The organism is Caballeronia sp. ATUFL_F2_KS9A (assembly GCF_023630765.1).
Taxonomy (GTDB): domain Bacteria; phylum Pseudomonadota; class Gammaproteobacteria; order Burkholderiales; family Burkholderiaceae; genus Caballeronia; species Caballeronia zhejiangensis.
Genome location: NZ_JALQEK010000013.1, coordinates 57,672 through 114,819, shown reverse-complemented (window position 1 = coordinate 114,819; position 57,148 = coordinate 57,672). Strand labels below are relative to the sequence as shown.

The following is a 57,148-nucleotide window of genomic DNA, read 5'->3' as shown; positions in this document are numbered from 1 at the left end:
ATGCAAAAGGACGTATCACAAGCCGTTCAATGGCTGCGCGCCCACGCGCAGCCCGAGGCGCAATTGCACGCCGACACGCGCTCGCTCAAAAGCGGCGACGTGTTTCTAGCCTATGCGGTCGACGGCGCGGACAACCGTCCGTATCTCGACGCCGCGCTCGCCGCAGGCGCGGCTGCGGCGCTCTATCAGCCGGAGAATTTCGCGGGCAAGCCGGACGCGTCGAAGACGCTCGCCGTGAAGGCGCTGAACGAACTCGCGGGCCCGATCGCATCCGCGTGGTACGGCGAGCCGACCGCGTCGATGCTTACCGTCGGCGTGACGGGCACGAACGGCAAGACTTCGTGCAGCCAATGGATCGCGACTGCGCTCTCCGCGCTCGGCCGTCCGTGCGCGATCGTCGGCACGCTCGGCATCGGCATGCCGGGCAAACTGGTGCATAGCGGCTTCACCACGCCCGACGCGCCGCAGCTTCAGCGCAATCTTGCGCAATTGAAAGCTCAGGGCGCGGAAGGCGTCGCGATGGAAGTGTCGTCGCATGCGCTGCATCAGGGGCGCGTGAACGGCGTCGATTTCGATATCGCTATCTTCACGAATCTCACGCAGGATCATCTCGACTACCACGGCACGTTCGAGGCGTACGAAGCGGCAAAGGCGCGTCTTTTCGCGTGGCCGTCGCTGAAGACGGCAATCGTCAATCGCGACGATGCGGCCGGTCAGCGTCTGATCGAATCGCTGCGCGGCAAGGTGCGGACGATTGCCTACGGCGTCGAGATGCCCGCCGATGCCGCGCCGAGCGCCGACGCGTTCCTGCTCGCAACGCAAGTCCGCGCGACTGCGACCGGCACTGCGTTTCATCTGTCGTCGGACTGGGGCGAAGCCGATGTCGAAGTCGGCACGCTCGGCACGTTCAACGTGAGCAATCTGCTTTCCGTGCTCGGCGTGCTGCTCGAAGTGGGCGTGCCGTTCGATGCCGCCATCGCGCGCATCGAAAAGCTCGAATCGGTCAACGGCCGCATGGAGCGTCTCGGCGGACGCATTCAGAGCGACGAGCCGCTCGTCGTGATCGACTACGCGCACACGCCCGACGCGCTCGACAAGACCCTCACCGCGCTGCGCCCGATCGCCGAGGCGCGCGGCGGCGAGCTCGTCTGCATGTTCGGCTGCGGCGGCGACCGCGACGCCACCAAGCGTCCGCTGATGGGCGAAATCGCCGAACGCCTCGCGGATCAGGTCGTCATCACGAGCGACAATCCGCGCAGCGAAGATCCCGTCGCGATCATCGATCAAATCGCCGCCGGCATGAGCGAAGCCGCGAAGGCGCGCCGCGTCGAAGACCGCGCGAGCGCGATTCTGCAAGCAATACGAAGTGCGGCGCGCGAGGACGTCGTCGTGCTCGCCGGAAAAGGGCACGAAGCCACGCAGGAAATCATGGGCAAGAAGCGCGCGTTCTCGGATCAGGATCACGCGCGTCTCGCTCTGGCCGCACGCGCCACACAACAACGCGGAGGCGGCGAATGACGATGTTCACTTTGCGCGAAGCCGCCGCGATGATTCCCGGCGCCGTCCTTAAGGGCGATGCGGGTATCGCCATCGCGCGCGTCGTCACGGACAGCCGCGGCGTGCAGGCCGGCGATCTGTTCGTCGCGGTGAAGGGCGATCGCTTCGATGCGCATGATTTCCTCGATCAGGTGGCGAAGAGCGGCGCGGCTGCTGCGCTCGTGTCACGCGACCCGAGCAACTCCGGTGCCTGGCCACTTCCGGTCATCAAGGTAAAGGACACGCGCGCGGCGCTCGGTGCGTTGGCGCACGGCTGGCGCAAGCGCTTCACGATGCCGCTCGTCGCGGTCACGGGCAGCAACGGCAAGACGACGGTCAAGGAGATGATCGCGTCGATCTTCGCGGCTGCGGTCGGCGAGGAAGCGCGCCTCGCGACGGCGGGCAACTTCAATAACGACATCGGCTTGCCGCTCACGCTGTTTCGTCTGAAGGCGTCGCACAAGCTCGCGGTCGTCGAACTGGGCATGAATCATCCGGGCGAAACCGAAGTGCTCGGCAAGATCGCCGCGCCGGATGTCGCCGTCGTCAACAACGCGCAGCGCGAGCATCAGGAATTCATGGCGACGGTCGAAGCGGTCGCGCTCGAGCACGCATCGGTCATTCATGCGCTAGGCGATACCGGCACGGCCGTGTTTCCCGCCGACGACCAGTACGCCGTCTTCTGGCGCACGGCCGCGACCGGCAACGCGATCATCGATTTCGCGCTGACCGCCGATGCATCGCAGGCCGCCGTCACCGGTACGCTCGAAGGCACGACGGTCCACATGCAAACGCCGCAGGGCGCGGTCGACATCGCGCTGAACGTGCTCGGCGAACACAACGCGCGCAACGCAATGGCGGCGACCGCGGCAGCGCTTGCCGCAGGCGTTTCGCTCGACGTCATCAAGCGCGGTCTCGAAGCGTTCGAGCCGGTTAAAGGCCGCTTGCAGGTGAAGCGCGCGATGCTCGGCGCGCTCGCCGGCGCGACCGTCATCGACGACACGTACAACTCGAATCCCGATTCGATGCGCGCCGCGATCGACGTGCTCGCATCGCAGGCAACGCCCCGCGTGCTCGTGATGGGCGACATGGGCGAAGTCGGCGAGGAAGGTCCGGCGTTTCATCGCGAAGTCGGCGCGTATGCGGCGGAGTGCGGCATCGATGCGCTCTTCGCGCTCGGCGCCGCGAGCGTCGATTCGGTGAACGCATTCAACGCGGCCGCATCGAAGCAAACCGCGCAGCATTTCGCCGATGTCCGCGAACTGCTCACCGCGCTCGAACAGGCAGGCTACGGCAACAAGGCCACGTATCTCGCGAAAGGCTCGCGCTTCATGAAGATGGAGCGCGTGGTGGATGCCTTGACGAGTCCACAACAACCCGCAGCGGGCCATGCGCCCGCTGCACATTGATTCACTGAAGAGAAGGACCAGCATGCTACTCGCACTCGCGCAATGGCTTCAGAATGACGCCAGCTTCATGCGCGTGTTCACCTACATCACGTTCCGCGCGGTGGGCGCCACGGCAACGGCGCTTCTGATCGGTCTCGTCTGCGGCCCGTGGGTCATCCGCAAGCTGACCTTGCTCAAGGTCGGCCAGGCCGTGCGCAAGGACGGCCCGCAGACGCATCTCGTGAAGTCCGGCACGCCGACGATGGGCGGCGTGCTGATCCTCATCGGCATTGCCATTTCCACGTTGCTGTGGGCCGATCTCACGAACCGTTTCGTGTGGATCGTGATGCTCGTCACGTTCGGCTATGGCGTGATCGGCTGGGTGGACGACTATCGGAAGGTCGTGCACAAGGATCCGCGCGGCATGTCGTCGCGCGAGAAGTATTTCTGGCAATCGGTGATCGGCCTGTTCGCGGCGGTGTATCTCGCGTTTTCCGTGTCCGAAGCGAACAACGCGCGCGTGTTCGATCTCTTCATGGCGTGGGTGCGCAGCGGCCTCTCGATGGGCCTGCCCGCGCGCGCCGACCTGATGCTGCCGTTCCTCAAATCGATCACGTATCCGCTCGGCGTGTGGGGCTTCATCGCGATGACCTACTTCGTCATCGTCGGGTCGAGCAACGCCGTGAATCTCACCGACGGCCTCGACGGCCTCGTCATCATGCCGGTCGTGCTGGTCGGCGCGTCGCTCGGCGCGTTCGCGTATGTGATGGGCTCGTCGGTCTATTCGAAGTACCTGCTGTTCCCGCACATTCCCGGAGCGGGCGAGCTTTTGATCTTTTGTTCCGCAATGGGTGGCGCCGGTCTCGCGTTTCTCTGGTACAACACGCACCCCGCGCAGGTCTTCATGGGCGATGTCGGCGCGCTCGCGCTCGGCGGCGCGCTCGGCACGATCGCGGTGATCGTTCGTCAGGAAGTCGTGCTGTTCATCATGGGCGGCGTGTTCGTCGCGGAAACGCTTTCCGTGATGCTGCAGGTCTTCTGGTTCAAGTTCACGAAGCGCCGTTATGGCGAAGGCCGCCGTTTCTTCAAGATGGCGCCGCTGCATCACCATTACGAGCTGTCCGGCTGGACCGAGACGCAAGTCGTGGTGCGCTTCTGGATCATCACGTTGATGTTGTGCCTGTTCGGTCTGTCGACGTTGAAGTTGCGTTGATTCATTCAAGTTTCGGTAAAAGGTAAAGCGATGTTTGGCGAGAAGTTTATCGGTCGGCAAAGTCCGATGGTGCTCGTGCTTGGGCTGGGTGAATCCGGTCTGGCGATGGCGCGCTGGTGCGCCAGGCACGGTTGCCGCCTGCGGATCGCCGACACGCGCGAAGCGCCGCCGAATCTCTCCGAACTCGCGATCCACAAGATCGATGCGGATTTCGTCGGCGGCGCGTTCACGCCCGCGTTGCTCGATGGCGGCATCGAACTCGTCGCGATCAGCCCGGGGCTGTCGCCGCTCGCGGATGACCTCGCGCCGCTGATCGCTGCAGCGAAAGAACGCGGCATTCCCGTCTGGGGCGAACTCGAACTGTTCGCGCAGGCGCTCGCCGGACTCGGCGCGAACGGCTATGCGCCTAAAGTCATCGCGATCACGGGCACGAACGGCAAGACCACCACGACCGCGCTCACCGGCCTCTTGTGCGAGCGCGCGGGCAAGTCGGTCGCGGTCGCGGGCAACATCAGCCCGGCGATGCTCGACAAGCTGACCGAAGCCATCGACCAGACCGCGCTGCCCGATGTCTGGGTGCTCGAACTGTCGAGTTTCCAGCTCGAAACCGCGCATACGTTCGCACCGGATGCCGCCGCGGTGCTGAACATCACGCAGGATCATCTCGACTGGCACGGCGGGCTGGACGCCTACGCCGCCGCGAAAGGGCGCATCTTCGGCCCGGCCACGACGCGCGTGCTGAACCGCGACGACAGCCGCGTCATGAAGCTCGCGGCGAACGTCGCGCAACATCGCGTCGTGACGTTCGGACTGAACGAGCCGCTGAATGTCGGCGACTACGGTTTGCTGCGCGATAACGGCATGCAGTGGCTCGTCGTTGGCATCGATCAGGACGCGTCGGAAGAGACTGCGACTTCGCGTCGCCGCAAGAAGGACGAGGCCGAGCCGAACCTCGTTTCCAAGCGTCTGATGCCCGTCGACGCGCTGCGCATCCGCGGTCTGCACAACGCGGCGAACGCGCTCGCAGCGCTGGCGCTGGCTCGCGCGATCGATCTGCCGCTGGCGGCGCTTTTGCACGGCTTGCGCGAGTATCGCGGCGAGCCGCATCGCGTCGAAGTGATCGCGCAGATCGACGGCGTCGATTATGTCGATGACAGCAAAGGCACGAACGTCGGCGCGACGGTCGCCGCGCTCGACGGCCTCGCGCAACGCGTCGTGCTGATCGCCGGCGGCGACGGCAAGGGCCAGGACTTTTCGCCGCTCGAAGCGCCGGTCGCACGCTGGGCGCGCGCCGTGATGCTGATCGGCCGCGACGCGGCACGCATCCGCGAAACGCTGGCATCGACGAATGTCGAATTGCAGGATCACGCGACGCTCGAGGAAGCGACGAACGCCGCCGCGAGAATCGCGGAAGCCGGCGACGCCGTGCTGCTTTCGCCCGCGTGCGCGAGCCTCGACATGTTCAAGAACTACGCACATCGCGCCGACGTGTTTCGCGGCGCGGTCGAAGATATCGCCGCCGCGCGGGGAGTGATGCTATGAGCTGGTCGGAACGCTTCGGATCGAAACTCACCGGACAGCGCAACGCCATGCCCGGCGACTCGCTCGCGGGCCGCTCGAATTCGGGCACGCGCGGCGGCATTTCGAGCGCGGTCAACGGCGTGCGCCCGGCGCGCTCGCGCATGCTCGACTACGACTATTCGCTCTTGTGGGTGATGATCTCGCTGCTCGGCCTGGGCATCGTGATGGTGTACTCGGCGTCCATCGCGATGCCGGATTCGCCCAAGTACGCGGGCTATCGCGACTATCACTTCCTCGTGCGTCACCTCGTTTCGATCACGACGGCGCTCGTCGGCGCGACCATCGCGTTCAAGATTCCGATCAAGACGTGGGAAAAGTACGCGCCGAAGCTTTTTCTCGTCGCGCTGGCGATGCTCATCATCGTGCTGATTCCGCACGTCGGCAAAGGCGTGAACGGCGCGCGCCGCTGGATTCCGCTCGGCATCACGAACATGCAGCCGTCGGAGATCATGAAGCTCGCGGTGACGATCTACGCCGCGAACTACACCGTGCGCAAGCAGGAATTCATGCACAGCTTCGGCAAGGGCTTTCTGCCGATGGCGGTCGCGGTCGGCGCGGTCGGTGCCCTCTTGCTGCTCGAGCCCGACATGGGCGCGTTCATGGTGATCGCCGCGATCGCGATGGGCGTGCTGTTTCTCGGCGGCGTCAACGGCAAGCTGTTCGGCGGCCTCGTGCTGACGGCGGTGGGCACGTTCACGATGCTCGTGTGGCTGTCGCCGTGGCGTCGCGAGCGGATCTTCGCTTACCTCGATCCGTGGGACGACCGTTACGCGCAAGGCAAGGCGTATCAATTGACGCACTCGCTGATTGCGTTCGGGCGCGGCGAGTGGTTCGGCGTCGGCTTGGGGGGCAGCGTCGAGAAGCTGAACTATCTGCCGGAAGCGCATACCGACTTCATTCTCGCGGTGATCGGCGAGGAGCTCGGTTTCGTCGGCGTGATCTGCGTGATCCTGCTGTTCTACTGGATCGTGCGCCGCGCGTTCGAGATCGGCCGTCAGGCGCTTGCGCTCGATCGCACGTTCGCCGGTCTAATGGCGAAGGGCGTCGGCATCTGGTTCGGCGCGCAGACGTTCATCAACATGGGCGTGAATCTCGGTCTTCTGCCGACCAAGGGTCTCACGCTGCCGCTCGTGTCCTACGGCGGCTCGGGCATTTTGCTGAACTGCGTCGCGCTGGCGGTGTTGCTGCGCGTCGATTACGAAAATCGCGTCTTGATGCGCGGAGGAAAAGTATGACCGCGCAACGCGACCGCACCTTGATGGTGATGGCGGGCGGCACCGGGGGCCACGTGTTCCCGGGGCTCGCGGTCGCGCACTGGATGCAGGCGCACGGTTGGCGCGTCGTGTGGCTCGGCAATGCGAGCGGCATGGAAGCGACGCTCGTGCCGAAGCACGGCATTCCGATGGAATACGTGCGCTTCGGCGGCGTGCGCGGCAAGGGCGTCAAGACCAAGCTGATGTTGCCGGTGAATCTGCTGCGCGCATGTTCGCAAAGCCTCGCCGCGCTGCGCCGCGTGAAGCCGGACGTCGTGCTCGGCATGGGCGGCTATATCACGTTTCCGGCGGGCATCATGACGAAGCTCGCGGGCTGCCCGTTCGTGCTGCACGAACAGAACTCCATCGCGGGGCTCGCGAACAAGGTGCTCGCGCATCTCGCAAAGCGCGTGCTCGTCGCGTTTCCCAATGCTCTGCCGAATGCAGAATGGACCGGTAATCCGATCCGTGCGGAACTAACGAGCGCATTGCCACCCAAAGAACGCTACGCCGCGCGTTCGGGACGCCTGAACGTGCTCGTCGTCGGAGGCAGTCTCGGCGCTGCCGCGCTCAACGAAACCGTGCCCAAGGCGCTCGCGATGCTCGCATCGGAAGAGCGCCCGCGCATCGTGCATCAGGCGGGCGCGAAGCATATCGAAGCACTGGAAGCGAACTACGCGGCTGCGGGTCTCACGCGCGGTGAAGACCTGCAACTCGTGCCGTTCATCGAAGACATGGCGAGCGCGTATGCATCGGCGGATCTCGTCATCTGCCGGTCGGGCGCGATGACCGTCTCGGAAATCGCCGCGGTCGGCGTGGCGGCGCTCTTCGTGCCGTTCCCGTTCGCCGTCGACGATCACCAGACGACCAACGGCGCGTTCCTCGCGAAGAACGGCGCGGCTGAACTGATACAACAACGCGATCTGTCGGCGCAAAAGCTCGCCGACTGGTTACGCGTACAGACGCGCGACACGCTCGCGGCTATGGCCGAGCGCTCGCGCGCGCTGGCGAAACCGGACGCGACCGAAAAAGTCGCGAGCATTTGCGCCGACGTGGCCGGCGCGCGTTTCGACGCGCAAGCTCGGGAGGCACACTAAATGAAGCACATCGTCAAACATATACATTTCGTCGGGATCGGCGGCGCGGGCATGAGCGGGATCGCCGAAGTGCTGCTCAATCTCGGCTATCACGTGAGCGGATCCGATCTTTCGAACGGCGCGGTCACCGAGCGTCTGCGTGCGCTTGGCGCGCGCGTCGAGATCGGTCATCACGAGCAGAACATCGAAGGCGCGAATGCGGTGGTCGTTTCGACGGCCGTGCGTCCCGACAATCCAGAAGTGCTCGCGGCGCGGCATCGCCGCGTGCCGATCGTGCCGCGGGCCGTGATGCTCGCGGAACTCATGCGCCTGAAGCAGGGCATCGCCATCGCCGGCACGCACGGCAAAACGACGACGACTTCGCTCGTCGCGAGCGTGCTGGCGGCGGGCGGGCTCGATCCGACCTTCGTCATCGGCGGGCGGCTGAACAGCGCGGGCGCGAACGCGCGTCTCGGCACGGGCGATTTCATCGTCGCTGAAGCCGATGAGTCGGACGCTTCGTTCCTGAATCTCTTCCCGGTGATCGAAGTCATCACGAACATCGACGCCGATCACATGGACACCTACGGCCACGACTTCGCGCGGCTCAAGCAGGCGTTCATCGAGTTCACGCATCGGCTGCCGTTCTACGGCATTGCCGTGCTATGCGTCGACGATCCGAACGTCCGCGAAATCCTGCCGTTCGTGTCGAAGCCGATCATCCGCTACGGTCTCGGCGCGGAAGCGCAAGTGCGCGCGGTGAACGTCGAGGCGCGCGACGGCCGCATGCATTTCACGACGCTGCGTGAAGACGCGCCGTCGCTCGACATCGTGCTGAATCTGCCGGGCACGCATAACGTGCAGAACGCGCTCGCGGCAATCGCGATCGCGACTGAACTCGAAGTCGCGGATGCCGATATCCAGCGTGCGCTCGCTGAATTCAACGGCGTAGGCCGTCGCTTCCAGCGTTACGGCGAAGTGAGCGCGGCGAGCGGCGAAGGCGCGTACACGCTCATCGACGACTACGGTCATCACCCGGTCGAAATGGCCGCGACGATCGCGGCGGCGCGCGGCGCGTTTCCGGGGCGGCGTCTCGTGCTCGCGTTCCAGCCGCATCGCTATACGCGCACGCGCGACTGTTTCGAGGATTTCGTGAAGGTGCTGTCGACGGTCGACGCCCTCGTGCTCACCGATGTCTACGCCGCCGGCGAAGCGCCCATCGTGGCCGCCGACGGCCGGGCGCTCGCGCGTGCGATCCGCGTCGCGGGCAAGGTGGAGCCGGTGTTCGTCGAGACGATCGACGAAGTGCCCGACGCGGTGACGACCATCGCGCGCAACGGCGACGTGGTGATCGCCATGGGCGCGGGTTCCATCGGCGGAGTGTGCGGCAAGCTGGCTAACCCCCAGCCTCAGTAAGAGCAAGACCATGAGCAATCAAGTGAATCAAATCGATCCGAAAGTCTTCGGCAAAGTCGCGGTGCTGCTCGGTGGCAATTCCGCCGAACGCGAGGTCTCGCTCAATTCCGGGCGCCTCGTGCTCGAAGGCTTGCGCGAGGCGGGCATCGACGCGCACGCGTTCGATCCGGCGCGGCATCCGCTTTCGGATCTGAAGGCGCAAGGCTTCGTGCGCGCGTTCATCGCGCTGCATGGCGGTTACGGCGAGAACGGGCAACTGCAGGGCGCGCTCGATTTCTACGGCATCCGCTATACGGGCAGCGGCGTGCTCGGCTCGGCGCTCGGCATGGACAAGCTGCGCACGAAGCTCGTGTGGCAGCAGACCGGCATTCCCACGCCGCCGTTCGAAACCGTCTTTCGCGGCGAAGACTACGCGGCGCGCGCGCAGGACATCATCGCGAAGCTCGGGCTGCCGCTCTTCGTCAAGCCGGCGAGCGAAGGATCGAGCGTCGCGGTCATCAAGGTGAAGAGCGCGGAGACGCTCGTGCCCGCGCTCGAAGAAGCGGTGAATTACGACAAGATCGTGATCGTCGAGAAGAGCATCGAGGGCGGCGGCGAATTTACGTGCTGCATCGCGGGCGATCTCGACTTGCCGGTCATCAAGATCGTGCCGGCGGGCGAGTTCTACGACTATCACGCGAAGTACGTCGCGGACGACACGCAATACCTGATTCCGTGCGGCCTGACCGAAGCCGAAGAAACGCGCATGAAGCAGCTGACGAAGCGCGCCTTCGAGATTCTCGGCTGCACCGACTGGGGCCGCGCCGACTTCATGCTCGACTCGGACGGCAACCCGTATTTCCTCGAGGTGAACACGGCGCCCGGCATGACCGATCACTCTCTGCCGCCGAAAGCCGCGCGCGCGGTCGGCATCAGCTACAAGGATCTCGTCGTGAAAGTGCTGTCGCTCACGCTGAAGAACTAGGTCGATCACACACAGGACACGAACAAGCGAAACCATGTGGAACAACGTTCGCCAACTCAACCTCGCCGCCAACGGGCTGCACGTCGTGCTCGTGCTGCTGCTTCTCGGCGCCGCGGGGTACTGGGCGATCCAGCGTCCCGAGTTTCGCCTGCGCGAGATTCAGATCGACGGGGATACGGCGCACATCAGCTCGCCGGTCGTGCGGGCAAGCGTGATCGGTCATCTGAAGGGCAACTACTTCACGGTCGATCTCGATGCGGCGCGCGCCGCGTTCGAGCAGGTGCCGTGGGTGCGCCACGCGAGCGTGCGCCGCGTATGGCCGAACGCGCTCGCGGTGACGCTCGAGGAATACAAGCCGCTCGGCACGTGGGGGAACGATCAACTGGTGAGCGTGGACGGCGATCTCTTCACCGCGAATCAGGGCGAACTCGACGACGATCTGCCCGCGTTCGACGGCCCCGAGGGCACGGCGAAGGAAGTGGTCGCGCGGTATCACGATTTCGAGAAGTGGTTCGCGCCGCTCGACGCGAAGCCGGAAGAAGTCACGCTGTCGCCGCGCTTCGCGTGGACGGTCAAGCTGTCGAACGGCACGCAGGTCGAACTCGGACGCGAGCGTAATCAGGACACGCTGAACGACCGTTGCAAGCGTTTCGTCGCGTCGTGGCCGTCCGTCACGGGACGCTGGGGGAAGGACATCGAATATGCGGATTTGCGGTACCCGAACGGCTTTGCCATACGAGCCGCGAACATGCGCTTCATCAACGACACCGACAAGGCCAAGAAGTAAGCAGACATCACAGGCATGAGCACGCTATGAGCAAAGACTACAAAGACCTGCTGGTTTCCCTCGACATCGGAACGTCGAAGGTGGTCGCGATCGTCGCCGAATTGAAGGGCGAAGGCCACTACGAGGTAATCGGACTCGGTCAGAGCGACTCGAAGGGGTTGAAGAAGGGCGTCGTGGTCAATATCGAGGCCACGGTGCAATCCATCCAGCGCGCGCTCGAAGAAGCCGAACTGATGGCGGATTGCAAGATCACAAATGTATTCACCGGGATCGCGGGCAGCCATATCCGCAGCTTCAATTCGAGCGGGATGGTCGCGATCAAGGACAAGGAGGTCACGCAGGCGGATGTCGCGCGCGTGATCGAAACGGCCAAGGCGATCAACATCCCGACCGATCAGCAGGTGCTGCATATCCTCACCCAGGAATTCATCATCGACGGGCAAGAGGATGTGCGCGAGCCGATCGGCATGAGCGGCATCCGCCTCGAAGTGAAGGTGCACATCGTGACGGGCGCGGTGAGCGCGGCGCAGAACATCGTGAAGTGCGTGCGCCGCTGCGGCCTCGAAGTGAACGACCTCATTCTGCAGCCGCTCGCGTCGTCGCTTGCGGTGCTGACCGAGGACGAGAAGGAACTGGGCGTGGTGCTCGTCGATATCGGCGGCGGCACGACGGACATCGCCATCTTCAGCGAAGGCGCGATCCGACATACGGCGGTGATTCCCATCGCGGGCGATCAGATCACGAGCGACGTCGCGATGGCGCTGCGCACGCCGACGCCGGATGCGGAAGACATCAAGGTGAGCTACGGCATCGCGAAGCAGGCGCTCGCTGATCCGGACGAAATGATCGAAGTGCCGGGGCTGGGCGAGCGCGGTCCGCGCACGCTGTCGCGGCAGGCGCTGGCGGCGGTCGTGGAGCCGCGCGTCGAAGAGCTGTTCTCGCTGGTGCAGCAGGTCGTGCGCGAGTCGGGCTATGAAGAACTGCTGTCGAGCGGCGTCGTGCTGACCGGCGGCGCGGCGATGATGCCCGGCATGGTCGAGCTCGGCGAAGACATCTTCCTGAAACCGGTGCGCATCGGCGTGCCGGAATACGCGGGCGGCCTTGCCGATGTCGTGCGCAATCCGCGCTATTCGACGGCAATGGGCCTGCTCGCCGAAGGACGCTCGCAACGCATGCGCGGCCGCAAGGTCGCGGTACAGAACGGTTCGATGGGACAAGTCTTCTCGCGGATGAAAGACTGGTTCCTCGGGAATTTCTAAGCAATACGCAACACGCAACAAAAAGAATTTCGCGCCGGTACCGGCGGCTGGTGCGCGACAAGGGGTTGCCCGATCTCTCGTCGAATAACGCCGATCTTCATTCTTGACGGAGGCAACATGGATTTCGAAATGCTGGAAACGGAAACCAACGGAACGATCATCAAGGTCGTGGGCGTTGGTGGTGCTGGCGGCAACGCGGTTCAGCACATGATCAACCGCGGCGTGCAGGGCGTCGACTTCATCGTGATGAACACCGACGCGCAAGCGCTCGCCCGTTCGCGCGCGCCGGCGGTTCTGCAACTGGGCATGACCGGTCTCGGCGCTGGCGCGAAGCCGGAGAAGGGCAAGGAAGCGGCGGAAGACGCGCGCGAGCGTATCGCCGACGCACTGCGCGGCGCGCACATGGTGTTCATCACCGCGGGCATGGGCGGCGGCACGGGCACGGGCGCGGCGCCGGTGGTCGCGCAGATCGCCAAGGAAATGGGCATTCTCACCGTTGGCGTCGTGAGCAAGCCGTTCGAGTTCGAAGGCGGCCGCCGCATGCGCGTCGCGGAAGCGGGCTCGCAGCAACTGGAGGATCACGTCGACTCGCTGATCGTCGTGCTGAACGACAAGCTGTTCGAGGTGATGGGCGATGACGCCGAGATGGACAAGTGCTTCCAGTGCGCGGACGACGTGCTGAACAACGCTGTCGCCGGTATCGCTGAAATCATCAATGTCGATGGTCTCGTGAACGTCGACTTCGAAGACGTGAAGACGGTGATGGGCGAGCAGGGCAAGGCGATGATGGGCACGGCGACGGTTGCCGGCGTCGATCGCGCGCGTCTCGCCGCGGAACAGGCGGTCGCGAGTCCGCTGCTGGAAGGCGTGGATCTGTCGGGTGCGCGCGGCGTGCTGGTGAATATCACGTCGAGCCGTTCGCTGCGTCTGTCGGAAACGCGTGAAGTGATGAACACCATCAAGTCCTACGCAGCCGACGATGCAACGGTCATCTTCGGCGCCGTGTACGACGACGCGATGGGCGACGCGCTGCGCGTGACGGTGGTGGCGACGGGCCTGGGCCGCGCGGCGAAGAAGCAGCAGCAAGCGCCGATGACCCTCCTGCGCACGGGCACCGACAATCAGCCGGTCGCACACGCGCATCACGCCGCCGCGCACAATTCGTACGGTACGCAGCACGGTCAGAGCACGACGGATTACGGTCAGCTCGACACGCCGGCAGTGTGGCGCTCGACGCGTGAAACGGCGGCTTCGCACGTGCAGGCGCTGCAGGAAAAAGGCGTCGATACTTACGACATTCCGGCGTTCCTGCGCAAGCAGGCGGACTGAGCGAAGCGCACGTTATTTGCTGCTGAGTTCGTGACGAAGCGGCACACCGCGTGCACGCGCTGAACGTCCGGCGCGCACGATGCAGGCTTCGCGTGGGGCGACTGTCCAAGGCCGCGTCCTGATGCAAAACGGACGCCGGGCCGTGGCCAGCCGACCTCCACGAATCTGCCCCTGACGTCGAGGAAGGCAGAGTGAAGCCGAAATCGCTGCGCAGACTTTCGGCGCGGTTGCGGGACGATGCGATCGCGAGGATGTCCGCGAGCACTGATGAGGGAAGGACCGAGCATGATCAAAGTGGGTGAAACGTTGCCCGACGTGCGTCTCTTCGAGTTCATCGACGAGGCCACCGAGGGCTGTGCCGTGGGACCGAATGCGTTCCCGGTGCGCGAGCGGAGCGCAGGCAAGCGCGTGGTGATCTTCGGATTGCCGGGCGCGTTCACGCCGACGTGCTCCGCCAGACACGTGCCCGGCTATGTCGAAGCGGCGGCGGATTTGTCCGCGGCAGGCATCGACGAAGTCTGGTGCGTTTCCGTCAACGACGCGTTCGTCATGAACGCGTGGGGACGCGATCTTCAAACCGCGGGCAAGGTGAAGATGATTGCGGACGGCAGTGCGCGTTTCACTCAGGCACTCGGACTGGATCAGGATTTGTCCGAGCGTGGCATGGGAATCCGTTCCCAGCGCTACGCGATGGTGGTCGACGACGGCGTGGTCAAGACGCTGAATGTCGAAGCGCCCGGCAAGTTCGAAGTCAGCGACGCTCGCAGTATCCTGGCGACGTTGCGCTGAGTGCAGCGGCGCGCCGCGTTGCCCGCGCGCAACGCTTGAAGCGCCCTCGCATTGAGCTGCAATTTGGGGCCGATGACCGGAAATGCCTCCATTCCGGCCATCGGCCCGTTCTACTTCACAAATCCTTCGCCTTGGCGTAACACAGGGAAACAGTTGATACCACCTGGATCAGGACGACATGCGGCGAATGGAGTATAATTCGACCTATTAGAATTTAACGCACGATTAATTTCCTTTATAGGATCTTGAATCGGAAAGAACATCATGTTGAAGCAGCGAACAATCAAGACCGTCGTCAAAACCGTGGGGATCGGGCTCCATTCCGGCCGCAAGGTCGACCTGACCCTGCGCCCAGCGCCGATCGGGACGGGCATCGTCTTTTCGCGTATCGACCTGCCCGAGCCGGTCGATATTCCCGCGTCCGCGATGGCGATTGGCGACACGCGTCTCGCTTCCGTGCTGCAGAAGGACGGCGCGCGCGTCTCGACCATCGAGCATTTGATGTCGGCGTGCGCGGGCCTCGGCATCGATAACCTGTATGTCGATGTGACCGCCGAGGAAATCCCGATCATGGACGGCAGCGCGGCATCGTTCGTGTTTCTGATTCAATCGGCGGGTATCGAAGAGCAGAACGCGCCGAAGCAATTCATCAAGGTGACGAAGCCCATCGAAGTACGCGACGGCGACAAATTCGCGCGCCTGGAACCGTATTTCGGCTTCAAGCTGAGCTTCACGATCGATTTCCGCCATCCGGCCGTCGACAAGACCGGTCAGGCGCTCGAAGTGGATTTCGCGACCACGTCGTATGTGCGTGAAATCGCGCGCGCCCGCACGTTCGGCTTCGCGCATGAAGTGGAGATGATGCGCGAACTGGGGCTCGCGCGCGGCGGCAGCATGGACAACGCGATCGTGCTCGACGAGTACCGCATCCTCAACAATGACGGCCTGCGTTACGACGACGAATTCGTGAAGCACAAGATGCTCGACGCGATCGGCGACCTGTACGTGGTCGGCCGTCCGTTGCTGGCGTCGTACAAGGCGTACAAGGGCGGTCACGCGATGAACAACATGCTGCTGCGTGAGTTGCTCGCGAACGAAGACGCTTATGAAATCGTCACATTTGAAGATACGAAAACCGCACCGCGCGGTTTCGGTTTCGACACGCAGACCGCGTTTGCTTAACTGAAAGCCTCAACGGATGAACAAGAATGAGCGGCCGGGCGCCGCTCATTTTTTTTGTCCGCGCGCCTGATGCCGCGCCGCCATCCGCGCGAGCGCTTCCTGTAGAGGCGACGGCTCGAGCGAGGCCGCCAGATCATGCAGCGCCGATGCGCCCGCCGCAGACATGCGCGCCTGCTTCGGCGGAGCGGATTCTTTCATCGGCTGCGGACGGACGCGGATTTTCAGCGCGTTGACGGCCCAGCCGCGTTGTTGCAGGTCGGAAAGCAGACGCGGCTCGATATGCCGCAGCCGCGCCGCCAGCGCGTTGTGCGCGGCGAAAAGCGCGAGGACTCCGTCCTTGATGAACCCCGGTTCCACGTTCGACGCCAGATAATCCGGCAAAAGCGAGCTCAGATCGCGCTGCAGCGCCGCCACTTGCTCGACGCCCGCGCGCAACGCGCGGAACGCATCGGTGCGATCGAGGACATCGGCGACGGCTTGCGGCCGCCGCGGATCGAAACCCGATCTTGAATTCGTAGAAAAGCGGCTCATTTTTGTATAGGCGCAGGCCCGACGGAACGGTTCGATTGTACGCGAGGCGGCCCGTTGCTTCGGGCGGGGAAACGAGTTTCGCCCGAGCTTTCAGCGGGTTGACTGTCGCGTTCCGTCTACGCACGCGCGGGCACGCCGACGCAAGGTCTGCCAAACTCACATGCTAAAATTCCCGATTCGAATTTCACCTTATGGACTTAAGTCGCCGAGGTTCTCCGAGCCCGGACGCAGCTTTGTGCTGTGGCCGTCCGAAGCCGCGACGCAGACACTGATCCGATGACGACCGGTTTCCTTCAGAAGATTTTTGGCAGCCGCAATCAGCGGCTGGTCAAGCAGTATCAAAAGACCGTTGCGGCAATCAATGCCCTCGAGCCGACCGTCGAGAAGTATTCGGACGACCAGCTGCGCGCCAAGACCGATGAGTTCCGCCAGCGCGTCGCGGGCGGCGAATCGCTCGACGTGATCCTGCCCGAGGCGTTCGCGGTCTGCCGCGAGGCGAGCAAGCGCGTCCTGAAGATGCGCCACTTCGACGTGCAGCTCATCGGCGGCATGGTCCTGCATTACGGCAAGATTGCGGAAATGCGTACCGGCGAGGGCAAGACGCTCGTCGCGACGCTCGCCGCGTATTTGAATGCGCTGTCGGGCCGCGGCGTGCACGTCGTGACGGTGAACGACTACCTCGCCCAGCGCGATGCCGAATGGATGGCGCGCCTCTACAACTTCCTCGGTCTGTCGTGCGGCGTGAATCTGTCGCAGATGGAACACTCGCAGAAGCAGGAAGCGTACGCGGCGGACATCACGTACGGCACGAACAACGAGTTCGGTTTCGATTATCTGCGCGACAACATGGTCTACGAGACCAACGCGCGCGTGCAGCGGCCACTCAATTTCGCGATCGTCGACGAAGTGGACTCGATCCTCATCGACGAGGCACGCACGCCGCTCATCATCTCCGGTCAGGCTGAAGATCACACCGATCTCTACGTGCGCATGAACGCGCTGCCGCCGCTGCTCGAGCAGCAGATCGGCGAAGAGAAGGCCGACGGCACCGGCGTCGAAAAGCCGGGCGATTACACGCTCGATGAAAAAGCGCGTCAGGTGTTCCTGACCGAATCGGGCCACGAGAAGGCCGAGCGCCTGCTCGCCGAGTGGGGTTTGATCGGCGAAGGCGAGAGTCTCTACGCGCCGCAGAACATCACGCTGATGCACCACATCTATGCCGCGTTGCGCGCGCATACGCTTTTCCTGCGCGATCAGCACTACGTGGTGCAGAACGGCGAAGTCGTGATCGTCGACGAATTCACCGGCCGCATGATGACCGGCCGCCGCTGGTCGGACGGTCTGCATCAGGCGGTCGAAGCGAAGGAACACGTCCAGATTCAGGCCGAGAACCAGACGCTCGCGTCCATCACGCTGCAGAACTATTTCCGCATGTACTCGAAGCTGTCCGGCATGACCGGCACGGCGGACACGGAAGCCTACGAATTCAACGAAATCTACGGCCTCGAAACGGTCGTGATTCCGACCAACCGTCCGCCGAAGCGCGTCGACAAGCAGGATCAGATCTACAAGACGTCGAAAGAGCGTTACGACGCGGTGATTCGCGACATCCGCGATTGCGTCGAGCGCGGTCAGCCGACGCTCGTCGGCACGACGTCGATCGAAGCGTCCGAATTGCTGTCGCACCTGCTCACGCAGGCGGGCGTGAAGCACGAAGTGCTCAACGCGAAACAGCACGCGCGCGAAGCGGCGATCGTCGCGGAAGCGGGCCGTCCGGCCGCCGTCACGATCGCGACGAACATGGCCGGCCGCGGCACGGACATCGTGCTTGGCGGCAACGTCGAGAAGCAGGCGTCGTTCATCGAAGCGGATCTCTCGATCCCCGAGAACGAGAAAGCCGCGCGCATCCAGAAGCTGCACGACGAATGGCAGGCGCTGCACGATCACGTGAAGGCGGCGGGCGGTCTGCATATCATCGGCACCGAGCGTCACGAGTCGCGCCGTATCGACAACCAGCTGCGCGGCCGCGCGGGCCGTCAGGGCGATCCGGGTTCGTCGCGCTTCTATCTGTCGCTGGACGATCCGCTTCTGCGCATTTTCGCGGGCGACCGCGTGCGCGCGATCATGGATCGCCTGAAGATGCCGGAAGGCGAGCCGATCGAAGCAGGCATGGTCACGCGTTCGATCGAAGGTGCGCAGCGCAAGGTCGAAGCGCGCAACTTCGACATCCGCAAGCAACTGCTCGAATACGACGACGTCGCGAACGATCAGCGCAAGGTCATCTATCAGCAGCGTAACGAACTGCTCGAAGCGAACGACGTGCAGGAAACCATCGCGGCGATGCGTCAAAGCGTGATCGGCGACGTCGTGCGAACCTTCGTGCCGGCGGGCAGCATCGAAGAGCAGTGGGAAGCGCCGGAGCTGGAAGAAGTGCTGCGCAACGACTGGTCGCTCGATCTCGCGGTTCAGGAGATGATCAACGAGTCGAATTCGATCGACGCGGAAGAAATTTGCGAAGCCGTGCTCGCCGCCGCCGACGAAGCGTACGAAGCGAAGGTCGCGATGGTCGGCCGCGAATCGTTCAGCGCGTTCGAGCGCTCGATCATGCTGCAGACGCTCGATAGCCGCTGGCGCGAGCATCTCGCCGCGCTCGATCACTTGCGGCAGGGCATCCATCTGCGCGGCTATGCGCAGAAGAATCCTAAGCAGGAATACAAGCGCGAGGCGTTCGAACTGTTCGCCGCGATGCTCGACGCCGTGAAGCAGGAAGTCACGCGCGTCGTGATGAACGTGCAGATCCAGTCGCCGGAGCAGCTCGAAGAAGCCGCCGAGCAGTACGAAGAGAAAGGCAGCCATCTGGAAAACGTGTCGTTCACGCACGCGGATTTCAACGCGCCGGCCGCCGAGCCGACGCCCGCCGCGGCGGCGGCGAGCGCCACCGCGCAGATGGTCAGCCAGGCGATGGCCGCCGGCGACGACATCAGCGTGGCGACGCGTCCTTCGGACGACGTGCCGAAGGTCGGCCGCAACGACCCGTGCCCGTGCGGCAGCGGCAAGAAGTACAAGAACTGTCACGGCAAGCTGGTGTAATCGGCTCGTGACCTGACGAACAAGCGACGCAGCGATGCGTCGTTTGTCTTTGCAGCATCCATCCTTCACGGCGCCGGTTCGAATCCGCTGGCCGGCGTCAGTCTTTCATCATGTGCCGGTTCGATGAGCCGGCATTCGCCACTTTCAGCGAGACGCGAACATGGCCGTCAACTTCCCCTCGATCGATCCCGCAGCGCTTCATCCCGTCCCCGGCGTCACGCTCGGTTACGCGGAGGCGAACATTCGCAAGCCCAATCGCAAGGACGTGCTCGTCATTCGCGTCGATGAAGGCGCGAGCGTCGCGGGCGTTTTCACGCAGAATCGCTTCTGCGCCGCGCCGGTTACGGTCTGCCGTGAGCATCTCGCGGCGGCGGGCCAAGGCGGCAAGGGCATTCGTGCGCTCGTCGTGAATACGGGCAACGCGAACGCGGGCACCGGCGAGCCGGGCATGGCGCACGCGCGCGAAACCTGCGCGGAGCTCGCGCGTCTCGCCAATCTCGATGCGCAGCAAATCCTGCCGTTCTCGACCGGGGTGATTCTGGAGCCGCTGCCGATCGATCGCCTGAAGGCCGGTCTGCCCGCCGCGCTCGCGAATCAACAAGCCGCGCACTGGTTCGACGCCGCGCAAGCGATCATGACGACCGACACGCTGCCGAAGGCGGCGTCGCGCCAGGTAACGATCGACGGTCACGTCGTCACGCTGTCGGGCATCAGCAAGGGCGCGGGCATGATCCGCCCGAACATGGCGACGATGCTCGGCTTCCTCGCATTCGATGCGAACGTCGCGCAGCCGGTCCTCGATCAGCTCGTGAAGCACGTCGCGAATCGTTCGTTCAACTGCATCACGATAGACGGCGATACGTCCACCAACGATTCGTTCATCCTGATCGCGTCGGGGAAGTCGTCGCTGCCCCCGATCACATCGACGGATTCGCCCGCGTACGCCGCATTGCGCGACGCCGTGACCGAAGTGGCGCAGGAACTCGCGCAACTCATCGTGCGCGACGGCGAAGGCGCGACCAAGTTCATGACGATCACGGTGGAGGGCGGCCAGGACGCGGCGGAGTGCCGTCAGATTGCCTACGCGATCGGCCATTCGCCGCTCGTTAAGACCGCGTTCTACGCGTCCGATCCGAACCTCGGCCGCATTCTCGCTGCGATCGGTTATGCGGGCGTAACGGATCTCGATGTCGGCAAGATCGATCTTTATCTCGATGACGTGCTGGTCGCGAAAGCCGGCGGGCGCAATCCCGCGTACAAGGAAGAAGACGGCCAGCGCGTGATGAAGAAGAGCGAGATCCTGATTCGCGTCGTGCTCGGGCGCGGCGACGCGCAAGCGACCGTCTGGACCTGCGACCTTTCGCATGATTACGTGAGCATCAACGCCGACTATCGCTCCTGAACGCGGACAACTCGATGGATAAACTCGAACAATTTCTCACGCGCGCCGAAGCGGTGCTGGCGCGCATCGAAGGCATGTTGCCGCCCGCCGCGCCCGATATCGACTGGGAATCCGCGGTGGCGTTTCGCTGGCGCAAGCGTCAGGGACGCGGCTTCCTGCAACCCGTTTCCGCCATCTCGCAGATCTCGCTCGACGACCTTCAGAACATCGATCGTCAGAAATCGCTCATTCAGCAGAACACGCAACAGTTCGTGAAAAAGCTGCCCGCGAACAACGTTCTGCTGACGGGCGCGCGCGGCACGGGCAAGTCGTCGCTGATCAAGGCGTGTCTGAACGCGTATGCGAAGGACGGCTTGCGCCTGATCGAAGTCGACAAGGACGATCTGCATGATCTCGGCGATATTGTCGATCTGATCTCCACGCGGCCCGAGCGTTTCATCGTCTTCTGCGACGATCTCTCGTTCGAGGAAGGCGAGTCGGGCTACAAGGCGCTGAAGGTCGCGCTCGACGGCTCCGTCGCCGCGCAATCGGACAACGTGCTCATCTACGCGACGTCGAACCGCCGCCATCTGTTGCCCGAATACATGAGCGACAACGAGACGTACAAGCACACGTCCGACGGCGAGATTCATCCCGGCGAAGTGGTCGAAGAAAAGATTTCGCTTTCCGAGCGCTTCGGCCTTTGGGTCAGCTTCTATCCGTTCAAGCAGGACGACTATCTGTCGATCGTCGGACACTGGCTGAAGCACTTCGGCTGCGCCGACGCGGAAGTCGAAAGCGCACGCGGCGATGCGCTCGTGTGGGCGCTCGAACGCGGATCGCGCTCGGGCCGCGTGGCGTGGCAATTCGCGCGCGACTGGTCGGGACGCAAGCAATGACCGATGCGAATCCGGACATCGCGCCCGATGGCCGCAAGGTGACCGAAGTGGCCGTCGGCGTGATGCTGCAGCACGACGGGCGCTATCTGCTTGCGCAGCGGCCCGCGGGCAAACCGTATGAAGGTTACTGGGAGTTTCCCGGTGGCAAACTGGAGCCGGGCGAGAGCATCGAGGCGGCGCTCGGTCGCGAACTGCACGAGGAACTGGGCATCGATGTCACCGCGTGCCAGCTCTGGCGCACGCTGGAGCATGATTATCCCCATGCGTACGTGCGGCTTTTCTTCTGCAAGGTGACGGAGTGGAACGGTTCGCCGGTCGGCCGCGAAGGTCAGGCGATCGCCTGGCAGACGCTTCCCGTCGAGGTCGCGCCGCTCCTGCCGGCAGCCATTCCGATTCTGGAATGGCTCGAAGAGGAAGAGCGCGAATAACGGCGCTCAGTTGAGTCCGCCGCGATTGTCTTCGTCCGGCGGCGTTTCCTGCGAATTACCCGCGATCTTGTACTTCTCGGCCGCCCACGCGCCGAGATCGATCTGCTTGCAGCGCTCGGAACAGAACGGGCGAAAGCGGTTTTCGGGAACCCAGCGGACATCCTTGCCGCAGGTCGGACATTTGACGACAGTGGTCATGACGAATACGAATTGAGCCGGTTACGGACGATATTTGACCACATGAGGCCAAACCGTTCCGATTCAAAGGCTGCAAAGCGTCAGATGAAACGGCACGTCGACATCGACGGCGCGCGGTTTCAGATCGCCGTCCTGCACCGTGAAGCGCACCCACAGCATGTACTTGTTCGCGCTTGCTTCCGGAATCACGCGCGTGTCCGGTGAGACGCGCACTTGCATCAGCTGATACGTGCGGCCGGACAACATCTGCTGGTAGCTGCCCTGCATCGCCATGACTTTCGATGCCTGACCCGACTCACGCGCGAGCCGCAATACGATGGCCGCCGCGTCGCGCAACGCGAGCATCGGCATGACCCACTTCGCGATGTCCTGGCGGCGCTCCTCGACCGGCAACTGCTGCCAGGCGTAATACGACGGCAAATCGAACTTGCACGTTCCGCCGGGAATGATCGTGCGGCTGCGGATGCTCGCGAGCCATTCGTTGTCGGCGAGATGCTGGCCGGTCTTGCCGTGCATTTCGGTGAGGCCGGCGAGCGTCTGCTCGATTTCGCCGAGCACGGCTTCGAGCGCTTCCTGTTCGATGCCCGGATTGCCGCGAAACGGCGCGAGCGTTTGCCGCTGCCGTTCCAGTTCCTTCATGAGGTCGGCTTTGAGGTCCGTGCGGCCAGCGACTTCCGCGATCTCGAAGAGCGTCGTGAGTGCAACGTGATGTTCTCGCGCGTCTTCCTGAGTCAGAAAGAACGTGAAGCGCTCGAACAGGTCTTCGAGGCGCAGCAGCGTCCGGATTCGCTCGTTGAAGGGATACTCGTAAAGGATCAAGCGCGCTCGCCTCGGCGTGGGTCGGTTGCTTCCATGAGCGGAAGTGAGCACATTCTAATGCCGCATCCTCACCCTAGCAAATCGGGCCATATTCGGGCGCCGAATGGCTCGTTTCGGCGGAAAACGGGGAACTTTTCGACGATTTCGCTAACTCAGGCGATCGCCGTCGCGTCATGCGGACGCAAGCGAAAGATAACGGCCGTGCAGTGTTTCGACTTGCTGCGCGAGCGTGTCGAGCGTGGCGGTTTCATCGTTGAGCACGATGTCGTCGGCAGCCGCGAGACGCGCTTCGCGAGACGCCTGCTTCGCGATGATCGCGAGTACCTGTTCGCGCGTGAAGCCGTTGCGCCGCATGACGCGAGCGATCTGCGTCTCGAGGGGGCAATCCACCACGAGCACGCGCGACACGCGGCTCGCCCATTCACCGGACTCGACGAGCAAGGGCACCACGACGATGTGATACGCGCCCTGCGCCGCGAACCGCTGGCGTTCCGTCTCGGCGCGAATCAGCGGATGCACGATGCCTTCGAGGCGCGCCTTCGCGGTGTCGTCGGCGAAGACGAGCGCGCGCATCTTCGCGCGATCGAGCGAGCCGTCCGCCGCGATGAATCCGTCGCCGAATTCGCTCGCGATGAGCGGCATCGCGACGCCGCCCGGCGCCGTGATTCGATGCGCGATCACGTCCGTGTCGATCAGCGGCACGCCGCGCGCTGCGAAGAGATCAGCGACCGTGCTCTTGCCGCTGCCGATGCCGCCGGTAAGACCAATGCTGAACATCCGTTGCTCCGTTCGGTTCGATCAACCTAACAATGCATAAAGCGGCGTGCCGATGAAAATCGTGATCGCGCCGCCCGCCGCGAGAAACGGTCCGAACGGCAACGGCTCTTCGAAACGCATGCGCTTGCGCCACGTCGCCACGATGCCGAACGCGGCGCCCGCGACGGCCGCGATCAGAAGCACTTGCGCGAGCGCCGACCATCCGAGCCACGCGCCGATCGCGGCGAGCAGCTTGAAGTCGCCGTAGCCCATGCCTTCCACGCCGCGCACGAGCTTGAAGAGCCAGTACACGCACCACAGGAACAGATAGCCTGCGACTGCGCCCGTCACGGCGTCGTGCAGCGTCGCGAATCCGCCTTCGCCGAAATTGACGAGAAGCCCGGCCCAAAGCAAGGGCAGCGTCAGCACATCGGGAAGATAGCGTGTGTCGTAGTCGATGAGCCCTGCCGTCAGCAAGGCCGCGCATAGACCGAACGCGGCCAGCGCGGGCCACGTGGGACCGAACGCGTAAAGCGATAGCGCCGCCAGCGCGCCGGTCGCGAGTTCGGTCAGCGGATAGCGCGGGCTCACGCGTGCGCCGCATGCCGAGCAACGTCCGCGCAGGGCCAGATAGCTGATGACGGGAATGTTTTCCCACGCGCGCAGCACGTGCTTGCAATGCGGGCACGCGCTGCGCGGCACGGCGAGATTGAAGCGCTCGGGATAGGGATCGGCGGCGGCGAATTTGGTGGCATCGGACGCCTCGGGAATGGCTGCGTCGACTTCCGCGCGCCACGCGCGTTCGAGCATGACGGGCAGACGATGCACGACGACAGTAAGAAAACTGCCGATCACGAGGCCGAACACGATGGCGAACCCGTACTGCACGGCCACGGGCAGCGCCGCGAACGCCGCCAGATAGCGGCTCGCGAAATGCGCGGCGGTCGGATCGAACGAAGGCTGCATGATGGACGAACGGTTGCTTTGGCCCGCGATGCTACACCACGTTGCCGAGCTGAATGACAGGAAGATACATCGCGATGACAAGGCCGCCCACGAGCGCGCCCAGCACCGCGATGACGATCGGCTCGCAAAGACTCGCGAAGCCGCCGATGCGCTCGTCCACCTGGCGGTCGGCGAGCGTGGCTAGATCGAGAAGCATCGCATCGAGCGAGCCTGATTCTTCGGCGACGGCGATCGGCTGCACGACGTCCTGCGGAAAGCATCCGACGGCGCGCATTGCGGCCGCGAGACGCTCGCCGTTGTGCAGGCGCGCGGCGATGTCGACGGTGGCGCGGTCGAACACGCGGTTTCCTGTGGCATGCGTGAGTGAGTTGAACGCATCCGACAGCGGCGTGCCCGCCGAGAGCAGCGTGCCGAGCGCGCGGCTCCATCGCGCGACCGCGAGCGAGCGCAGCAGCTTGCCTGCAAGCGGCAGGCGCAGCGCGGCGTGATCGGCGGCGGCGCGTGCATCGGGCGAACGCTTCATCCAATTCCATCCGATGAATACCGCAGATGCGGCTGCAATCCCGAACGGCACGCCGACATTCGCGACGCCATCCGAAAGCGCGAGCACGAAACGCGTCGGCGCGGGCAGCGCGGCGCCGAAGCCGTCGAAGATCGTCTTGAAGGTCGGCACGACGCCAATCAGCAATCCCGCCGTAATCGCGAGCGAAAGCAGCAGCACCATCACGGGATAGGTGAGCGCGGCGCGCAATCTGGCCCGTTGCGACGCCGCCCGCTCGCGGTCGTCGGCGAGGCGGGCGAGCACCGTCGGCAACGCACCCGCGACTTCACCGACCGAAACCAGCTGGCAGTACAGCGTGCCGAACGCAGCCGGATGCCGTGCCAGCGCGCCCGAGAATGGCACGCCGCGCGTGATATCGCGGGCCAGCGCGCGCACGATGCGCGGCATTCCGCTGGCGGACGCGCTGCCGGCGAGCAATTCGAGCGCGCCGACGAGCGGCAGTCCCGCGCGCAGCAGGCCGGCGAGCTGTCGCGTGAAGACGGTCACGTCGGCGGTCCTCGCTTTGGGCGGCGGCGCGGCGCCGAGCGTTTCGAGCAGGGTGACGATCACGCCTTCGCGCCGCAGCGACGCGCGGGCCGCGAGTGCGTCGGCGGCGATGATCTTTCCCCGCATCGGCTGGCCTTCGCTGTCCATGCCGCGCCACGCGAAGCGCAGTTCGAGCGCGTCGTTCATCATTCGATCTCCGTCGCGTCGACTGCTTCGGCGACGCTCGTTACGCCTTCGCGCACGCGCGCGAACGCCGCATCGCGCAACGCGGGCATGCCTTGCGCCTGCGCCGCGCGCGCGATCGCATGCGTCGCGGCGCGCGAGACGATCAACTCGCGCAGTTCATCCGATACCGGCATCACCTGGTGCACGCCGACGCGCCCGCGATAACCGACGCCATGACACGCCGGACAGCCGCGCGGCTCGAACGGATGAAACCCGTCCGCGAGCGCCAACGCCGACGGCGCGCGGCAGAACTCGCACAGCTTGCGCACGAGCCGTTGCGCGGTGACGAGCTTGAGCGCCGACGCGAGGTTGTAAGGCGCGACGCCGATATCGATGAGACGCGCGATCGCGGCGGGCGCATCGTTCGTGTGCAAGGTCGAGAGCACGAGATGGCCCGTTTGCGCAGCCTTCACCGCGACGTCCGCCGTTTCCGCGTCGCGTATTTCGCCGACCATGATGACATCCGGATCCTGACGCATGAACGCGCGCAGCGCCACGGCGAAGGTCAGTCCCGCCTTTTCGCGCACGCTCACCTGATTGATGCCCGCAAGTTGAATTTCGACAGGATCCTCGACCGAGCACACGTTGCGGGCTTCCGCGTTGAGCATCTGGAGGAAGCAGTAGAGCGATACGGTCTTGCCGCTGCCGGTCGGGCCGGTCACGAGGACGAGACCGTGCGGCACGCGAATCGCCGATTCGACCGCGCGGCCTTGCGCGTCGTCGAGACCGAGCGAGGCGAGCGAAAGGTCGGGCGGCAGCGCTTCGAGCCGCCGCAGCACGAGTTTTTCGCCAAAGAGCGTCGGCAGCGAATTGACGCGATAGTCGCCGATCCGCCCGCCCGGCAGATTCAGCCGCAGCCGGCCGTCCTGCGGCACGCGCCGCTCGGCGATGTCCATTCGCGCCAGCACCTTGATCCGCGTGACGAACGCATCGCGCAAATGGGGCGGCGGGCGCTTCAATACGTGCAACGCGCCATCGACGCGCAGCCGGATGCGCCATGCGTGCTCGGACGGTTCGACATGGATATCGGACGCGCCGCGCTCGGCGGCTTCGCGCAAGGTGTCGGTGAGCAGCGAGACGGCGGGCGTCTCGTGGTCGGATGGCGTTTCGCGGAAGGAAGGGGAAATCATGGCGTCGGCGGTCGAGTCGAGATGATCCGATGATCCCGTCCTCGGCCGCCGGCGCACAGTCGTCCGAATGGCTAACGCAGCGCGTGTCGCGTGCCTTCGGGCGGGCGGAAAATCTTGACGGTTCGGATCGCCTGATCGTCGCTGCGCATCACTTCGAAGGTCACGCCCGCGATCTGCACCGAAACGTCGCCGTCGGGGATGTCTTCGAGCGTTTCGAGGATCAGGCCGTTGAGCGTTTTCGGGCCGTCCGTCGGCAGCGACAGATGCAGCCAGCGGTTCAGTTCGCGCAACGGCATGCTGCCCGCCACGATGCACTCGCCGCTCTCGTCCCAGCCGCCGCGCGAGCCGGCGCCGCGCGGAATCGTCGTCGTGAATTCGCCGATCAGCTCTTCGATGATGTCTTCCGGCGTGACGAGGCCCTGCAATTCGCCGTACTCGTCGACCACGATCGCGATACGGTGGCCGCTTTCCTGGAAGTACTGCAATTGCTGGAAGACAGGCGTGCCCGCGGGCACGAAATACGGTTCGGTGAGCAGTTCGCGCAGCGTGTCGCGCTCGAGTTCCTGGTTGTGCAGTGCCGAGAGCGTCTTGCGCACGTGCAGAATGCCGAGCACGCGATCGATGTCGCCCTGAAAGACGACCAGCTTGTTGTGGTAGCACGTCTCGAGCTGGTGCAGGATCTGTTCGAAGGGCGCGTCGAAGTCGAGCGCTTCGATGCGCCGGCGCGGGATCATCACGTCATCGACGGTGATGTTCTCCAGATCGAACAGATTGAGCAGGATGCTGCGGTGCTTGGTCGGCATGAAGCTGCCCGTTTCCAGCACGATGGTGCGCAACTCTTCGGGCGAGATCCGCTGATCGCGCTTGCCCTTCGTGTTGATGTGCAGTGCGGCGAGGATCGCGTTGGCGAACAGATTGACGAACCAGATGAGCGGCCGCGCGACGCGCATGAGCGGCGCGAGCACGAGGCTCGCCGGCAGCGCCACTTTCTCGGGATACGTCGCGCCGACGATCTTCGGCGCGATTTCCGCGAACACGATGATCAGGAATGCAATGACGCCCGTCGTGATCGACAGGACGAGGTTGTTATGGCCGAAGGTGCGCAGCGCGATGGATGTCGTGAGCACCGGGATGATCGTGTTGATCAGGTTGTTGCCGATCAGGATGACCGAGAGAAGCTGATCGGTCTTCGCGAGCAGGCCTTGCGTCGTGCGGGCGCGTAGCGATCCTTGGCTCGCCAGATATTTCAGGCGATGGCGATTGAGCGCCATCATCGACGTTTCGGAGATCGAGAAGAAGCCGGAAAGGAAGAGAAGCAGAAAAATGGCGCAAATTTGCGCCCATAAGGGAAGGTTGTCCACGCGGTGATCGAGTAGGGGCGGAGATGGGAGGCAATATAGCAGACGGGCCGGCAAGCTCGCCCTCGGCCTTTCGGCCAGCGTACGCGGTTTTGCCGCCGGAAATAAAAAACCCGCATGGCGAACCATGCGGGTTTTTGCAATTCTGGTCGGGGTGAGAGGATTCGAACCTCCGGCCTCTACGTCCCGAACGTAGCGCTCTACCAGGCTAAGCTACACCCCGAATTTGACCAACTTGGACTCTTACGCTGCTTCAGTCTCGTTCAAGACTGCCGTGACGTCGAGTAAGAACATAATTCTAGCAGGCTATCTTTGTAGATGGAAGAGGGAAATGAAGAAATCGCATTTGCCGCTGCCTGAGCTTCCTTGCGCGCGCATTCCAGCGTGTGATCGAGCGCGCCGGACGTCGTGATTGCGTGGAAGATCGTGTCGAAGCGATCCGTGCCGCCTTGCTCGATCGCCTCGCGTGCGAGGGCCGCCTGGTCCGGCGTTCCGTGCTCCATCAAATAAATGAGCGGCAGGGTGGGCTTGCCTTCGCGCAGGTCGTCGCCGGCGTTCTTGCCCATCGATTCGGGCGTGCCGGTGTAGTCGAGCCAGTCGTCCATGATCTGGAACGCCGTGCCGATGCGCCGGCCGAACTCCGCCGCCGCCGCTTCGGTCCGCGCATCCGCACCCGAAAGCACCGCGCCGAGCTGCGCCGCCGCTTCGAACAGCTTCGCCGTCTTGTAGCGGATCACCTGCATGTAGCGTGCTTCGTCCACGTCCGGATCGTGCATGTTGAGCAGTTGCAGCACTTCGCCTTCGGAAATGATGTTGGTCGCGACGGACAGGATTTCCATCACGCGCATCTTGCCGACGCTCACCATCATCTCGAACGAGCGCGAATACAGGAAGTCGCCGACCAGCACGCTCGCCGCATTGCCGAACAGCGCGTTCGCGGTCTTGCGGCCGCGGCGCAAATCCGATTCGTCGACGACGTCGTCGTGCAGCAGCGTCGCCGTGTGGATGAACTCAACCACCGCCGCCAATTCGTGACGATGCCCGGTCGTGTCGCCCAGCGCGCCCGAGACGAGGAGCAGCAGCGCCGGCCGCAGCCGCTTGCCGCCCGCGCCGATGATGTACTCCGAAATCTGGTTGATCAGCATCACTTCTGATGCCAGGCGCTGCCGGATGACGCGATTGACCTGCTGCATGTCCTCGGCGATCGGGGCGAGCAGCGCGGCGGCGTTGGGAGAGGAAGTGGCGGTGGACGACATGATCGGCAAAAAGGGTAATCCGGCGGATTATAAGGCGAATCCGACAGACGCCGGGTGGTCCGGTGTTCCGACTCGCGCAATGTCGGCGAATTTCGGCTGCGATTCGCTTCGTTTTCGCCGAGGTTCGGAGCCGGATCGCGCGTTGCGCTGCCCGCGCGGGCATCGTCACGGCGCTTTGACGTCGAGCGTAACTCTATGTATAATCGCGTGTTTTCCCCGCGTGGTGCGTGGAAAAAGAATTCTGAGTGAGGTTCTCAATGTACGCGGTCATAAAAACCGGCGGCAAGCAGTACAAAGTTGCCGTTGGCGAAAAACTTAAAGTAGAACAGATACCGGCAGACATTGACGCTGAAATCACGCTCGACCAGGTTCTCGCAGTAGGCGAAGGCGAATCGATTCAGTTCGGTACGCCGCTGGTCAGTGGGGCTTCCGTCAAGGCTACCGTCGTGTCCCAAGGTCGTCACAAGAAAGTGACCATCTTCAAGATGCGCCGCCGGAAGCACTACCAAAAGCACGCTGGCCATCGCCAGAACTACACCGAACTGCGCATCGACGCGATCAACGCGTAAGCGCATCGGTTAAGGAGCTAAGCAAATGGCACACAAAAAAGCAGGCGGGTCTTCCCGCAACGGCCGCGACTCCGAGAGCAAACGCCTCGGCGTGAAGGTGTACGGCGGCCAGGCAATCAACGCAGGCGGCATCATCGTTCGCCAGCGCGGCACGCGCATGCACCCGGGTGAGAATGTCGGCATCGGCAAGGATCACACGCTGTTCGCGCTGGCCGACGGTCACGTCAAGTTCGTGACCAAGGGCGCTGCGAAGAAGCACACGGTCGTCGTCGTCCCGGCAGCGTAAGTTTTACGCACGGGCTTCAGGACCGAAGAAATGGCCCCGCGAAGTTCGCGGGGCCATTTTTATTTGGTGCGGTCAAAAATTGGTTATGAGTGACCGGCCAGGTCGGTCACGGCAAAATAGAGCGAATACACGGGACGGAGCAACGCATGAAGTTCATTGACGAAGCGAGGATCGAAGTCATCGCCGGCGACGGAGGAGATGGCAGCGCGTCGATGCGCCGCGAAAAGTTCGTCCCGTTCGGCGGACCGGACGGCGGCGACGGCGGGCGCGGCGGCAGCGTCTACGCGGTCGGCGACCGCAACATCAACACGCTGATCGACTACCGGTTCTCCAAGAAGCATCAGGCGCGCAACGGCGAAAACGGCCGCGGCGCGGATTGCTACGGCAAGGGCGGCGACGACATCACGCTGCGCATGCCGGTCGGCACGATCATTTCGGATCAGGAAACGGGCGAGATCATCGCCGATCTGACCGAGCACAATCAGCAGGTCTTGATCGCGAAGGGCGGTGCGGGCGGCCTCGGCAACCTGCATTTCAAGTCGAGCACGAACCGCGCGCCGCGTCAGAAAACCGACGGCAAGCCGGGCGAGCGCCGCATGCTCAAACTCGAGCTGAAAGTGCTCGCGGATGTCGGTCTGCTCGGCATGCCGAACGCGGGCAAGTCCACTTTCATCTCGTCGGTGTCGAACGCGCGGCCGAAGATCGCGGATTATCCGTTCACGACGCTCGCGCCGAATCTCGGCGTGGTGCGCGTCGGGCCGAGCAAGAGCTTCGTGATCGCGGACATTCCGGGTCTCATCGAAGGCGCGGCGGAAGGCGCGGGCCTCGGGCATCGTTTCCTGCGGCACTTGCAGCGCACGGGCGTGCTGCTGCATCTCGTCGACATGGCCCCGTTCGATGAAAACGTCGATCCGGTCGCGGAAGCGAAGGCGATCGTCAACGAACTGCGCAAGTACGACGAGCAGCTTTACGAGAAGCCGCGTTGGCTCGTGCTGAACAAGCTCGACATGGTGCCGGAAGACGAACGCGAGGCGCGCATCGCCGATTTCGTCGAGCGCTTCGAATGGGACGGTCCGGTCTACGAGATTTCGGCGTTGACCGGTCAGGGCTGCGAGGCGCTCACCTACGCGATCTACGATTACATCTCGCAGCATTCGGACGCATCGCGCGCGGCTGAAGCGGAAGATCTGGCCGCCGACGTGCGCTTCCGCGACGACGAAACGAAGGAATAAAGCAACCACGAGGAGAAAGCGCACGATGCGTTCGGTCATCGCCGCTGCGAAGCGAATCGTAGTGAAAGTAGGGTCGAGCCTCGTCACCAATGACGGTCGCGGGCTCGATCATGCGGCAATCTCGCGCTGGGCGTCGCAGATCGCGGCGCTGCGCGAACAGGGCAAGGAAGTCGTGCTCGTGAGTTCGGGCGCGATCGCGGAAGGCATTCACCGGCTCGGCTGGACAAAGCGACCGCGCGAAATCGACGAATTGCAGGCGGCGGCCGCGGTCGGCCAGATGGGTCTCGCGCAAGTCTACGAAAGCAGCTTCGGCGCGCACGGCATCCGCACCGCGCAGATTCTGCTCACGCACGCCGATCTCGCTGATCGCGAACGCTATCTGAACGCGCGCTCGACGCTGCTCACGCTGCTGCGCCTGGGCGCCGTGCCGATCATCAACGAGAACGACACCGTCATCACCGACGAAATCAAGTTCGGCGACAACGACACGCTCGGCGCGCTCGTCGCGAATCTGATCGAAGGCGATGCGCTCGTCATTCTCACCGATCAGCGTGGCCTGTTCACCGCCGATCCGCGCAAGGACCCGAACGCGACGCTCGTCGAGCAAGCCGACGCCGGCACGCCCGAACTCGAGCAGATGGCGGGCGGCGCGGGTTCGAGCCTAGGACGCGGCGGCATGCTGACCAAGATTCTCGCTGCGAAGCGTGCCGCGCACAGCGGCGCGAACACGGTCATCGCGAGCGGCCGCGAAGCCGATGTGCTCACGCGCCTCGCATCGGGCGAGATGATCGGCACGCAACTCATCGCGCGCACCGCACGCATGGCGGCGCGCAAGCAGTGGATGGCGGATCACTTGCAGGTGCGCGGGCATGTCGTCATCGACAAGGGCGCGGTCAACAAGCTCACCGCCGACGGCAAGAGCCTTTTGCCGATCGGCGTTATCGACGTGAAAGGCGCCTTCGATCGCGGCGAAGTAATCGCGTGCGTCGACGATCAAGGGCAGGAAGTCGCGCGCGGCATCACGAACTACAGCAGTTCGGAGGCGCGGCTGATTCATCGGCGGCCGAGCGGCGAGATCGAATCGGTGCTCGGCTACATGCTGGAGCCGGAACTGATCCATCGCGACAATCTCGTGCTCGTCTGAAACGAAAACGCCCGCTGAATCAGCGGGCGTTTTCACATCGTCACGCCGACGCGCGGCGCAATCAGCGCAGATTGATCACGCTTTGCGTGCGCTTGTATTCCATGTTGTTGACGATCTGTTTCGCGGTGCCGACGGGCAGCTTGCTCGTGCAGAAATAATCCTGATAGAGCGCCGCCTGATACGCGTTCAGCTCGCCGTTTTCGATGCGCTTGAAGTCGAATGCGGAACCTTGATCCCAGCCGTTCTGATCGTCGTTGATGCTCGCGTAGCGACGCCATTCGTAGGTGTCGCAACGAATGCCTTCATAGTTGACGTTGCGCGCGCCCGCCGGACTTGTCGCGACGATCACGTAACGAATGACGCCATCCTTGCCGACCGTGAGCGTGGTCTTGTCGACGGCGAACGTGAGCGGCGTGTTCTGCGACACGTTGAACGCGACCAGATTCGATGCCTGCGGCAGCGGTGGCATCGTGTCGATTTTTTCTTCGGTCCAGTTCGGCTTGCGGTCGAGCAGATAGGTGAACACGCCGTCGTCCTGCGTGGACGGCGCCTTGTTGCTGGAACAGCCGGCGAGCACGGCGAGCGCTGCCGCGGATGCCGCGATTACCGCGAGTGAGGCATTCACTTTCAATTGGGTCTTCCCGGAAACATGCGCGCGGGCTTCATGCGCCCGCCCGGCGGAACAAAGCGAGATGGCACGGCGAGAAGTTCGCCGTGCCATCGATCGCAATCGAGTTGAGTGTCAAAGTGCTCGAAGCGTTGCAGTGCCCGGATTCACGATGAGCGCTGCACGATCACATGCACTTCTTCGCTGACCGTGCATTCTGCCTGAACTGCCGCGCCGGAGGCAGTAACGGCAGGAGCTTCGATCGTCATCGTCTGGACGACGCGTGGATAGCGCGGTCCGTGATGCGCGGCTCGCTCGCCGCGTTCACCGCGGGAGTTGGTACGCCGCAGAAAGCGGGACAGCTCGGATAGAGCCATTTGATAAACGTCGCGCTTGAACTCGATGACCGCATCCAGCGGTACCCAATACTCGTTCCAGCGCCAGGCATCGAATTCCGGATGGTCCGTCGCGCGCAGGCAGATGTCGCAATCGCGGCCCACCATGCGCAGCAGAAACCAGATCTGTTTCTGACCGCGATAATGTCCGCGCACCTCGCGCTTGATGAACTTGTCCGGCACCTCATAACGCAGCCAGTCGCGCGTGCGACCGACAACTTTTACATGCTCCGGTAGCAGGCCGGTTTCTTCGTGTAACTCCCGATACATCGCTTGCACAGGGGTCTCACCGTATTTGATGCCCCCTTGCGGAAACTGCCAGGAATGTTCACGCAGCCGCTTGCCCCAAAACACTTCGTTGCGCGCGTTCAAGAGGATGATGCCGACGTTCGGGCGAAAGCCTTCACGATCCAGCATACAGCCACCTTCAAATCCTTTAAAATTGCTTTGATTATAAACAGTTATTGGCCTCGACGCACTGGCACGAACCCCAATTCGGGGCATCCGTGTGAATGTCTTTGCCAGAGCATCCGGCAGGCGGCAAAATCTTCTTTTCTCGCCGGTCGTTCCGTCGTTCACCTTGATCCGCCTGCTTCGGCGCTGTCCGCTCCGAAGCGCGCCGCATTTGGAAAATTTGAATGAAAGCATCCCGTTTCTTCATCGGCACCCTGAAGGAAGCTCCCGCCGACGCCGAGATCGTCAGCCACAAGCTGATGATGCGTGCAGGCATGATCCGCCGCGTCGCGGGCGGCATCTACGATTACATGCCGATCGGTCTGCGCTCGGTGCGCAAGGTCGAGGCCATCGTGCGTGAAGAGATGAACCGCGCGGGCGCGCTCGAATTGCTGATGCCCGCCGTGCAGCCCGCCGAACTGTGGCAGGAGTCGGGCCGCTGGGAGCAATACGGCCCGGAACTGTTGCGTTTCAAGGATCGCCACGAGCGCGATTTCGTCATGGGCCCGACGCACGAGGAAGTCGTGACGGACATCGCGCGCCGCGAGATCAAGAGCTATCGCCAGTTGCCGGTGAACTTCTATCAGATTCAAACGAAGTTCCGCGACGAAATCCGCCCGCGCTTCGGCGTGATGCGCGGCCGCGAATTCATCATGAAGGACGCCTATTCCTTCGATAAAGACCTCGACGGCCTCGCAGAGTCGTATCGCAAGATGTACGAAGCCTACGTGCGCATCTTCACGCGCATCGGGCTGGAGTTCCGCGCGGTCGCGGCGGACAACGGTTCGATCGGCGGCAGCGGTTCGCATGAATTCCACGTGATCGCCGATACGGGCGAGGATGACATCGCGTATTGCCCGAGCTCGGACTTCGCGGCGAACGTCGAAGCCGCCGATGCGCTGCCGCTCATCGCGCAACGCGCCGCGCCGACCGAAGAACTGAAGAAGACGCCCACGCCCGGCGCCGCGAAGTGCGAGGCGGTCGCGCAGCTTCTGAACATTCCGCTGGAACGCACGATCAAGTCGATCGTTCTCGCGACCGACAACGAAGGCGCCGAACCGACCATCTGGTTGCTGATGCTGCGCGGCGATCACTCGCTCAACGACATCAAGACGGGCAAGCTGCCGGGCCTGAAGGGTTATCGCTTCGCGACGGAAGCCGAGATCGTCGAATGGTTCGGCACGCCGCCGGGCTACCTCGGTCCGCTCAACACGAAGAAGCCGGTGCGCGTGATCGCGGACCGCACGGTCGCGAACATGAGCGACTTCGTCGTCGGCACGAACGAGGTCGATTACCACACGACCGGCGTGAACTGGGGCCGCGATCTGCCCGAGCCGGAAGTCGCGGACATTCGCAATGTCGTCGCGGGCGATCCGTCGCCGGACGGCAAGGGCACGCTCGAAATCTGCCGCGGCATCGAAGTGGGTCACGTGTTCCAGCTCGGCACGAAGTATTCCGATTCGATGGGCGCGACCTTCCTCGACGAAAACGGCAAGCCCGCGCCGATGCAGATGGGCTGCTACGGCATCGGCGTGACGCGCGTGCTGGGCGCGGCAATCGAACAGAATTTCGACGACAAGGGCATCATCTGGCCGGAAGCCATTGCGCCGTTCGAAGTCGTGATCTGCCCGATGGGCTACGACCGCAGCGACGCCGTGCGCGAGCAGGCCGACAAGCTGTACGCGACGCTGCAGCAGGCCGGCATCGACGTGATTCTCGACGATCGCGGCGAGCGTCCGGGTGTGATGTTCGCGGACTGGGAATTGATCGGCGTGCCGCATCGCATCGTGATCGGCGATCGCGGGCTGAAGGAAGGCAAGCTGGAATATCAGGGCCGCCGCGACGCGGAAGCCACGCTGCTGCCGGTCGATGAAGCCGCCGATGTCGTCGTCGGGAAAGTGCGGGCCGCGCTCGCGAAGTAATGCAGTACAACTTCCTGTCGGCGACGATCCTGCTGCTGCTGATCACCGATCCGCTCGGCAATATCCCGATCTTCATCAACGCGCTGCGCGGCGTCGCCAAAGAGCGGCGCCGCGTGGTCGTGCTGCGCGAAGTGGCGATCGCGTTCGTCATTCTGCTGGTGTTCATGCTGGCGGGCGATCGCTTCCTGCGCGCGATGAACCTCACCGATGTCTCGTTGCGCATCGCGGGCGGCATCGTGCTGTTTCTGATCGCGCTGCGCATGATCTTTCCGCATCCGGACGGCGCGATGGGCGGCGATTCGCGCGGCGGCGAGCCGCTGATCGTGCCGCTCGCGATTCCGGCGCTGGCGGGGCCATCGGCGCTCGCGACGGTGATGCTGCTGACGTCGCAGGCGCCCGGCAAAATGTTCGAATGGATAGGCGCGCTCACGGTGACGATGATCGTCTGCGCGATCGTGCTGATTCTCGCCGAGAAGATTCAGCAATGGCTCGGCGAGCGCGTGGTGACGGCTTTCGAGCGTTTGATGGGGCTTGTCCTTGTCGCGATTTCCGTCGAGATGATGCTCACGGGCATACGCACTTTCGTGCATCAGCTATGAAAAAAGCGGCCCGCGGGCCGCTTTTCTTTTGAATACGGGCGGCGATCACGCCCCTTCCGTCAACGCCCGGATCGTCGGCAGATTACGCCAGTAACCCTTCGCGTCCATCCCGCAGCCGAACACGTAACGATCCGGCACTTCGAATCCGCAAAAATCCGGACGCAGCGGCTTCGCCTTCGGGATGATCTTCTCGCACAGCACCGCGGACAGAAACGTCTTCGCGCCCATCGCCATGATGCGATCGCGGATCGCGGCCATCGTTTCGCCTTCGTCGAGAATATCGTCGAGCACGAGCACCACGCGATCCTTCACCGATTCCGCCGGCGCGACGCGCCACTGCATCTCGCTGCCGCCCTTGATGGCGTTGCGATAGCGCGTCAGGTGGATGTAATCGAACTCGAGCGGGAAGTCGAGATGCGGCAGCAGCATGCCGGTGAACACGGCCGCGCCCCCCATGACCGAGAGCACGAGCGGGAAGTCGTCTTTCGTCGCAGCCTTGATGGCCGTGGCCATCTTGCCGATCGATGCGTTGACTTCGTCAGCCGTCACGATCTCTTCTGAGTGGCTGAAAATATGGAGGGCTTCTTCGCGATTCATAAGGGGAAGCGGGAAAGGCTGACTTCTAAGTGTGGAAAAAAACGGCGGCGTGCGCCATATGATAAACCCGCGTTTCTTTCGAGTCGGACGCCCGAAGAGAACGCGGGTTCAATAAAAGTGCGGGTCAGCGCATGCCGGGCAGCATGCCCTTCATGCCGCGCATCATCTTTTGCAGGTTGCCGCCTTTCAGCTTCTTCATCATGCCGCGCATCTGCTCGTACTGGTTGAGCATGCGGTTCACCTCCTGAACGTGCACGCCCGCGCCCGCGGCGATACGGCGTTTGCGCGCCGCCTTGATGAGCTCCGGCTTCGCGCGTTCCTGCAGCGTCATCGAATTGATGATGCCTTCCATGCGGCGCATCTGCTTTTCCGCGTTGTTCATGTCCGCGCCTTGCGCGGCCTGCTGAAACTGCGCGGGCAGCTTGTCCATGAGTGACGAAAGGCCGCCCATCTTCTTCATTTGCGAGAGCTGCGCCTTGAAGTCGTTCAGATCGAAGTCGCCGCCTTTCTTGACCTTGTCGGCGAGCTTCTGCGCGGCCTGGCTGTCGACGCCGCGTTGCGCTTCCTCGACGAGCGCGAGAATGTCGCCCATGCCGAGAATCCGGTTCGCCATGCGATCCGGATGGAAGACTTCGAGGCCGTCGAGCTTTTCCGCGACGCCGACGAACTTGATCGGCTTGCCGGTGACGTTGCGCACCGAAAGCGCCGCGCCGCCGCGCGAATCGCCGTCGAGCTTGGTGAGCACGACGCCGGTGAGCGGCAGCGCGTCGTTGAACGCCTTCGCGGTGTTGACCGCGTCCTGCCCCAACATGGCGTCGACGACGAAGAGCGTTTCAGCGGGCTTGAGCAGCGCGTGCAGCTCGCTGATTTCCTTCATCATCGCTTCGTCGATACCGAGACGGCCGGCCGTATCGACGATCACCACGTCGTGATAGTGCCGCTTCGCCCAGTCGATCGCCGCGCGCGCGATATCCGCGGGCTTCTGATTCGCTTCCGACGGGAAGAAGTCGGCGCCGACCTGTTCCGTCACCGTCTGCAACTGACGGATAGCGGCGGGGCGATACACGTCGACGGAAACGGTGAGGACCTTCTTCTTGCTCTTTTCGCGCAGCAGCTTGGCGAGCTTGCCGGTCGTGGTGGTTTTGCCCGCACCCTGCAGACCGGCCATCAGGATCACGGCGGGCGGCGCGACCGCCAGATTCAGCTCGGCTGCCTTGCCTTCGTAATCGCCGCCGATCACGGCCGTCAGTTCCTTCTGAACGACGCCGACGAGCGCCTGACCCGGCGACAGGCTCGACAGCACTTCCTCGCCGAGCGCCTTTTCCTTCACCTTCGCGATGAACTCGCGCACGACCGGCAGCGCGACGTCGGCCTCGAGCAGCGCGAGACGCACTTCCCGCAACATCTCTTGCGTGTTGGCCTCGGTGAGCCGGGCTTCGCCGCGCAGCGTCTTGACGACGCGGGCCATCCGTTGAGTCAGGTTATCGAGCATGGGAAACGGTAGTGAATGCGGCCCCTTTTCAGCGCAAAACGACGTAATCGCCCCGCGTTGCCGCAAGGGAGAAAACGTCGTGATTCAAGGGCCTAGTGTAAACTTCGAACATGGATATTGTACTGTATGCCCTCACTGCGCTTCTCTATGGCGGACTCGCCGTAGCGGGCTGGCGCGCGCATCGCCACACGGCCGTGGAGCCGGCGCTGGCCGGCGTGCCTCCGGGCATCGCATCGCCGGCGGCGGCCAAAAAATCGCCGGACATGGGCGGATTGGGCCGCGCTCTATTATTAGTAGCGTTGCTCGTGCACGGCCTCCTGCTGCACACGACCATCTTTCCCCAGAACGCGATGATCTTCGGCTTCGCGTTCGCGCTCTCCGCGATGTTCTGGCTCGGCGCGGGCATCTACTGGATCGAGAGCTTCTTCTTTCCGCTCGACGGCCTGCGCCTGCTCGTATTGCCGCTCGCGTGCATCGCGTCGCTGTTGCCGCTCGTCTTCGGCGGCGTGCGCGTGCTGTCGTATTCCGCCGCGCCGATGTTCAAGCTGCATTTCCTGATCGCGAACATCGCGTACGGACTCTTCGCGATCGCCGCGCTGCACGCCGTGCTCATGCTGATGCTCGAACGCCGCCTGCAGCGCATGCGCGGCCTCGCGACGCGTCATACCGGCAATGGCTGGCTCGCGAGCTGGCTCGACACGCTGCCGCCGCTTCTGACGCTTGAAAAGCTGCTGTTCCGCCTGATCGCGGCGGGCTTCGTGCTGCTCACGCTCACGCTCGTGTCGGGCATCGCGTTCAACGAGCAACTGGTCGATCGCGCGCTGCGCTTCGATCACAAGACCGTGTTCGCGTTCGTCTCCTGGTTGATGTTCGGCGCATTGCTCACCGCGCGCCGCCTCTCCGGATGGCGCGGACGCGCCGCGTTGCGCTGGGTGCTGGCGTCGTTCGCCGCGCTGCTGCTCGCGTACGTCGGCAGCCGCTTCGTGTTCGAAGTGCTGCTGCATCGCGCGGTCGTCTGAGCGTCTGAATCTATCGGCATTGAATCGATGCGAAATTTCTTCTTTCTGATCGTCCTCTTTTTCCTGTGCCAGTGGCTTCTGAAGAAGCTGCGCCGCGCGAACGAGCGCGCGCAGCAGGGCGACGCGCCAGCCGGCGGCGCGACCGCGGGCGGAGCGCATGACGCACGCCGCGCCCGCAGTGGCAACGGTCATGGCAACGGCGCGGCCGCGAGCGCGCCGCAACTCGCCGATCCGCTCATCCGTTGCGCGCAGTGTGGCGTGCACACGCCGCGCAGCGAATCGATCATCGTCGCGGGCGAGCGCTTCTGCTGCAGCGATCACGCGCGCCATTACGCGGCCCGTCCGACCGGACGCGACGCACGATGAACACCAACGTCGTCAGACAGCGCGATCCGCATATCGACGCGCAAGGCTGGTTCACGCACGCGACGCGCCTGCCGTCGCCGAACTTCGAGGCGCGTCCGGGCGACGCGGTGCCGACGCTCATCGTCGTGCACAACATCAGCCTGCCGCCCGACGATTTCACGACGAACGCCATCGCCGATTTCTTCCTCAACAAGCTCGATCACGACGCGCATCCGTACTTCGATCATCTGCGCGGCATGCGCGTGTCGGCGCACTTCGTGATTCGTCGCGGCGGCGCGATCGAGCAGTTCGTCTCCTGCGACGAACGCGCGTGGCACGCGGGCGTCTCGTCGTTCTGCGGGCGCGAGCGCTGTAACGACTTCTCGATCGGCATCGAGCTCGAAGGCAGCGATCGCGTGCCCTTCGAAGACGCGCAGTACGACGCGCTCGCCGCGCTCGTGCGAGTCGTGGTGAAGCGCTATCCGATCGACGCAGTAGCGGGTCACTCGGACATCGCGCCCGGCCGCAAGACCGATCCGGGCCCGCATTTCGAGTGGTCGCGTCTGCGTCACGGCAGCGCGCTGCCGCCGTCGTTCTTTCCGTTTCAATCCAACATCTGAGCGCTGCGTAAGGTCTTTCTCGTTGCGGCGCAGCAGCGTCGCGCGCGAGGCCTTGTCGCGCTTTGCTATAGCAAAAGTCAACCCCGCTGCCGCAGACTCAGGGCAAATAAAACTTTTTGAGACTGCGATGTTGTCCACTATACTTGGTGCCGACAGACGTACTTTGCACTAGATCTTGTGTTGTTGACGCGGCGCCCGCTCCAGTGAGCCGGCGCCGTCGGCTTTCCGGCGTAGAAGAAGTTTGGCTGGCCCGGGGCGATGCGCGCGACGGTTTCTCTTTGCGAGGAGAGAGGCGTCGGGCGCGTCGGGCGCCAGCGAGCAGCACCGTGAAGAAGGCATGCAAGCAAGCGCGAATTGCGTCGACCGACACCGCGCGCCAACGCGGGCACCGCATGAGACGCCAATGACAATGCGGGCCGTAAGCGCCGCGATTCGTGTTTTCAGCCTGCTGCATTCACAGCCCGGCTTGACCGCCAAAACACCGCGCGACTTTCACGACGAGTTCGTCACGCGCGCGGCATAAGTGATAAATCCGCGGACCATCCGCACCAATCGAACACCAGGAGTTTTGCACATGCAAACCACCGAAAACGCCACGACTTCATTCGAAGGCGCATCCGCACAGCCGATGAGCGGTGCGCAGGGCGTGGGCGCTCAGGCGCTCGCGCCGAACACGACGTTTGCCGACTACAAGGTCATCCGTCGCAACGGAAGCGTGGTGTCGTTCGAGCCGACGAAAATCGCGATCGCCGTGACGAAGGCATTCATCGCGGTGAACGGCGGTCAGGGCGCAGCTTCGGCGCGTGTGCGCGAGCAAGTCGAGCAACTGACGCAAGCCGTCGTGCGCGCGCTCGTGCGCAGCCGTCCGCACGGCGGGACTTTCCACATCGAAGACATTCAGGATCAGGTCGAGCTCGCGCTGATGCGCGGCGGCGAGCACAACGTCGCGCGCGCGTACGTGCTGTATCGCGAGAAGCGCACGCAGCAGCGTTCGCAAGAGCGCTCGGCCGCGCAAAACGCGCAGTCGCACGAAGGCGCGATCAACGTGACGGACAACGGCGTCACGCGTCCGCTCGATCTCGAAGCGCTGAAGGCGCTGATCGTCTCCGCGTGCGCGAATCTGGGCGATGCGGTGTCCGCCGAGCCGATCGTCGCGGAGACGGTGAAGAACCTGTACGACGGCGTGCCGATGTCGCAGGTCTACGATTCGGCCATTCTCGCCGCGCGCACGATGATCGAGAAGGATCCGGCGTACAGTCAGGTCACGGCGCGCATCCTGCTGCACACGATCCGCCGCGAAATTCTCGAAGAGGAAGTGACGCAAGCCGAAATGGGCGAGCGTTACGCCGAATACTTCCCGCAGTTCATCAAGCGCGGCGTCGAAGCCGGCCTGCTGGATGACAAGCTGCAACAGTTCGACCTCAAGCGCCTCGGCGCCGCGCTCGATCAGAATCGCGATCTGCAGTTCGGCTATCTCGGCCTGCAGACGCTGTACGACCGCTACTTCCTGCACGTCGACGGCACGCGCATCGAGTTGCCGCAGGCATTCTTCATGCGCGTCGCGATGGGCCTGTCGCTGAACGAGATCGACCGTGAAGCGCGCGCGATCGAGTTCTATAACGTGCTGTCGTCGTTCGACTTCATGTCGTCGACGCCGACGCTCTTCAATTCGGGCACGCATCGCTCGCAATTGTCGTCGTGCTATCTGACGACGGTCGCCGACGATCTCGACGGCATCTACGAAGCGCTGAAGGAAAACGCGCTGCTCTCGAAGTTCGCGGGCGGCCTCGGCAACGACTGGACGCGCGTGCGTGCGCTCGGCTCGCACATCAAGGGCACGAACGGCAAGTCGCAGGGCGTCGTGCCGTTCCTGAAGGTCGTGAACGACACGGCCGTCGCGGTGAACCAGGGCGGCAAGCGCAAGGGCGCGGTGTGCGCGTACCTGGAATCGTGGCACCTCGACATCGAGGAATTCCTCGAGCTGCGCAAGAACACCGGCGATGACCGTCGCCGCACGCACGACATGAACACGGCGAACTGGATTCCCGATCTGTTCATGAAGCGCGTCGTCGAAGGCGGCGACTGGACGCTGTTCTCGCCGTCGACCTGCCCGGACCTGCACGATCTGTTCGGCGCCGACTTTGAAAAGGCGTACGTCGCTTACGAAGAGAAAGCCGCGCGCGGCGAAATCAAGCTGTTCAAGAAGCTGCCGGCGGCGCAACTGTGGCGCAAGATGCTTGGCATGCTGTTCGAGACGGGCCATCCGTGGATCACGTTCAAGGATCCGTGCAATGTGCGTTCGCCGCAGCAGCACGTCGGCGTCGTGCACTCGTCGAACCTGTGCACCGAAATCACGCTGAACACGAGCGAGACGGAAATCGCCGTCTGCAATCTGGGCTCGGTGAACCTCGTCGCGCACATGGTGAAGCAGGCCGATGGCAGCTACGCGCTGGATCACGCGAAGCTCAAGCGCACGATCAGCGTCGCGATGCGCATGCTCGACAACGTCATCGACATCAACTACTACGCGGTGCCGAAGGCGCGCAACTCGAACCTGAAGCATCGTCCGGTCGGCATGGGCATCATGGGCTTCCAGGACTGCCTGCATCTGCTGCGCACGCCTTATGCGTCGGGCGAGGCGGTCGAGTTCGCGGATCGTTCGATGGAAGCCGTCTGCTACTACGCGTACTACGCGTCGACGGAACTCGCGGAAGAGCGCGGTCGTTACGCGACGTATCGCGGCTCGCTGTGGGATCGCGGCATTCTTCCGCAGGATTCGCTGAAGCTCCTGGCCGAGGCGCGCGGCGGTTATGTCGAAGTGGATACCTCGGAGACGATGGACTGGGCGCAACTGCGCTCGCGCATCTCGACGTACGGCATGCGCAACTCGAACTGCGTGGCGATCGCGCCGACGGCGACGATTTCGAACATCATCGGCGTGTCGGCGTGTATCGAGCCGACGTTCCAGAACCTGTATGTGAAGTCGAATCTGTCGGGCGAATTCACGGTGGTCAACGACTACCTCGTGCGTGATCTGAAGGCGCGCGGCCTGTGGGACGAAGTGATGGTGTCCGATCTGAAGTATTTCGACGGCACGCTTTCGCGCATCGACCGCATTCCGGCCGATCTGCGCGCGATCTACGCGACCGCGTTCGAAGTCGACCCGAAGTGGCTCGTGGAAGCGGCGTCGCGCCGTCAGAAGTGGATTGATCAGGCGCAGTCGCTGAACATCTACATGGCGGGCGCGTCGGGCAAGAAGCTCGACGAGGTCTACAAGCTCGCTTGGATTCGCGGTCTCAAGACGACGTACTACCTCCGCACGATGGCGGCGACGCACGTCGAGAAGTCGACCGTGGCGCACGGTGCGTTGAATGCGGTGCCTTCTTCTTCCGGTGACGGTGGGGCGGGTGCGGCTGGCGGGTTTGGTGGCGGTGCGGCGTCGGCTGCCGGGAATGGTGGCTTCAATGCTGCTGCCGCGAGCGCGCCGGCGGTGGAGGCGGCTCAGGAAGCCGATGGTCCCGTCTGTATGATGCGCCCCGGCGATCCGGGCTTCGATGAGTGTGAGGCTTGTCAGTAAGTTTTTGAGCTGAGAGTCGGTCTCTGCGGACCGGTGCTGGGTGCTTCCTGCTTATGGAAGCGGTCGGTGCCGGTCCGTTTTTGCTTTTTGCTTTTTGCTTTTTGCTTTTTGCTTTTTGCTTTTTGCTTTTTGCTTTTTGCTTTTTGCTTTGCGTTTTGGTTTCGGTTTCGCCGGATCCCGCTTTCGTGTCGGTCTATTAGCGTTGCCCCTGTGCGGGGCGGCACTCACTTTCTTTGCTGCTGCAAAGAAAGTAAGCAAAGAAAGCAGCTTTTCAGGCCCGCGGTCACACGCAATTTGGATAGTACTCTCGTCCCAGGCGGCACTCGCCTAATGAGTGCCCTCATCACAATAACCGGGCTTGGCTCGCGCACGGTCCGCCGCCCGAAACCGTTGTGAACGCTGGTTCAGCACGAAAGAGCTTCGGCACAGCGCTACGCGCTGCCGCCGGGTATGCGAGGGAAACCAACGTGCGGCGGTTGCAGTGAGATGGAGGCGTTAGTGAAGAAGCGCATGCTTCCCCGATTGGCCGGTCGGCCGCGAAGCGGGCCGGAGCCATTTCGTGCTGAACCGGTTTGTTGTGCGGCGAGTGATGGCGGACCGTGCGCGAGCCAAGCCCGATGGGGCCTATGAGGACACTCTTTAGGCAGCCCACGAACGACGAGAGGACTACCCAAATTGCGTGTGACCGCGGGCGTATCAGTAGCTGCTTTCTTTGCTTACTTTCTTTGCAGCAGCAAAGAAAGTGAGTGCCGCCCCGCACAGGGGCAGTGCTAATAGACCACTAAGAAAACGGGATCCGGCGAAACACCGAGCCGACACGATCACGGGATCCGGCGAAACACCGAGCCGACACGATCACGGGATCCGGCGAAACAAAACGCAAAACAGCGAACTCACCCCCGCGTACCGCGAGAAATCTCCGTCCCAGCATCATGCGAAAGCCGCGCCGTAATCGGCATCGAAAGAAAAGAGAACAGCCCGACGACGACAAACGCCGGCCAGAAATCCGACCATTGCACACTCGCATGACCGTTCAGATATTGCGAGAGCTCGAGCGTGATCCCCGCGATCGTCACGCCGAGCCCGAGCGAAACCTGCTGCACGAAGCTAGCAAGGCTCGTCGCGCGGCCCACATCGCGTGTTTCGATCTCAGCGTAAGCAAGCGAGTTGAGGCTCGTGAACTGCAACGCAGGGAAGAAGCCGCCGAGCAGCACGACGGCCCAGATCACCCAGGCCGGCGTGCCGGGAAAGAACGCGCCGCACGCCGCGATCGCGATACCCGACAACGCCGCGTTGTAGAACAGCGTCTGACGGAAGCCGAAGCGATGCAGCACGCGCGATGCGAACGAGCGCATGAACATGCCGCCGAACGCCGACGCGCACGTGATCGCGCCGGACTTGAACGCGCTCATGCCGAGACCCTCCTGCAGCGCGAGCGGCAGAAGAAACGGCACGGCGCCAAGCCCGATGCGAAACATCGAACCGCCGAGCACGCTCGCCTGAAACGTCGACACGCGGAAAAAGCGCAGATCGAGCAGCGGCTTCTCCACACGTCGCGCGTGGACGCAGTACAGCACGACCATCAGCGCGCCGGCGACGCACATCGCAAAGGCGACGCGCTGCGGAATCAGTTCGCCGCCGACGAGCGAGAGCCCGAGCAACAGCAGCACGCCCGCGCTCGCGGAGAGAAAGAAACCGAACCAGTCGAGACGGCCCGGATGTTCCTCGTGCGAGTTGGCGATATAGCGGTTGGTCAGCCAGATGCCCGCGATGCCGATCGGGATGTTGATGAAAAAGATCAGGCGCCAGTGCAGATACGTCGTGATGAAGCCGCCGAGCAACGGCCCGACCGCTGGTCCGAGCATTGCGGGCACCGAGAGGTAGTTCATCGCGCGTATGAACTCGGAGCGGCGCACCGAGCGAAAGATGATGATGCGGCCGACAGGCACCATCATCGCGCCGCCGACGCCCTGGATGAAGCGCGCGACGGTGAAGGGGCCAAGCGATGTGGAAGCCGCGCACAACAGCGAGCCGACGACGAACACGCCGATGGCCGTGCGGAACACGGCGCGTGCGCCGAAGCGGTCGGCGACCCATCCGCAGATCGGTATGAAGACGCCGAGTCCGAGCACGTAGCTCGTGACCGCAACCTTCAGCGTCACGGGATCGCGTCCAAACGCGCGCGCCATTTCAGGAATCGCGGTAACGATGACGTTGGCGTCGACGCTTTCCATGAACATCGCGCACGCGACGATGAGAGGGGCAATGAAAGCTTTGACGGCCAGCGGCATGTTGATTCGTGATCGACTCTCGGCGGCAAGAGCGGCGATTATGGCACCGATATGCAGCAATCGCTGAAGGATCGAAGCGCGCTGCGTGGTGCGATGAACATTGAACGAGGAGTGAAGAAGCGATGGACCCGCAAGACCTGCAGCGTCTCGTCACGCAGACGATGCCCTATGGCAAATACAAGGACAGGCTCATCGCCGATCTGCCCGGTCACTATCTCGCGTGGTTCGCGCGTGAGGGTTTTCCACAAGGCAAACTCGGCAGCCTGCTCGCGTTGATGCACGAGATCGATCACAACAATCTGCGCTCGCTGCTCGATCCGTTGCGCGGCCGATGAGCCTTGCGCAGCGCGGTTTCGTGTGAGACGGATCGTCGCGTAAACACGCTATAGATTGTGTTAGCGAGATTTGCAAGCACAAGATATTGTGGAAATACGAGACGTCAAATGCTAAACTTCGGCAACGAATTCGACGCGCGCAGCAGGCATCGACGCTCCATCGAAGTGCTTGCGTCAGCGTGTATCGAGCGATGCGAAGTGCGTGCGGTCACACACATCGAAGCTCATCGAAGAGGAGCGCATGAAGGTCGCGCGTTCATCGATTCGCGACGCATGTTTTGCATCGCATCGCGGGTCGACGAGAGACTTCGATCGATGATCGCAACGCGTCACGCTTCGATGCGTTCGCGCTTGGCAACACAGCATCGAGCGGATCTTCGCAATGAAGCGCGCGTGCTTCGCATCGCACAAGCAGCGTCGTCCGCAGAGCCTTGCGCGACAAGGCTTGCAGAGCAGCGATGAAGTCACGCGAAAGCACGCTGCGATGTCACGGAAGTCACTCGATCAGGACCGCTTCACACTCGATTCAAGAGATGTCGCATCGAGCTTCACACACACGGCTTCGAGCCAAGTGTTGTATGCAGGTAGCAACGTCGAATCTAAATCGCATGAAAACGAGAATTTTCATGAGCAAACTCTTTTATCGCTCATGAAAAGATGGTACAAACCGATCTAAATTGATGGTGAGAATTTATGCTCAACTGGGATGACGAGACCACTGCCGTAGCTCCCTCGAGCGCTCCGCAACAGAACCCGTTGCGTAACGCTCAAGGCACGACTTTCGGTACGCAGGCAGCGCAAGCTGCAACTCATCAAGCTGCCCATCAGATTGCTCAGGCGAACAACATCTTTTCCGATGGCTTCGTTCCGCCCGCAGCCGCAACGCCTTCCGCCAGCGCGATCGCCGCGCAAAGCGAAGCGCGCGTCAATGTCGCCGACAAGCGCATCATCAACGGCAAGACCGACGTCAATCAGCTCGTCCCGTTCAAGTACAAGTGGGCGTGGGAGAAGTACCTCGCCGGTTGCGCGAACCACTGGATGCCGCAGGAAGTGAACATGTCGCGCGACATCGCCCTGTGGAAAGACCCGAACGGTCTCTCGGACGACGAGCGCCGCATCGTCAAGCGCAACCTCGGCTTCTTCGTCACGGCGGACTCGCTCGCCGCGAACAACATCGTGCTCGGCACGTACCGTCACATCACCGCTCCGGAGTGCCGCCAGTTCCTGCTGCGCCAGGCGTTCGAAGAGGCGATCCACACGCACGCGTACCAGTACATCGTCGAATCGCTGGGTCTCGATGAAAGCGAGATCTTCAACGCGTATCACGAGGTCAAGTCGATCCGTGACAAGGACGAGTTTCTGATTCCGTTCATCAACACGCTGACCGACCCGGCCTTCACGACCGGCACGCTCGAAGCGGACCAGAAATTGCTGAAGTCGTTGATCGTGTTCGCCTGCATCATGGAAGGCCTGTTCTTCTATGTCGGCTTCACGCAGATTCTGGCGCTGGGTCGCCAGAACAAGATGACGGGCGCGGCGGAACAGTATCAATACATCCTCCGCGATGAATCGATGCACTGCAATTTCGGCATCGACCTCATCAACCAGATCAAGCTGGAAGAGCCGCAACTGTGGACCGCCGACTTCAAGGCAGAGATCCGCGAGCTCTTCAAGCAGGCTGTCGATCTTGAATATCGCTACGCTGAAGACACCATGCCGCGCGGGGTTCTCGGCCTGAACGCGTCGATGTTCAAGAGCTACTTGCGGTTCATCTGCAACCGGCGTTGCCAGCAGATCGGACTGGACCCGCTCTTCCCGAACGAGGAAAACCCGTTCCCGTGGATGAGCGAAATGATCGACTTGAAGAAGGAACGCAACTTCTTCGAGACACGCGTGATTGAGTATCAAACCGGCGGCGCGCTCACCTGGGAATAATAAAAATCCAGGACGTGTTGCAGACGAAATCGATGGGACGGACGGGCAGCAGCGTGTCGCTCACGCGCGCCCGGCCGACAAGGTTTAGGAGAACGGTCGCCTGATGCAAAGTGCGCCTACTGACTTGGCGGGCCGTGTGGCCCGAATAGAAGACAGGCGTTTTGCGCTCCCTGAAAAGGGATGGGCAAACTTCCCCCCGGAAAATGCCAGCGGCATGCTCGCTGGCTCGATCAAGCGATGGCCGGCGCCGCGAAGAAGCGGTGCTGACTCAATTTGGCGCGCGGTGCCTCGGGGCACGGCGCGCCTTGCCGTATTCATTAGCGTAAGCAGGTGGGATCAGCGTACGCCGATGAATAATCCGCTTCGTAGCGTGCGTTATAGAGAAGGCGACACGTGGGAAGCGGGTTTTGACGAAGGGTGTTGTTTGAACTGACTCTCATCTGAAAACCTGAAGGAGAAAAACCATGGCAGTTGCCAAGAAAAAACCCGCCGCAAAGAAGGCTGCAGCGAAGAAAGTCACCGCCAAGAAGGCCGCTCCGGCGAAGAAGGTTGCGGCCAAGAAGGTCGCTGTGAAGAAGGTTGCAGCGAAGAAAGTAGCGGCGAAGAAGGTCGCAGCGAAGAAGGTCGCGGCGAAGAAGGCACCCGCGAAGAAGGCCGCAGCGAAGAAAGTCGCGACCAAGAAAGTAGCGGCGAAGAAGGTTGCTGCAAAGAAGGTCGCGGCGAAGAAGGCTCCCGCGAAGAAGGCCGCAGCGAAGAAAGTCGCGACCAAGAAAGTAGCGACGAAGAAGGCCGCAGCCAAGAAGGCGCCTGCGAAGAAGGCCGCGGCGAAGAAGACCGCGGCGAAGAAGGCGCCGGCGAAGAAGGCCGCAGCGAAGAAGGCCGCTGCGAAAAAGGCTCCCGCGAAAAAGGCTGCTGCGAAGACCGCAGCCGCTGCGCCTGCGCCTGCTGCTGCGCCCGCACCCGCTGCGAAGAAGGCCCCCGCGAAAAAGGCTCCGGCCAAGAAGGCCGCTGCTGCGAAGAAGACTACGGCTGCCGCTCCTGCCACGACGGCAACGACCGTCTCGGCGCCTGCTCCGGCCGCTCCGGCTGCTGCGGTCAAGACGGCGTTGAATCCGGCAGCGGCATGGCCGTTCCCGACGGGCAGCCGTCCGTAAGCTCTCGCAGTACGCAGCACCCAGGCACAGTGCGCTGTGCCCTTAGTCCGGGTATGCCTACCCGGCCTGAACCCGTCGTCGGGGAAACCTGGCGGCGGGTTTTTCGCTTCGGCCAACGAATTTCATCGCTTGCTCGGGGCGTCGAAAAAGAAAAAGCGCATGCATCTTTGGATACATGCGCATTCTTAGGATGACGCGGCGCTATTTGTCCGCTGAATGCCCTCGTCAGTGAGTGACGCGCGTGACGCCGCCGCTCGACAACAGACGCACTCGCTCGCCCGCCTGAAACACTTCGCCGTTCGCGGTCTGCGTGATCGCGCGCAGGTCGCCGTTATCGAGGCGCACGGTGATCTCGAGACCGTTCTTCATCGCGACGCTATTCTCGACCGCGTTGCCCGCGACGGCGCCAGCCAGCCCGCCGATGATGCCCGCGATGATCGAACCGTTGCCGCCGCCGATCGCACTCGCCGCCGCGACGCCGCCGAGCGCGCCGCCGCCGATCGTGCCGAGGCCCGTAGGCTGGCCGTTGTTCGAGCTGATCTTCACGCCGCGCACGCTTTCGACGGTCGCCATGCGCACCGTTTCCTCACGCTGCGCCTGCGACGCCGTGTAGACGTCCGACGAACTGCTGTTGTAGGCGCAGCCCGTCAGCGCCACCGAGCCGACGAGCGCCATGGCCAGCGCGATACGACTTACCGTTTTCATTCCTTCACTCCAATCATTCAGAACAGGCTGCTTCCGAAGGCCTGCTTGAAACGCTCTTCGATTTCGGCGCGCGTCGGCGCGTAGGTTTGCGGCCCCTGATGTTCGATTTTCAGCGAACCCATCAGACTCGCGAGACGACCCGTTTTCTCCCAGCCAAGCTTGTTTTCGATGCCGTACAGGAGCCCGCCGCGGAATGCGTCGCCGCAACCGGTCGGGTCGACCACCTGACGCGCCGCGACGACCGGAATCTCGGCCACGCCATCTTCATGATAGATCTGCGCGCCGTGTTCGCCACGCGTGACGACGAGGGCGTCGACCCGGCTCTTGATGTCTTCGATCGACCAGCCGGTCTTGTTGCTCAGCAGCTTGGCTTCGTAATCGTTGACCGCCACGTAGGTGGCGAGTTCAATCATGCGACAAAGTTCCACGCCGTCCAGAATCGGCAATCCCTGGCCCGGGTCGAACACGAACGGCACGCCCGCGCGCGCCAGCCCTTCGGCGTGCTCGCGCATGCCTTGAGCGCCGTCCGGTGCGACGATGCCGAGCGAGATGCCCTGCGCTTCGTCGGCGCGGTTCAGATGCGATTCCATCATCGCGCCGGGGTGGAACGCGGTGATCTGGTTGTTCGCGAGATCGGTCGTGATGAAGCATTGCGCCGAGTGCTGATCGGCCAGCACGCGCACGTATTCCTTCGACAAACCGAGCGCGTCGAGCCGGTCGATGTAGAGCTGCGCATCCGCCGCGCCGAGCGTCGCCATGATCTTCGGATCGCCGCCGAGCAGCTTCAGCGCATACGCGATGTTGCCCGCGCAGCCGCCGAAGTTGCGCCGCATCGTCGGCACCAGGAAGCTGATGTTCAGCATGTGCACCTGATCCGGCAGGATGTGGTCGCCGAAGCGCCCCTGGAAAGTCATGATGTTGTCGTAGGCGAGCGAGCCGCAAATGAGCGTAGCCAAGGCGAACGTCCTTTATAGATAGGGGCCGAGGAGAGAAATCCGCATACGGCGCGCGGCGAGCGCTTCACCGTGCCTCGTATGCGCGGACCGCTCCGGTCGGAAGCGGTCCGGCGAGACGATTTACTTCAGCGCGGCGAGCGCTGCATCGTAGTTCGGCTCATTCTTGATCTCGGGCACGAGCTCCGAATGAAGCACCTTGTTGTTCTCGTCGAGCACGACCACGGCGCGCGCCGTCAGACCCTTGAGCGGGCCGCTCGTCACGTCGACGCCGTAAGCCTGCGCGAATTCGTGGCCGCGGAACGTCGATGCCGTCACGACATTGGCGATACCTTCGGTCGTGCAGAAGCGCTTCGCGGCGAACGGCAGATCGCCCGAAACCACGACCACGACCGTGTTGTTCAGGCCGGCGGCCGCTTCATTGAATTTGCGCGTCGAGGTGGCGCAGGTCGGCGTGTCGAGACTCGGCACGATGTTCAGCACCTTGCGCTTGCCCGCGAAGTTCGCGAGCTTGACGTCGCCGAGATCGGCGCCGACGAGCGTGAATTCGGACGCCTGCTGGCCCGGGCCCGGGAACGTGCCGCTGACGTCGATAGGGTTGCCGCCGAGGGTAACTTGACTCATGTTGCGCTCCAGAGAATTGTCAGATGCTGACGGGAAAATCGCGCGTGCAGGCGCCGCGAGGAGCATGACGCGCGTCGTGTGGAACCGGGGCAGGCGGCGTTCGCGCGCCTGCCCGACATCACGGGTAAAAGACCTGAACCCGGTAATTGGCGGCAACCGCGTCGCCCGTATCCAGCCGGACGATCACCGGTTGCGCGCTTTGCGGCGCGAGGCCGACGGCGAATATCGTACCCGGTCGCGCGTAATCCTGCGGCCAGAGCACGCGCCGGATCGCGACGTTGTTCTTGTCGTCGAGCAGCGTGAGTTCGAGCGCCGGATACGCCAGCGCGACGTCCATCCGGTTGCGCAGCGACAATTTCAGTTCGAGCTTGTGCGGGCCGTCCACCTGGCGCAGCCCGGAACTCTCGATCTGCAATCCGTCGATGTCGCGCGGCGGCGAGATCGTGCAGCCGATCTGATCGCAGACGTTCGAATAGAGCGCGTGCGAGCCGGGCACGTAGACCATCAACGTTTCGCGTTGCCACCATGCGAGCTGCACGAGCAACAGCAACGCCAGCAGCACGGCGACGATGACGCCCACGACACGTCCCGCCTTCCCGGCTCCGCCGCGGCCACGCACCGGCGCGCGCGTTTCCCGCGACTCGCGAATCACGGGAAACGCCTCGTTCGCGCTGACGCGCCGAGCAGGAGCGGGCGGCTTCTTGGCGCCGAAACCGGGCTCCGCGTCGTCGCGCCATGCGGGTACGGCCGGTTCCGCGGCGGCGCGCGCGGGCGGCGCGTCCGGCTGATGAACCGGACCGATGAACGGCTCGGCGCGATCGTCGACAGCATTGGCGAGCGGCGCGACGGGCGGTTCGCCGAGCGGCGTATCGTCGGCTTGCTCGGAGTTCGCGGCATCGGGATGCGGCACGCCGACGCGAATGTACTGCTTCAGGCGGGCGGGTTCCGAAGGCAACGCGGACGGCTCGTTCGCGGCATCGGCTTGATCGGGTTCGCTGCGCGGCGACGCGGCGCGTGTCTGGCTCGACGCGCTCGACGCTGCAGGAGCGTTCGCATAGACGGTGCCTTCGCTGTCGGCATCGGGATGCTTGATGGAACTCGGCGCGCCGAGATCGAGGTTGCGCGGCGCGAACGGGCGCGGCTTGAGCGGCGCATCGGGCGGCGCGGTCACATGCGCGGGTGCATCGGCGGCGGCAGCGTGGCCTGCGCCCGAGCTTGTTGCGGGACCGACGGCGGCATCATCGTCGATGATCGCGGCATGCTGAGCGACGCCTGCCGCGGCCGGCTCGTCCGGAAGCTCGAAGCGATGATGTGCGGCATCGAAAACTTCCTGACAGTGTCCGCAGCGCACGCGGCCGTCATGCGGCGCGAGCAGATGCGGGTCCAGCTTGAATACGGTTTCGCAGTGGGGGCAGCGGGTTGCCAGCGCCATATAAGAAGTGCCGTTGGCCTGACGGCCTGATCGTGGAGGATGGCGCTATTCTAAAGGCTTTCGCGCCGCGTTCCCGCGAGGCATACCCAGCCTTCGTGCTCGCGCCAAACGCCGATGTCGATCCACTTCGCATAGACCGCCGCGACCTCGTCGGCCTGGCGCGCGAGCACGCCCGACAGCGCGATTCTGCCGCCCGGCTTTACCTTCGCGGCGAGCATCGACGCCATCAGCTTGAGCGGATTCGAGAGGATGTTCGCGACGACGATATCGAACTCGCCGGCGGGGCACGCATCGGGCAGGCCGTAGATCACGTCCGCGCGATTGCGCTCGCTGTTCTGACGCGCCGACTCGACCGCTTGCGGATCGATGTCGATGCCGACGACCGGATCGGCGCCGCACTTCTTCGCGAGAATCGCGAGGATGCCGGAGCCGCAGCCGTAATCGAGCAGCGATTGTCCCGGCTTCACCGACTGCTCCAGCCATTCCATGCAAAGCCGCGTGGTCGGATGGCTGCCGGTGCCGAACGCGAGGCCCGGATCGAGTTCGAGCACGAGCGCGTTCGGATCGGGCGCGTCGTGCCACGAAGGCACGACCCAGATGCGCTCGCCGATGGCGATCGGATCGAACTGCGCCTGCGTGAGACGCACCCAGTCCTGCTCCTCGACCTCGCGCACCGTGAACTGCGGGGTTGCCGCGAGGCCGATCTCGTTCGCGGCCGCGGCGAGCAGCACGTCGGGATCTGCGTCCTCGGCGAGCAGCGCGACGACGCGCGAACGGTTCCACGCACGCTTTTCAGGCACGAGACCCGGCTCGCCGAAGAGCGGCTGTTCGTCGGGCGTGTCGGCGTCGGCGTCTTCGACCGACACCGACAGCGCGCCGACTTCAAGCAGCGCATCCGACAGCGCTTCCGCGTGCTCGCGATCCAGCTCGGCGATCAGTTCCCGGTAACTCATGCTATCTCTCTGAATAAGGCGTGCTTCAGGACTCTTCGGCGACGGCGGCCTGGCGCGCGGCCAGCTTGTTCTCGAGATAGTGAATGCTCGTGCCGCCTTCGACGAACTTCGCGTCGATCATCATTTCGCGATGCAGCGGGATGTTCGTCGAAATGCCTTCGACGACCATTTCCGACAGCGCGATACGCATGCGGTTGATCGCCTGCTCGCGCGTCGCGCCGAACGCGATCAGCTTGCCGATCATCGAATCGTAATTCGGCGGAACGAAGTAGTTCGCATACGCGTGGGAATCGACGCGAATGCCCGGGCCGCCCGGCGTATGCCACGACGTGATGCGTCCCGGCGACGGCGTGAACTTGAACGGATCTTCCGCGTTGATGCGGCACTCGATCGCGTGGCCGCGGAACTGGATGTCCTTCTGGCGGATCGAGAGCTTTTCGCCCGCGGCGATGCGGATCTGCTCCTGCACGATATCGACGCCCGTGATGAGTTCCGTCACCGGATGCTCGACCTGCACGCGCGTGTTCATTTCGATGAAGTAGAACTCGCCGTTCTCGTACAGGAACTCGAACGTGCCCGCGCCGAGATAGCCCATCTTCTTGCACGCGTCGGCGCAACGGTCGCCGATGCGCTCGATCAGCCGCCGCGCAATGCCCGGCGCCGGCGCTTCCTCGATCACCTTCTGGTGACGGCGCTGCATCGAGCAGTCGCGCTCGCCGAGCCAGATCGCGTTACGGAACGAGTCCGACAACACCTGAATCTCGATGTGGCGCGGGTTCTCGAGAAACTTCTCCATGTACACCTGCGGGTTGCCGAAGGCGCGGCCCGCTTCTTCGCGCGTCATGTTGACGGCGTTCACGAGCGCCGCTTCGGTGTGCACCACGCGCATGCCGCGCCCGCCGCCGCCGCCCGCCGCCTTGATGATGACGGGGTAGCCGATTGCGCGCGCAATCTTCACGATCTCGCGCGGATCGTCCGGCAATGCGCCTTCGGAGCCCGGTACGCACGGCACGCCGGTCTTGATCATCGTCTGCTTGGCGGTGACCTTGTCGCCCATCAGGCGGATGGTCTCGGGACGCGGCCCGATGAACGTGAAGCCCGATTGCTCGACGCGCTCGGCGAAGTCGGCGTTTTCGGAGAGAAAGCCGTAGCCGGGATGGATGGCTTCGGCGTCGGTGACTTCGGCCGCGCTGATGAGCGCCGGCATGTTCAGGTACGAGAGATTCGAAGGCGCCGGTCCGATGCACACGGCTTCGTCGGCCAGCTTGACGTACTTCGCTTCCTTGTCGGCTTCGGAATAGACGACGACTGTCTTGACGCCCAGCTCGCGGCACGCGCGCTGGATGCGAAGCGCGATTTCGCCGCGGTTCGCAATGAGAATTTTTTCAAACATAGTGGGTCGGCTCATCAACGGGCTCGCGCGAGCGGCCCTCGGGGATCCAATCGGCGGCGCGCTTCTCGACGAATCGATGCCGCATGAAGCGCGCCGGCGCGGCGGGGCCGGGCGGCGGCTGCGAGGCGCATCCGCGGCACGGCCCGGTGCGCCTTTAGTCGCCGATCACGAAGAGCGGCTGGCCGTACTCGACCGCCTGGCCGTTCTCGACGAGGATTTCCTTCACGACGCCGGCCTTGTCCGCTTCGATTTCGTTCAAGAGCTTCATCGCTTCGATGATGCACAGCGTCTGGCCTTCCTTCACCGTATCGCCGACCTGGATGAACGGATCCGCGCCCGGCGACGGCGCACGGTAGAACGAACCGACCATCGGCGAGGTCACGATGTGACCTTGCGGCGCGGCGGCCGCGGGCGCAGCGGCTGCCGGCGCGCCGGCTTCGCCTGCACCGCCGAATTGCGGCGCGGCCGGCGACTGCACTTGCGGTGCGTACTGCTGCGGCGCCTGCATGTAGACCGGCGCGGCGTTCTTGACGATGCGAACCTTGCCTTCGCCTTCCGTCACTTCCAGCTCCGAGATGCCGGATTCCGAGACGAGGTCGATCAGCGTTTTCAGTTTACGAAGGTCCATCGAAAAATCCCCTTTCAATACTTGGAGACC

At 63.5% G+C, this 57,148-nt stretch carries 52 protein-coding genes and 1 tRNA gene (1 of these 53 running past the window's edge); 31 read left to right on the top strand and 22 right to left on the bottom strand.

Annotation, left to right across the window (positions count from 1 at the left end; genetic code table 11):
- The 13 genes from NCS67_RS11130 to lpxC form a co-directional block, all read left to right on the top strand.
- On the top strand, positions 1-1,518 hold the 3' portion of the coding sequence (locus tag NCS67_RS11130; RefSeq protein WP_244807651.1) for a UDP-N-acetylmuramoyl-L-alanyl-D-glutamate--2,6-diaminopimelate ligase. The gene continues 27 nt to the left of window position 1, outside the view; the window shows 1,518 of its 1,545 coding nt (coding positions 28-1,545); the start codon falls outside the window, past its left edge; its stop codon occupies positions 1,516-1,518.
- The gene (locus NCS67_RS11125; protein WP_250435212.1) at positions 1,515-2,945 is read left to right on the top strand and encodes a UDP-N-acetylmuramoyl-tripeptide--D-alanyl-D-alanine ligase; all 1,431 of its coding nucleotides are present in this window, start codon (positions 1,515-1,517) and stop codon (positions 2,943-2,945) included. Before NCS67_RS11130 ends, NCS67_RS11125 begins: the two co-directional genes overlap by 4 nt.
- Before the next feature lie 22 nt (positions 2,946-2,967).
- A complete protein-coding gene (mraY, locus tag NCS67_RS11120) occupies positions 2,968-4,137 on the top strand; it encodes a phospho-N-acetylmuramoyl-pentapeptide-transferase (protein WP_008342993.1) in 1,170 nt (389 codons plus the stop codon).
- 30 nt (positions 4,138-4,167) lie between these two features.
- Positions 4,168-5,679, top strand: a complete 1,512-nt coding sequence (murD, locus tag NCS67_RS11115) for a UDP-N-acetylmuramoyl-L-alanine--D-glutamate ligase (RefSeq protein ID WP_250435211.1) — start codon at positions 4,168-4,170, stop codon at positions 5,677-5,679.
- The gene (gene ftsW / locus NCS67_RS11110) at positions 5,676-6,953 is read left to right on the top strand and encodes a putative lipid II flippase FtsW (RefSeq protein WP_250435210.1); all 1,278 of its coding nucleotides are present in this window, start codon (positions 5,676-5,678) and stop codon (positions 6,951-6,953) included. Before murD ends, ftsW begins: the two co-directional genes overlap by 4 nt.
- The gene (gene murG, locus NCS67_RS11105) at positions 6,950-8,068 is read left to right on the top strand and encodes an undecaprenyldiphospho-muramoylpentapeptide beta-N-acetylglucosaminyltransferase (protein ID WP_250435209.1); all 1,119 of its coding nucleotides are present in this window, start codon (positions 6,950-6,952) and stop codon (positions 8,066-8,068) included. The genes ftsW and murG overlap by 4 nt, the downstream gene beginning before the upstream one ends.
- A complete protein-coding gene (gene murC, locus NCS67_RS11100; protein ID WP_034471448.1) occupies positions 8,069-9,463 on the top strand; it encodes a UDP-N-acetylmuramate--L-alanine ligase in 1,395 nt (464 codons plus the stop codon).
- Positions 9,464-9,485: 22 nt separating this feature from the next.
- Positions 9,486-10,427, top strand: a complete 942-nt coding sequence (locus tag NCS67_RS11095; protein ID WP_008342984.1) for a D-alanine--D-alanine ligase — start codon at positions 9,486-9,488, stop codon at positions 10,425-10,427.
- Positions 10,428-10,461: 34 nt separating this feature from the next.
- Positions 10,462-11,214: a cell division protein FtsQ/DivIB gene (locus NCS67_RS11090; RefSeq protein ID WP_008342982.1), complete on the top strand. Its 753-nt coding sequence runs from the start codon at positions 10,462-10,464 to the stop codon at positions 11,212-11,214.
- 26 nt (positions 11,215-11,240) lie between these two features.
- Entirely contained in the window at positions 11,241-12,473 is a 1,233-nt protein-coding gene (ftsA, locus tag NCS67_RS11085) for a cell division protein FtsA (protein WP_008342980.1), read from the top strand.
- A 117-nt stretch (positions 12,474-12,590) separates the two neighbouring features.
- Positions 12,591-13,802, top strand: a complete 1,212-nt coding sequence (gene ftsZ / locus NCS67_RS11080; protein ID WP_008342979.1) for a cell division protein FtsZ — start codon at positions 12,591-12,593, stop codon at positions 13,800-13,802.
- 285 nt (positions 13,803-14,087) lie between these two features.
- Positions 14,088-14,591: a peroxiredoxin gene (locus tag NCS67_RS11075; RefSeq protein WP_175982744.1), complete on the top strand. Its 504-nt coding sequence runs from the start codon at positions 14,088-14,090 to the stop codon at positions 14,589-14,591.
- Between the two features lie 264 nt (positions 14,592-14,855).
- A complete protein-coding gene (gene lpxC / locus NCS67_RS11070) occupies positions 14,856-15,773 on the top strand; it encodes a UDP-3-O-acyl-N-acetylglucosamine deacetylase (protein WP_008342975.1) in 918 nt (305 codons plus the stop codon).
- Positions 15,774-15,818: 45 nt separating this feature from the next.
- Here lpxC and NCS67_RS11065 read toward each other — a convergent pair whose 3' ends face one another.
- The gene (locus NCS67_RS11065; RefSeq protein WP_008342974.1) at positions 15,819-16,304 is read right to left on the bottom strand and encodes a DciA family protein; all 486 of its coding nucleotides are present in this window, start codon (positions 16,302-16,304) and stop codon (positions 15,819-15,821) included.
- A 276-nt stretch (positions 16,305-16,580) separates the two neighbouring features.
- On the opposite strand from NCS67_RS11065, the gene secA reads away from it, so the two are divergent.
- From secA to NCS67_RS11040, 4 genes are all read left to right on the top strand, one after another.
- The gene (secA, locus tag NCS67_RS11060; RefSeq protein WP_034471684.1) at positions 16,581-19,394 is read left to right on the top strand and encodes a preprotein translocase subunit SecA; all 2,814 of its coding nucleotides are present in this window, start codon (positions 16,581-16,583) and stop codon (positions 19,392-19,394) included.
- Positions 19,395-19,554: 160 nt separating this feature from the next.
- Complete coding sequence (argJ, locus tag NCS67_RS11050; protein ID WP_239295170.1) at positions 19,555-20,796, top strand: bifunctional glutamate N-acetyltransferase/amino-acid acetyltransferase ArgJ; 1,242 nt, start codon at positions 19,555-19,557, stop codon at positions 20,794-20,796.
- 14 nt (positions 20,797-20,810) lie between these two features.
- On the top strand, positions 20,811-21,674 hold the full coding sequence (locus tag NCS67_RS11045) for an ATP-binding protein (RefSeq protein ID WP_250435208.1): 864 nt from the start codon (positions 20,811-20,813) through the stop codon (positions 21,672-21,674).
- Positions 21,671-22,102, top strand: a complete 432-nt coding sequence (locus tag NCS67_RS11040) for an NUDIX domain-containing protein (RefSeq protein WP_284504072.1) — start codon at positions 21,671-21,673, stop codon at positions 22,100-22,102. The genes NCS67_RS11045 and NCS67_RS11040 overlap by 4 nt, the downstream gene beginning before the upstream one ends.
- Before the next feature lie 6 nt (positions 22,103-22,108).
- On the opposite strand, the gene yacG is transcribed toward NCS67_RS11040, so the two are convergent.
- The 9 genes from yacG to NCS67_RS10995 all read right to left on the bottom strand — a co-directional run bounded on the left by yacG (position 22,109) and on the right by NCS67_RS10995 (position 29,858).
- Complete coding sequence (yacG, locus tag NCS67_RS11035; protein WP_008342966.1) at positions 22,109-22,300, bottom strand: DNA gyrase inhibitor YacG; 192 nt, start codon at positions 22,298-22,300, stop codon at positions 22,109-22,111.
- Positions 22,301-22,363: 63 nt separating this feature from the next.
- Positions 22,364-23,119 carry a cell division protein ZapD gene (zapD, locus tag NCS67_RS11030; protein ID WP_008342965.1) on the bottom strand — a complete coding sequence of 252 codons (756 nt, stop codon included), beginning with the start codon at positions 23,117-23,119 and terminating at the stop codon, positions 22,364-22,366.
- A gap of 171 nt (positions 23,120-23,290) precedes the next feature.
- Positions 23,291-23,896 (bottom strand): dephospho-CoA kinase, encoded by a 606-nt coding sequence (gene coaE, locus NCS67_RS11025; RefSeq protein ID WP_250435206.1) that lies wholly within the window; start codon positions 23,894-23,896, stop codon positions 23,291-23,293.
- Between the two features lie 21 nt (positions 23,897-23,917).
- Positions 23,918-24,841: a prepilin peptidase gene (locus NCS67_RS11020; protein ID WP_250435205.1), complete on the bottom strand. Its 924-nt coding sequence runs from the start codon at positions 24,839-24,841 to the stop codon at positions 23,918-23,920.
- 31 nt (positions 24,842-24,872) lie between these two features.
- Entirely contained in the window at positions 24,873-26,078 is a 1,206-nt protein-coding gene (locus tag NCS67_RS11015) for a type II secretion system F family protein (protein ID WP_034471457.1), read from the bottom strand.
- The gene (locus tag NCS67_RS11010) at positions 26,075-27,244 is read right to left on the bottom strand and encodes a GspE/PulE family protein (RefSeq protein WP_250435203.1); all 1,170 of its coding nucleotides are present in this window, start codon (positions 27,242-27,244) and stop codon (positions 26,075-26,077) included. The genes NCS67_RS11015 and NCS67_RS11010 overlap by 4 nt, the downstream gene beginning before the upstream one ends.
- Positions 27,245-27,315: 71 nt before the next feature.
- A complete protein-coding gene (locus tag NCS67_RS11005; RefSeq protein ID WP_034471461.1) occupies positions 27,316-28,605 on the bottom strand; it encodes an HlyC/CorC family transporter in 1,290 nt (429 codons plus the stop codon).
- A 143-nt stretch (positions 28,606-28,748) separates the two neighbouring features.
- A tRNA-Pro gene (locus tag NCS67_RS11000) sits at positions 28,749-28,825 on the bottom strand.
- Between the two features lie 40 nt (positions 28,826-28,865).
- Entirely contained in the window at positions 28,866-29,858 is a 993-nt protein-coding gene (locus NCS67_RS10995) for a polyprenyl synthetase family protein (RefSeq protein WP_008342955.1), read from the bottom strand.
- A gap of 257 nt (positions 29,859-30,115) precedes the next feature.
- On the opposite strand from NCS67_RS10995, the gene rplU reads away from it, so the two are divergent.
- The 4 genes from rplU to proB all read left to right on the top strand — a co-directional run bounded on the left by rplU (position 30,116) and on the right by proB (position 33,089).
- Positions 30,116-30,427 carry a 50S ribosomal protein L21 gene (gene rplU, locus NCS67_RS10990; protein ID WP_008342953.1) on the top strand — a complete coding sequence of 104 codons (312 nt, stop codon included), beginning with the start codon at positions 30,116-30,118 and terminating at the stop codon, positions 30,425-30,427.
- 25 nt (positions 30,428-30,452) lie between these two features.
- A complete protein-coding gene (gene rpmA, locus NCS67_RS10985; protein WP_008342952.1) occupies positions 30,453-30,713 on the top strand; it encodes a 50S ribosomal protein L27 in 261 nt (86 codons plus the stop codon).
- A gap of 146 nt (positions 30,714-30,859) precedes the next feature.
- Complete coding sequence (gene cgtA, locus NCS67_RS10980; protein ID WP_008342949.1) at positions 30,860-31,945, top strand: Obg family GTPase CgtA; 1,086 nt, start codon at positions 30,860-30,862, stop codon at positions 31,943-31,945.
- 25 nt (positions 31,946-31,970) lie between these two features.
- Entirely contained in the window at positions 31,971-33,089 is a 1,119-nt protein-coding gene (gene proB, locus NCS67_RS10975) for a glutamate 5-kinase (RefSeq protein ID WP_008342948.1), read from the top strand.
- 61 nt (positions 33,090-33,150) lie between these two features.
- Here proB and NCS67_RS10970 read toward each other — a convergent pair whose 3' ends face one another.
- Complete coding sequence (locus NCS67_RS10970; protein ID WP_033537265.1) at positions 33,151-33,714, bottom strand: CNP1-like family protein; 564 nt, start codon at positions 33,712-33,714, stop codon at positions 33,151-33,153.
- A 149-nt stretch (positions 33,715-33,863) separates the two neighbouring features.
- Positions 33,864-34,508 carry an RNA pyrophosphohydrolase gene (locus NCS67_RS10965; RefSeq protein ID WP_008342943.1) on the bottom strand — a complete coding sequence of 215 codons (645 nt, stop codon included), beginning with the start codon at positions 34,506-34,508 and terminating at the stop codon, positions 33,864-33,866.
- Positions 34,509-34,729: 221 nt separating this feature from the next.
- Here NCS67_RS10965 and NCS67_RS10960 point away from each other — a divergent pair, with 221 nt between their 5' ends.
- The gene (locus NCS67_RS10960) at positions 34,730-36,466 is read left to right on the top strand and encodes a proline--tRNA ligase (protein WP_008342941.1); all 1,737 of its coding nucleotides are present in this window, start codon (positions 34,730-34,732) and stop codon (positions 36,464-36,466) included.
- Positions 36,466-37,065, top strand: coding sequence for a MarC family protein (locus tag NCS67_RS10955; protein WP_008342940.1), 600 nt, complete (start codon positions 36,466-36,468; stop codon positions 37,063-37,065). The genes NCS67_RS10960 and NCS67_RS10955 overlap by 1 nt, the downstream gene beginning before the upstream one ends.
- Positions 37,066-37,110: 45 nt before the next feature.
- Here NCS67_RS10955 and NCS67_RS10950 read toward each other — a convergent pair whose 3' ends face one another.
- Positions 37,111-37,662: a hypoxanthine-guanine phosphoribosyltransferase gene (locus tag NCS67_RS10950; protein WP_008342939.1), complete on the bottom strand. Its 552-nt coding sequence runs from the start codon at positions 37,660-37,662 to the stop codon at positions 37,111-37,113.
- Between the two features lie 124 nt (positions 37,663-37,786).
- Positions 37,787-39,154 (bottom strand): signal recognition particle protein, encoded by a 1,368-nt coding sequence (gene ffh, locus NCS67_RS10945; protein WP_008342937.1) that lies wholly within the window; start codon positions 39,152-39,154, stop codon positions 37,787-37,789.
- 110 nt (positions 39,155-39,264) lie between these two features.
- Here ffh and NCS67_RS10940 point away from each other — a divergent pair, with 110 nt between their 5' ends.
- The 4 genes from NCS67_RS10940 to NCS67_RS10925 all read left to right on the top strand — a co-directional run bounded on the left by NCS67_RS10940 (position 39,265) and on the right by NCS67_RS10925 (position 44,715).
- Positions 39,265-40,173, top strand: coding sequence for a cytochrome C assembly family protein (locus NCS67_RS10940; protein WP_008342934.1), 909 nt, complete (start codon positions 39,265-39,267; stop codon positions 40,171-40,173).
- Between the two features lie 27 nt (positions 40,174-40,200).
- A complete protein-coding gene (locus NCS67_RS10935) occupies positions 40,201-40,539 on the top strand; it encodes a PP0621 family protein (RefSeq protein ID WP_034471463.1) in 339 nt (112 codons plus the stop codon).
- Positions 40,536-41,138 carry a 1,6-anhydro-N-acetylmuramyl-L-alanine amidase AmpD gene (ampD, locus tag NCS67_RS10930; RefSeq protein ID WP_051996471.1) on the top strand — a complete coding sequence of 201 codons (603 nt, stop codon included), beginning with the start codon at positions 40,536-40,538 and terminating at the stop codon, positions 41,136-41,138. The genes NCS67_RS10935 and ampD overlap by 4 nt, the downstream gene beginning before the upstream one ends.
- A 574-nt stretch (positions 41,139-41,712) precedes the next feature.
- A complete protein-coding gene (locus NCS67_RS10925) occupies positions 41,713-44,715 on the top strand; it encodes a ribonucleoside-diphosphate reductase subunit alpha (RefSeq protein WP_008342928.1) in 3,003 nt (1,000 codons plus the stop codon).
- Positions 44,716-45,608: 893 nt separating this feature from the next.
- Here NCS67_RS10925 and NCS67_RS10920 read toward each other — a convergent pair.
- A complete protein-coding gene (locus NCS67_RS10920; RefSeq protein ID WP_034471465.1) occupies positions 45,609-47,006 on the bottom strand; it encodes an MFS transporter in 1,398 nt (465 codons plus the stop codon).
- 122 nt (positions 47,007-47,128) lie between these two features.
- Between NCS67_RS10920 and NCS67_RS10915 the strand changes: the two genes are divergently transcribed.
- The 4 genes from NCS67_RS10915 (at position 47,129) to NCS67_RS10900 (ending at position 50,430) form a co-directional block, all read left to right on the top strand.
- Positions 47,129-47,341, top strand: a complete 213-nt coding sequence (locus NCS67_RS10915; RefSeq protein WP_008342924.1) for a DUF3820 family protein — start codon at positions 47,129-47,131, stop codon at positions 47,339-47,341.
- Positions 47,342-48,034: 693 nt separating this feature from the next.
- Positions 48,035-49,276, top strand: coding sequence for a ribonucleotide-diphosphate reductase subunit beta (locus NCS67_RS10910; RefSeq protein ID WP_008342919.1), 1,242 nt, complete (start codon positions 48,035-48,037; stop codon positions 49,274-49,276).
- Positions 49,277-49,379: 103 nt separating this feature from the next.
- Complete coding sequence (locus tag NCS67_RS10905; protein WP_239295166.1) at positions 49,380-49,709, top strand: hypothetical protein; 330 nt, start codon at positions 49,380-49,382, stop codon at positions 49,707-49,709.
- Between the two features lie 31 nt (positions 49,710-49,740).
- Positions 49,741-50,430 carry a histone H1-like DNA-binding protein gene (locus tag NCS67_RS10900; RefSeq protein ID WP_034471475.1) on the top strand — a complete coding sequence of 230 codons (690 nt, stop codon included), beginning with the start codon at positions 49,741-49,743 and terminating at the stop codon, positions 50,428-50,430.
- 225 nt (positions 50,431-50,655) lie between these two features.
- Here the strand turns inward: NCS67_RS10900 and NCS67_RS10895 are convergent, their stop codons facing one another.
- The 7 genes from NCS67_RS10895 to accB form a co-directional block, all read right to left on the bottom strand.
- Positions 50,656-51,135: an outer membrane lipoprotein gene (locus NCS67_RS10895; RefSeq protein ID WP_008342914.1), complete on the bottom strand. Its 480-nt coding sequence runs from the start codon at positions 51,133-51,135 to the stop codon at positions 50,656-50,658.
- Between the two features lie 17 nt (positions 51,136-51,152).
- Positions 51,153-52,091 (bottom strand): carbohydrate kinase family protein, encoded by a 939-nt coding sequence (locus NCS67_RS10890; RefSeq protein WP_008342912.1) that lies wholly within the window; start codon positions 52,089-52,091, stop codon positions 51,153-51,155.
- Between the two features lie 120 nt (positions 52,092-52,211).
- Positions 52,212-52,712 carry a thiol peroxidase gene (tpx, locus tag NCS67_RS10885; protein WP_008342910.1) on the bottom strand — a complete coding sequence of 167 codons (501 nt, stop codon included), beginning with the start codon at positions 52,710-52,712 and terminating at the stop codon, positions 52,212-52,214.
- A gap of 118 nt (positions 52,713-52,830) precedes the next feature.
- Positions 52,831-54,144 carry a zinc-ribbon and DUF3426 domain-containing protein gene (locus NCS67_RS10880; RefSeq protein WP_250435201.1) on the bottom strand — a complete coding sequence of 438 codons (1,314 nt, stop codon included), beginning with the start codon at positions 54,142-54,144 and terminating at the stop codon, positions 52,831-52,833.
- Between the two features lie 50 nt (positions 54,145-54,194).
- Positions 54,195-55,097 carry a 50S ribosomal protein L11 methyltransferase gene (gene prmA / locus NCS67_RS10875; RefSeq protein WP_008342906.1) on the bottom strand — a complete coding sequence of 301 codons (903 nt, stop codon included), beginning with the start codon at positions 55,095-55,097 and terminating at the stop codon, positions 54,195-54,197.
- A 25-nt stretch (positions 55,098-55,122) separates the two neighbouring features.
- Complete coding sequence (accC, locus tag NCS67_RS10870; protein ID WP_008342904.1) at positions 55,123-56,490, bottom strand: acetyl-CoA carboxylase biotin carboxylase subunit; 1,368 nt, start codon at positions 56,488-56,490, stop codon at positions 55,123-55,125.
- Positions 56,491-56,644: 154 nt separating this feature from the next.
- The gene (gene accB, locus NCS67_RS10865; RefSeq protein WP_008342903.1) at positions 56,645-57,118 is read right to left on the bottom strand and encodes an acetyl-CoA carboxylase biotin carboxyl carrier protein; all 474 of its coding nucleotides are present in this window, start codon (positions 57,116-57,118) and stop codon (positions 56,645-56,647) included.
- Positions 57,119-57,148: the final 30 nt, after the last annotated feature.

Bases quoted from the DNA above. Each gene is read 5' to 3' on its own strand.
- NCS67_RS11045 (WP_250435208.1), top strand. From the start codon at position 20,811: ATGGATAAACTCGAACAATTTCTCACGCGCGCCGAAGCGGTGCTGGCG.
- murD (WP_250435211.1), top strand. From the start codon at position 4,168: ATGTTTGGCGAGAAGTTTATCGGTCGGCAAAGTCCGATGGTGCTCGTG.
- NCS67_RS11125 (WP_250435212.1), top strand. From the start codon at position 1,515: ATGACGATGTTCACTTTGCGCGAAGCCGCCGCGATGATTCCCGGCGCC.
- NCS67_RS10900 (WP_034471475.1), top strand. From the start codon at position 49,741: ATGGCAGTTGCCAAGAAAAAACCCGCCGCAAAGAAGGCTGCAGCGAAG.
- coaE (WP_250435206.1), bottom strand. From the start codon at position 23,896: ATGTTCAGCATTGGTCTTACCGGCGGCATCGGCAGCGGCAAGAGCACG.
- rplU (WP_008342953.1), top strand. From the start codon at position 30,116: ATGTACGCGGTCATAAAAACCGGCGGCAAGCAGTACAAAGTTGCCGTT.
- NCS67_RS11040 (WP_284504072.1), top strand. From the start codon at position 21,671: ATGACCGATGCGAATCCGGACATCGCGCCCGATGGCCGCAAGGTGACC.
- yacG (WP_008342966.1), bottom strand. From the start codon at position 22,300: ATGACCACTGTCGTCAAATGTCCGACCTGCGGCAAGGATGTCCGCTGG.
- NCS67_RS10940 (WP_008342934.1), top strand. From the start codon at position 39,265: ATGGATATTGTACTGTATGCCCTCACTGCGCTTCTCTATGGCGGACTC.
- NCS67_RS10935 (WP_034471463.1), top strand. From the start codon at position 40,201: ATGCGAAATTTCTTCTTTCTGATCGTCCTCTTTTTCCTGTGCCAGTGG.
- mraY (WP_008342993.1), top strand. From the start codon at position 2,968: ATGCTACTCGCACTCGCGCAATGGCTTCAGAATGACGCCAGCTTCATG.
- NCS67_RS10920 (WP_034471465.1), bottom strand. From the start codon at position 47,006: ATGCCGCTGGCCGTCAAAGCTTTCATTGCCCCTCTCATCGTCGCGTGC.
- accC (WP_008342904.1), bottom strand. From the start codon at position 56,490: ATGTTTGAAAAAATTCTCATTGCGAACCGCGGCGAAATCGCGCTTCGC.
- NCS67_RS10965 (WP_008342943.1), bottom strand. From the start codon at position 34,508: ATGCTGGATCGTGAAGGCTTTCGCCCGAACGTCGGCATCATCCTCTTG.
- NCS67_RS10880 (WP_250435201.1), bottom strand. From the start codon at position 54,144: ATGGCGCTGGCAACCCGCTGCCCCCACTGCGAAACCGTATTCAAGCTG.
- NCS67_RS10995 (WP_008342955.1), bottom strand. From the start codon at position 29,858: ATGTCGTCCACCGCCACTTCCTCTCCCAACGCCGCCGCGCTGCTCGCC.
- NCS67_RS10915 (WP_008342924.1), top strand. From the start codon at position 47,129: ATGGACCCGCAAGACCTGCAGCGTCTCGTCACGCAGACGATGCCCTAT.
- NCS67_RS10905 (WP_239295166.1), top strand. From the start codon at position 49,380: ATGCAAAGTGCGCCTACTGACTTGGCGGGCCGTGTGGCCCGAATAGAA.
- NCS67_RS10960 (WP_008342941.1), top strand. From the start codon at position 34,730: ATGAAAGCATCCCGTTTCTTCATCGGCACCCTGAAGGAAGCTCCCGCC.
- cgtA (WP_008342949.1), top strand. From the start codon at position 30,860: ATGAAGTTCATTGACGAAGCGAGGATCGAAGTCATCGCCGGCGACGGA.
- argJ (WP_239295170.1), top strand. From the start codon at position 19,555: ATGGCCGTCAACTTCCCCTCGATCGATCCCGCAGCGCTTCATCCCGTC.
- ftsZ (WP_008342979.1), top strand. From the start codon at position 12,591: ATGGATTTCGAAATGCTGGAAACGGAAACCAACGGAACGATCATCAAG.
- NCS67_RS10955 (WP_008342940.1), top strand. From the start codon at position 36,466: ATGCAGTACAACTTCCTGTCGGCGACGATCCTGCTGCTGCTGATCACC.
- ftsW (WP_250435210.1), top strand. From the start codon at position 5,676: ATGAGCTGGTCGGAACGCTTCGGATCGAAACTCACCGGACAGCGCAAC.
- ftsA (WP_008342980.1), top strand. From the start codon at position 11,241: ATGAGCAAAGACTACAAAGACCTGCTGGTTTCCCTCGACATCGGAACG.
- ampD (WP_051996471.1), top strand. From the start codon at position 40,536: ATGAACACCAACGTCGTCAGACAGCGCGATCCGCATATCGACGCGCAA.
- murC (WP_034471448.1), top strand. From the start codon at position 8,069: ATGAAGCACATCGTCAAACATATACATTTCGTCGGGATCGGCGGCGCG.
- secA (WP_034471684.1), top strand. From the start codon at position 16,581: ATGACGACCGGTTTCCTTCAGAAGATTTTTGGCAGCCGCAATCAGCGG.
- NCS67_RS10895 (WP_008342914.1), bottom strand. From the start codon at position 51,135: ATGAAAACGGTAAGTCGTATCGCGCTGGCCATGGCGCTCGTCGGCTCG.
- NCS67_RS10950 (WP_008342939.1), bottom strand. From the start codon at position 37,662: ATGAATCGCGAAGAAGCCCTCCATATTTTCAGCCACTCAGAAGAGATC.
- NCS67_RS10925 (WP_008342928.1), top strand. From the start codon at position 41,713: ATGCAAACCACCGAAAACGCCACGACTTCATTCGAAGGCGCATCCGCA.
- proB (WP_008342948.1), top strand. From the start codon at position 31,971: ATGCGTTCGGTCATCGCCGCTGCGAAGCGAATCGTAGTGAAAGTAGGG.
- NCS67_RS11020 (WP_250435205.1), bottom strand. From the start codon at position 24,841: ATGCAGCCTTCGTTCGATCCGACCGCCGCGCATTTCGCGAGCCGCTAT.
- murG (WP_250435209.1), top strand. From the start codon at position 6,950: ATGACCGCGCAACGCGACCGCACCTTGATGGTGATGGCGGGCGGCACC.
- NCS67_RS11015 (WP_034471457.1), bottom strand. From the start codon at position 26,078: ATGATGAACGACGCGCTCGAACTGCGCTTCGCGTGGCGCGGCATGGAC.
- lpxC (WP_008342975.1), top strand. From the start codon at position 14,856: ATGTTGAAGCAGCGAACAATCAAGACCGTCGTCAAAACCGTGGGGATC.
- ffh (WP_008342937.1), bottom strand. From the start codon at position 39,154: ATGCTCGATAACCTGACTCAACGGATGGCCCGCGTCGTCAAGACGCTG.
- prmA (WP_008342906.1), bottom strand. From the start codon at position 55,097: ATGAGTTACCGGGAACTGATCGCCGAGCTGGATCGCGAGCACGCGGAA.
- NCS67_RS11075 (WP_175982744.1), top strand. From the start codon at position 14,088: ATGATCAAAGTGGGTGAAACGTTGCCCGACGTGCGTCTCTTCGAGTTC.
- accB (WP_008342903.1), bottom strand. From the start codon at position 57,118: ATGGACCTTCGTAAACTGAAAACGCTGATCGACCTCGTCTCGGAATCC.
- NCS67_RS11010 (WP_250435203.1), bottom strand. From the start codon at position 27,244: ATGATTTCCCCTTCCTTCCGCGAAACGCCATCCGACCACGAGACGCCC.
- NCS67_RS11090 (WP_008342982.1), top strand. From the start codon at position 10,462: ATGTGGAACAACGTTCGCCAACTCAACCTCGCCGCCAACGGGCTGCAC.
- tpx (WP_008342910.1), bottom strand. From the start codon at position 52,712: ATGAGTCAAGTTACCCTCGGCGGCAACCCTATCGACGTCAGCGGCACG.
- NCS67_RS11065 (WP_008342974.1), bottom strand. From the start codon at position 16,304: ATGAGCCGCTTTTCTACGAATTCAAGATCGGGTTTCGATCCGCGGCGG.
- NCS67_RS10910 (WP_008342919.1), top strand. From the start codon at position 48,035: ATGCTCAACTGGGATGACGAGACCACTGCCGTAGCTCCCTCGAGCGCT.
- rpmA (WP_008342952.1), top strand. From the start codon at position 30,453: ATGGCACACAAAAAAGCAGGCGGGTCTTCCCGCAACGGCCGCGACTCC.